This window comes from Streptomyces sp. NPDC023838 (assembly GCF_040639555.1).
Lineage (GTDB): Bacteria > Actinomycetota > Actinomycetes > Streptomycetales > Streptomycetaceae > Streptomyces.
Genome location: NZ_JBFAAD010000027.1, coordinates 1 through 56,649, shown reverse-complemented (window position 1 = coordinate 56,649; position 56,649 = coordinate 1). Strand labels below are relative to the sequence as shown.

General features: G+C 69.0%; 46 protein-coding genes and 9 pseudogenes (1 of these 55 only partly in view). 22 read left to right on the top strand and 33 right to left on the bottom strand.

Annotated features, from left to right (window positions below; all coding sequences use genetic code 11):
- Positions 1-1,270, top strand: partial view of a DUF4246 domain-containing protein gene (locus tag AB0G17_RS27490; protein WP_361388311.1) — the 3' portion only. Its footprint begins 239 nt before the window's first position; the window shows 1,270 of its 1,509 coding nt (coding positions 240-1,509); the start codon falls outside the window, past its left edge; its stop codon occupies positions 1,268-1,270.
- 98 nt (positions 1,271-1,368) lie between these two features.
- On the opposite strand, the gene AB0G17_RS27485 is transcribed toward AB0G17_RS27490, so the two are convergent.
- The 4 genes from AB0G17_RS27485 to AB0G17_RS27470 all read right to left on the bottom strand — a co-directional run bounded on the left by AB0G17_RS27485 (position 1,369) and on the right by AB0G17_RS27470 (position 6,113).
- The gene (locus tag AB0G17_RS27485; RefSeq protein ID WP_361388308.1) at positions 1,369-2,535 is read right to left on the bottom strand and encodes a hypothetical protein; all 1,167 of its coding nucleotides are present in this window, start codon (positions 2,533-2,535) and stop codon (positions 1,369-1,371) included.
- Complete coding sequence (locus AB0G17_RS27480) at positions 2,532-3,983, bottom strand: hypothetical protein (RefSeq protein WP_361388305.1); 1,452 nt, start codon at positions 3,981-3,983, stop codon at positions 2,532-2,534. Before AB0G17_RS27480 ends, AB0G17_RS27485 begins: the two co-directional genes overlap by 4 nt.
- Positions 3,984-4,356: 373 nt before the next feature.
- Positions 4,357-5,097, bottom strand: coding sequence for an alpha/beta hydrolase (locus AB0G17_RS27475; protein WP_361388302.1), 741 nt, complete (start codon positions 5,095-5,097; stop codon positions 4,357-4,359).
- Positions 5,098-5,408: 311 nt separating this feature from the next.
- Complete coding sequence (locus AB0G17_RS27470) at positions 5,409-6,113, bottom strand: response regulator transcription factor (RefSeq protein ID WP_361388299.1); 705 nt, start codon at positions 6,111-6,113, stop codon at positions 5,409-5,411.
- Between the two features lie 164 nt (positions 6,114-6,277).
- On the opposite strand from AB0G17_RS27470, the gene AB0G17_RS27465 reads away from it, so the two are divergent.
- The gene (locus AB0G17_RS27465) at positions 6,278-9,409 is read left to right on the top strand and encodes a BTAD domain-containing putative transcriptional regulator (RefSeq protein WP_361388296.1); all 3,132 of its coding nucleotides are present in this window, start codon (positions 6,278-6,280) and stop codon (positions 9,407-9,409) included.
- Positions 9,410-9,555: 146 nt separating this feature from the next.
- On the opposite strand, the gene AB0G17_RS27460 is transcribed toward AB0G17_RS27465, so the two are convergent.
- From AB0G17_RS27460 to AB0G17_RS27445, 4 genes are all read right to left on the bottom strand, one after another.
- A complete protein-coding gene (locus tag AB0G17_RS27460) occupies positions 9,556-11,046 on the bottom strand; it encodes an HEXXH motif-containing putative peptide modification protein (protein WP_361388293.1) in 1,491 nt (496 codons plus the stop codon).
- A 138-nt stretch (positions 11,047-11,184) separates the two neighbouring features.
- Positions 11,185-11,364 carry a hypothetical protein gene (locus AB0G17_RS27455; RefSeq protein ID WP_361388290.1) on the bottom strand — a complete coding sequence of 60 codons (180 nt, stop codon included), beginning with the start codon at positions 11,362-11,364 and terminating at the stop codon, positions 11,185-11,187.
- 271 nt (positions 11,365-11,635) lie between these two features.
- Positions 11,636-11,863, bottom strand: a complete 228-nt coding sequence (locus AB0G17_RS27450; RefSeq protein WP_361388287.1) for a DUF5133 domain-containing protein — start codon at positions 11,861-11,863, stop codon at positions 11,636-11,638.
- Between the two features lie 236 nt (positions 11,864-12,099).
- The gene (locus tag AB0G17_RS27445; RefSeq protein ID WP_361388284.1) at positions 12,100-13,104 is read right to left on the bottom strand and encodes a helix-turn-helix domain-containing protein; all 1,005 of its coding nucleotides are present in this window, start codon (positions 13,102-13,104) and stop codon (positions 12,100-12,102) included.
- A gap of 56 nt (positions 13,105-13,160) precedes the next feature.
- On the opposite strand from AB0G17_RS27445, the gene AB0G17_RS27440 reads away from it, so the two are divergent.
- Positions 13,161-13,937 (top strand): SDR family NAD(P)-dependent oxidoreductase, encoded by a 777-nt coding sequence (locus AB0G17_RS27440; RefSeq protein ID WP_361388281.1) that lies wholly within the window; start codon positions 13,161-13,163, stop codon positions 13,935-13,937.
- Positions 13,938-13,939: 2 nt separating this feature from the next.
- Positions 13,940-15,244 (top strand): MFS transporter, encoded by a 1,305-nt coding sequence (locus AB0G17_RS27435; protein ID WP_361388278.1) that lies wholly within the window; start codon positions 13,940-13,942, stop codon positions 15,242-15,244.
- A 292-nt stretch (positions 15,245-15,536) separates the two neighbouring features.
- Here the strand turns inward: AB0G17_RS27435 and AB0G17_RS27430 are convergent, their stop codons facing one another.
- Positions 15,537-16,481 carry a LysR family transcriptional regulator gene (locus AB0G17_RS27430; RefSeq protein WP_361388275.1) on the bottom strand — a complete coding sequence of 315 codons (945 nt, stop codon included), beginning with the start codon at positions 16,479-16,481 and terminating at the stop codon, positions 15,537-15,539.
- Positions 16,482-16,598: 117 nt separating this feature from the next.
- Between AB0G17_RS27430 and AB0G17_RS27425 the strand changes: the two genes are divergently transcribed.
- Together AB0G17_RS27425 and AB0G17_RS27420 are read left to right on the top strand one after the other, a co-directional pair.
- Entirely contained in the window at positions 16,599-17,411 is an 813-nt protein-coding gene (locus tag AB0G17_RS27425; RefSeq protein ID WP_361388272.1) for an inositol monophosphatase family protein, read from the top strand.
- A 74-nt stretch (positions 17,412-17,485) separates the two neighbouring features.
- A complete protein-coding gene (locus tag AB0G17_RS27420; protein WP_361388269.1) occupies positions 17,486-18,130 on the top strand; it encodes an NAD(P)-binding domain-containing protein in 645 nt (214 codons plus the stop codon).
- 311 nt (positions 18,131-18,441) lie between these two features.
- Here the strand turns inward: AB0G17_RS27420 and AB0G17_RS27415 are convergent.
- A pseudogene (locus AB0G17_RS27415) lies at positions 18,442-18,546 on the bottom strand (SAM-dependent methyltransferase); the annotation flags it as partial.
- A 26-nt stretch (positions 18,547-18,572) separates the two neighbouring features.
- Here AB0G17_RS27415 and AB0G17_RS27410 point away from each other — a divergent pair.
- The 3 genes and pseudogenes from AB0G17_RS27410 to AB0G17_RS27400 form a co-directional block, all read left to right on the top strand.
- A pseudogene (locus AB0G17_RS27410) lies at positions 18,573-20,937 on the top strand (RHS repeat-associated core domain-containing protein); the annotation flags it as partial.
- A complete protein-coding gene (locus tag AB0G17_RS27405; RefSeq protein ID WP_361388432.1) occupies positions 20,926-21,294 on the top strand; it encodes an HNH/endonuclease VII fold putative polymorphic toxin in 369 nt (122 codons plus the stop codon). The pseudogene AB0G17_RS27410 and the gene AB0G17_RS27405, both read left to right, overlap by 12 nt.
- 1 nt (position 21,295) lies before the next feature.
- On the top strand, positions 21,296-21,748 hold the full coding sequence (locus AB0G17_RS27400) for a hypothetical protein (RefSeq protein ID WP_361388266.1): 453 nt from the start codon (positions 21,296-21,298) through the stop codon (positions 21,746-21,748).
- A 361-nt stretch (positions 21,749-22,109) separates the two neighbouring features.
- On the opposite strand, the pseudogene AB0G17_RS27395 reads toward AB0G17_RS27400, so the two are convergent.
- Positions 22,110-22,767, bottom strand: a pseudogene (locus AB0G17_RS27395) (transposase family protein); the annotation flags it as partial.
- Positions 22,768-22,847: 80 nt separating this feature from the next.
- Here AB0G17_RS27395 and AB0G17_RS27390 point away from each other — a divergent pair.
- Entirely contained in the window at positions 22,848-23,528 is a 681-nt protein-coding gene (locus tag AB0G17_RS27390) for a hypothetical protein (RefSeq protein WP_361388263.1), read from the top strand.
- A gap of 358 nt (positions 23,529-23,886) precedes the next feature.
- Positions 23,887-24,545 (top strand): annotated as a pseudogene (locus AB0G17_RS27385) (transposase); the annotation flags it as partial.
- Between the two features lie 56 nt (positions 24,546-24,601).
- Here the strand turns inward: AB0G17_RS27385 and AB0G17_RS27380 are convergent.
- The 3 genes and pseudogenes from AB0G17_RS27380 to AB0G17_RS27370 form a co-directional block, all read right to left on the bottom strand.
- Positions 24,602-24,814: pseudogene (locus tag AB0G17_RS27380) on the bottom strand (transposase); the annotation flags it as partial.
- Between the two features lie 528 nt (positions 24,815-25,342).
- On the bottom strand, positions 25,343-25,687 hold the full coding sequence (locus AB0G17_RS27375; protein WP_361388260.1) for a hypothetical protein: 345 nt from the start codon (positions 25,685-25,687) through the stop codon (positions 25,343-25,345).
- A gap of 163 nt (positions 25,688-25,850) precedes the next feature.
- Entirely contained in the window at positions 25,851-26,114 is a 264-nt protein-coding gene (locus tag AB0G17_RS27370; RefSeq protein WP_361388257.1) for a hypothetical protein, read from the bottom strand.
- A gap of 283 nt (positions 26,115-26,397) precedes the next feature.
- Between AB0G17_RS27370 and AB0G17_RS27365 the strand changes: the two genes are divergently transcribed.
- Positions 26,398-26,850, top strand: coding sequence for a hypothetical protein (locus tag AB0G17_RS27365; RefSeq protein ID WP_361388254.1), 453 nt, complete (start codon positions 26,398-26,400; stop codon positions 26,848-26,850).
- Positions 26,851-28,609: 1,759 nt separating this feature from the next.
- Positions 28,610-29,089 carry a transglycosylase SLT domain-containing protein gene (locus AB0G17_RS27360; protein WP_361388251.1) on the top strand — a complete coding sequence of 160 codons (480 nt, stop codon included), beginning with the start codon at positions 28,610-28,612 and terminating at the stop codon, positions 29,087-29,089.
- A gap of 83 nt (positions 29,090-29,172) precedes the next feature.
- Here AB0G17_RS27360 and AB0G17_RS27355 read toward each other — a convergent pair whose 3' ends face one another.
- Entirely contained in the window at positions 29,173-30,492 is a 1,320-nt protein-coding gene (locus AB0G17_RS27355; RefSeq protein WP_361388248.1) for a helix-turn-helix domain-containing protein, read from the bottom strand.
- Between the two features lie 241 nt (positions 30,493-30,733).
- Here AB0G17_RS27355 and AB0G17_RS27350 point away from each other — a divergent pair, with 241 nt between their 5' ends.
- Together AB0G17_RS27350 and AB0G17_RS27345 are read left to right on the top strand one after the other, a co-directional pair.
- Positions 30,734-32,074, top strand: coding sequence for a lipase family protein (locus tag AB0G17_RS27350; protein ID WP_361388245.1), 1,341 nt, complete (start codon positions 30,734-30,736; stop codon positions 32,072-32,074).
- Positions 32,075-32,245: 171 nt separating this feature from the next.
- Positions 32,246-32,455, top strand: a pseudogene (locus AB0G17_RS27345) (DUF2236 domain-containing protein); the annotation flags it as partial.
- Between the two features lie 38 nt (positions 32,456-32,493).
- Here AB0G17_RS27345 and AB0G17_RS27340 read toward each other — a convergent pair.
- Positions 32,494-32,991 (bottom strand): hypothetical protein, encoded by a 498-nt coding sequence (locus AB0G17_RS27340; RefSeq protein WP_361388242.1) that lies wholly within the window; start codon positions 32,989-32,991, stop codon positions 32,494-32,496.
- Between the two features lie 207 nt (positions 32,992-33,198).
- Between AB0G17_RS27340 and AB0G17_RS27335 the strand changes: the two genes are divergently transcribed.
- The gene (locus AB0G17_RS27335; RefSeq protein WP_361388438.1) at positions 33,199-33,756 is read left to right on the top strand and encodes a hypothetical protein; all 558 of its coding nucleotides are present in this window, start codon (positions 33,199-33,201) and stop codon (positions 33,754-33,756) included.
- A gap of 334 nt (positions 33,757-34,090) precedes the next feature.
- Here the strand turns inward: AB0G17_RS27335 and AB0G17_RS27330 are convergent, their stop codons facing one another.
- From AB0G17_RS27330 to AB0G17_RS27290, 9 genes and pseudogenes are all read right to left on the bottom strand, one after another.
- Positions 34,091-34,456: a PH domain-containing protein gene (locus AB0G17_RS27330; protein WP_361388239.1), complete on the bottom strand. Its 366-nt coding sequence runs from the start codon at positions 34,454-34,456 to the stop codon at positions 34,091-34,093.
- 366 nt (positions 34,457-34,822) lie between these two features.
- Positions 34,823-35,032, bottom strand: a pseudogene (locus AB0G17_RS27325) (hypothetical protein); the annotation flags it as partial.
- Positions 35,033-35,151: 119 nt separating this feature from the next.
- Positions 35,152-36,867 (bottom strand): LPXTG cell wall anchor domain-containing protein, encoded by a 1,716-nt coding sequence (locus AB0G17_RS27320; protein WP_361388236.1) that lies wholly within the window; start codon positions 36,865-36,867, stop codon positions 35,152-35,154.
- Between the two features lie 282 nt (positions 36,868-37,149).
- Positions 37,150-37,536, bottom strand: a complete 387-nt coding sequence (locus tag AB0G17_RS27315; protein ID WP_361388233.1) for a recombinase family protein — start codon at positions 37,534-37,536, stop codon at positions 37,150-37,152.
- Between the two features lie 233 nt (positions 37,537-37,769).
- Positions 37,770-38,636, bottom strand: coding sequence for an NmrA family NAD(P)-binding protein (locus tag AB0G17_RS27310; protein WP_361388230.1), 867 nt, complete (start codon positions 38,634-38,636; stop codon positions 37,770-37,772).
- Positions 38,637-38,750: 114 nt separating this feature from the next.
- Positions 38,751-39,224 carry a hypothetical protein gene (locus AB0G17_RS27305; protein WP_361388227.1) on the bottom strand — a complete coding sequence of 158 codons (474 nt, stop codon included), beginning with the start codon at positions 39,222-39,224 and terminating at the stop codon, positions 38,751-38,753.
- Positions 39,225-39,372: 148 nt separating this feature from the next.
- The gene (locus AB0G17_RS27300; protein WP_361388224.1) at positions 39,373-39,891 is read right to left on the bottom strand and encodes a MarR family transcriptional regulator; all 519 of its coding nucleotides are present in this window, start codon (positions 39,889-39,891) and stop codon (positions 39,373-39,375) included.
- A gap of 489 nt (positions 39,892-40,380) precedes the next feature.
- On the bottom strand, positions 40,381-41,181 hold the full coding sequence (locus tag AB0G17_RS27295; protein WP_361388221.1) for an aminoglycoside phosphotransferase family protein: 801 nt from the start codon (positions 41,179-41,181) through the stop codon (positions 40,381-40,383).
- A gap of 176 nt (positions 41,182-41,357) precedes the next feature.
- Positions 41,358-42,032, bottom strand: a complete 675-nt coding sequence (locus AB0G17_RS27290) for an SUMF1/EgtB/PvdO family nonheme iron enzyme (protein ID WP_361388218.1) — start codon at positions 42,030-42,032, stop codon at positions 41,358-41,360.
- A gap of 630 nt (positions 42,033-42,662) precedes the next feature.
- On the opposite strand from AB0G17_RS27290, the gene AB0G17_RS27285 reads away from it, so the two are divergent.
- On the top strand, positions 42,663-43,130 hold the full coding sequence (locus tag AB0G17_RS27285) for a hypothetical protein (RefSeq protein ID WP_361388215.1): 468 nt from the start codon (positions 42,663-42,665) through the stop codon (positions 43,128-43,130).
- A gap of 705 nt (positions 43,131-43,835) precedes the next feature.
- Here AB0G17_RS27285 and AB0G17_RS27280 read toward each other — a convergent pair.
- Complete coding sequence (locus tag AB0G17_RS27280) at positions 43,836-44,039, bottom strand: ricin-type beta-trefoil lectin domain protein (RefSeq protein WP_361388429.1); 204 nt, start codon at positions 44,037-44,039, stop codon at positions 43,836-43,838.
- Positions 44,040-44,510: 471 nt separating this feature from the next.
- Between AB0G17_RS27280 and AB0G17_RS27275 the strand changes: the two are divergent.
- Positions 44,511-45,205 (top strand): annotated as a pseudogene (locus tag AB0G17_RS27275) (IS5 family transposase); the annotation flags it as partial.
- A gap of 214 nt (positions 45,206-45,419) precedes the next feature.
- On the opposite strand, the gene AB0G17_RS27270 reads toward AB0G17_RS27275, so the two are convergent.
- Together AB0G17_RS27270 and AB0G17_RS27265 are read right to left on the bottom strand one after the other, a co-directional pair.
- Complete coding sequence (locus AB0G17_RS27270; protein WP_361388212.1) at positions 45,420-46,010, bottom strand: isochorismatase family protein; 591 nt, start codon at positions 46,008-46,010, stop codon at positions 45,420-45,422.
- Between the two features lie 239 nt (positions 46,011-46,249).
- Positions 46,250-47,032, bottom strand: coding sequence for a class I SAM-dependent methyltransferase (locus AB0G17_RS27265; RefSeq protein WP_361388209.1), 783 nt, complete (start codon positions 47,030-47,032; stop codon positions 46,250-46,252).
- A gap of 149 nt (positions 47,033-47,181) precedes the next feature.
- Here AB0G17_RS27265 and AB0G17_RS27260 point away from each other — a divergent pair, with 149 nt between their 5' ends.
- The gene (locus AB0G17_RS27260) at positions 47,182-47,796 is read left to right on the top strand and encodes a hypothetical protein (RefSeq protein WP_361388206.1); all 615 of its coding nucleotides are present in this window, start codon (positions 47,182-47,184) and stop codon (positions 47,794-47,796) included.
- Positions 47,797-47,988: 192 nt separating this feature from the next.
- On the opposite strand, the gene AB0G17_RS27255 is transcribed toward AB0G17_RS27260, so the two are convergent.
- Positions 47,989-48,945, bottom strand: a complete 957-nt coding sequence (locus AB0G17_RS27255; protein WP_361388203.1) for an ankyrin repeat domain-containing protein — start codon at positions 48,943-48,945, stop codon at positions 47,989-47,991.
- 339 nt (positions 48,946-49,284) lie between these two features.
- On the bottom strand, positions 49,285-50,148 hold the full coding sequence (locus tag AB0G17_RS27250; RefSeq protein ID WP_361388200.1) for an SAM-dependent methyltransferase: 864 nt from the start codon (positions 50,146-50,148) through the stop codon (positions 49,285-49,287).
- A gap of 1,162 nt (positions 50,149-51,310) precedes the next feature.
- Between AB0G17_RS27250 and AB0G17_RS27245 the strand changes: the two genes are divergently transcribed.
- A complete protein-coding gene (locus AB0G17_RS27245; protein WP_361388197.1) occupies positions 51,311-51,793 on the top strand; it encodes a hypothetical protein in 483 nt (160 codons plus the stop codon).
- A 487-nt stretch (positions 51,794-52,280) separates the two neighbouring features.
- A complete protein-coding gene (locus AB0G17_RS27240) occupies positions 52,281-53,168 on the top strand; it encodes a barstar family protein (protein ID WP_361388194.1) in 888 nt (295 codons plus the stop codon).
- Positions 53,169-54,020: 852 nt separating this feature from the next.
- Here the strand turns inward: AB0G17_RS27240 and AB0G17_RS27235 are convergent.
- Complete coding sequence (locus tag AB0G17_RS27235) at positions 54,021-54,599, bottom strand: TetR/AcrR family transcriptional regulator (protein WP_361388191.1); 579 nt, start codon at positions 54,597-54,599, stop codon at positions 54,021-54,023.
- A 91-nt stretch (positions 54,600-54,690) separates the two neighbouring features.
- Between AB0G17_RS27235 and AB0G17_RS27230 the strand changes: the two genes are divergently transcribed.
- A complete protein-coding gene (locus AB0G17_RS27230) occupies positions 54,691-55,137 on the top strand; it encodes a DUF1772 domain-containing protein (protein ID WP_361388188.1) in 447 nt (148 codons plus the stop codon).
- A 126-nt stretch (positions 55,138-55,263) separates the two neighbouring features.
- Here AB0G17_RS27230 and AB0G17_RS27225 read toward each other — a convergent pair.
- Both AB0G17_RS27225 and AB0G17_RS27220 read right to left on the bottom strand, forming a co-directional pair.
- A pseudogene (locus AB0G17_RS27225) lies at positions 55,264-56,290 on the bottom strand (IS5 family transposase).
- Between the two features lie 73 nt (positions 56,291-56,363).
- Positions 56,364-56,543, bottom strand: coding sequence for a hypothetical protein (locus tag AB0G17_RS27220; protein WP_361388185.1), 180 nt, complete (start codon positions 56,541-56,543; stop codon positions 56,364-56,366).
- Positions 56,544-56,649 lie beyond the last annotated feature (106 nt).

Genomic DNA, 56,649 nt, shown 5'->3' with positions numbered 1-56,649 from the left:
CGCCGCGTTGCGGGACGAGCGGACGGGCATCGAGGTGTCCGCCGTCGACGGAGTGTGGCAGTCGGACACCTTGATCGACGACAAGCTCCGATCCCGGCTGAGTGAGGCCGTTCAGGTTCTGGAAGCGGTCCCCGAAGCGGAGCGGGACTGGCATCCCGGATCTGACGGTCAGGTTCTGGATCTGGTACATCCCTCGCTGTTCTGCCTGGTGAGAGAGGCGAGCGGCGGGCCCGAGCGGGCTTGGCGGAATCCGACAAACCACTATTCGAAGTACGAGTTCTCGGAGCAGTTCCAGTGGCTGCCCACGGATGTCGACATCAGCGACGACGGTGAGGTCGCCTTCCGTTCGTACGTCAACAACGTCCACCCCGAGGATCACCGCGAACTCGCCTCCGTCCTGCCGGACTTGTTCGCGCGCATGCGCCCGTTGCTGGAGAACGTGCTGAGCGATCTGCGCCATCCACGGCCCCTGCGGATCGAGGCCGATCCTTACGGGTGGTACGACTCGGAGCCGGAGTGTCCGGTCAGATCCTCCTACAGTGATGATGAGGCCTACGCAGAGGCCCGTGAGGCGTGGGAGCAGGCGTACGACGACTGGTGGGAGGATCGCCTCCCGGTCGTCCCGGACGCCCCGGTCTTCACCGCGCCCCCGTTGCCCGACGCGTCCGCCCGTGTCGACCTGCGCGGCCGCCGCCTCCAGGTCATCGTCAAGCTCGCCACCATTCATCTCACCCCGGACAAGCCCGAGTACGCCGGTGGTTCCTGGCACGTCGAGGGGATGCTGAACGAGCGGATCGTCTCGACCGGCATCTACTACTGGGACAGCGAGAACATCACCGAAAGCCGGTTGAGCTTCCGGGCCGCCCTCGACGATCCCAGCTACGAGCAGAACGACGACAACGGTCTGCGTGAGGTCTACGGTCTGGAGGACGAAAACGCACTGAACCAGATACTGGGATCGGCATCGACCCCGCAGGGCCGCTGCCTGGCGTTCCCGAACATCCTGCAACATCGCGTCGGCTCGTTCGGCCTCACGGACGCCACTCGCCCGGGACACCGCAAGATCCTGGCGTTCTTCCTGGTCGACCCGTCGGAGAGCATCGTCTCGACATCCGATGTGCCGCCGCAGCAACCGTGGTCCGACACGACGACCATGACGCTGGAACAGGCGAAGCACTACCGTGAACAGCTCATGCGGGAACGCAAGTTCTTCGTCGACGAGCACAACGAGCAGCTCTACGAACGAGAATTCTCCCTCTGCGAGCACTGAATCCGGTCCGCCAGCCCCCGGTCCGGCGATCACGGTCCGCTGATCACGTTGCGGTGATCACGTTCCTGCCTCCCGGCCACGGCGACACGCCAAAGCCGTCAATCGCGCCGCGCTCGTCCAGTACGGATTCGTCCTTGCCTGCGGTATCCGTCCAACACGTCCTGGCGGAGCAGGAAACCGAAGCCGGCGGACTCCAGTCGCAGACCCAGCTGGGCCTCATCGATACCCAGGCCTCCCGCCGTGTCCGCCATGTGCCAGTCGTGGGCGGCGAGCCTGCTCAGCAGGTGGCCCCGCCGGACCTGGGTCTCCGACAGGCGAAACGTCTTGAGGTAGGCGACCTTGCCGCTGTCCTCGGTGATGGCCTCGCCGATGTGGTTCTCCTGCTTGGGGCGGAACTCCGGCAGGAAGCGGGAGAGCGTGAAGCCCCCCATCCGGTAGACCGTCTGCCATGCGTACGCGGACTCCAGCAGGCCCGCCGCCATGGTGGTGTCGTGGAAGTGCGTCCAGGCCTGCTCCTGTTCGGCGACTGCCGTGCGCAGGTGGGCCAGGGAGCGGATCTGCGCGTCAGGGATACGGGCCCGGAAGTCCCCCACCGGCGGCATCAGCGTGGCGTAGTGGTGGATCAGTTCACCGTACAGATCCTGCACGAGCGTGGCGTGGAGCGCACGGTAGTCGTCCGGGTGCGGGACCGCGAACGCGGCGGCCAGCGCGTCGGCGACGTAGAGCAGCACGCCGCACTGGCCGGGATGGAGCTCGAAGACGCGCAAGGCGTCGGCGAGCCCGCGTACTTCCCCACCGACGTACGCTTCCTCGACGCGCGGCGAGAGTCCTTGGCGGATCGCGCGCTGTGACCACTCCTCCCAGGCCACGGACGGACCGCCGAAGTGCAGTGCCAGGTAGCCCTCCAACGCCAGGTGCAGGGGGAGGAACCGTAGCCGGTCCTTGGCCTGGCGGCGGGCCATCCGGTGAGGGAAGCGAAGGCCCATCGTGGCGGCGGGGACCGCGTTGCCATCGGCGGACAGATGGGTGCCGTAGGCGGCTGCCGGCGTGCCGTCCTCAGTCCACGAGGCGACGAATCCGTGCGGGACGTAGGACGTGTAGACCTGGCGCGGGCCGAGCTCCACCAGTCCGGCCGCGTCGCCGTAGAGCTGCGTGCCCAGACGCAGGCCGTGGACGGGTTCGTCGCGCACGAGCGGCACCAGTCGTACGGCGTTCCACACCTGGGAAGGGCGAGGGGTCAGCCCGGTCAGGTCCAGTGTGGTCATCGCGCCTGCTCCTGGGGGTGTCCATGCGTCATCCGTGCCGCGCGGGCGTCCATGTACGCAGTCAGTTCGGCCAGGCCGGTGCGGCCTTCCGCGAACTGGGCCAGTTCCACCAGCGCGGGAAGGTCCTCGGCGTCACGGATGCCCGCGGTGGGCACCGTCGGGGACAGTCGGCGCACGTCGAAGTCGGCGGCATCGTAGACGGGATTGAGATGCACGATGCTGGTGCGGCGCTCGGGGTCGAGCCGGGTCCGCCAGATACGCAGCACCTCGGCGGCCAGGCCGGGAGGCGCGTTGTCCCATCCGTCGGAGACGATCAACAGCCTGGTCGGGGAGGTGTCCAGTGCGTCCAGGATGCGTCGTCCCACCGGCGTCGGCCCGTACGGGTAGGTCAGCAGCGCATCGGCACGCCCGGACGTCCACAGCGCGATGTAGTCATCAGCAAGGGCCGCGAGCAGATAGTGGCAGGCCAGGGCCACGGCCAGCGGACGACGACGCTTGTGCGCCGAACCGAAGGCGGAGAAGCTGTCGTCCAGGACGGCGGCGACCTTGCCCCAGCTCCCCCGGTGGGAGCCGGCCACCCGGTCGGCGGCCGATTCCAGAGCGCGGGTCAGCTCGGCACGCCGGCGCCCACGCTCCTCGAGCGACAGCGACAGCACATACGTCGCCAAGCGGGTCAGCGGCATCCCCGCCAGATCCGCCTGCACCCCGGTGATCCCGCGAGCGCGCGCGGACTCCTGCAGGCGCAAAGTCTCCAGGCGCGTCATCCGCGGAGCTATGCGCTCCAGGAAGACGTTCCGGGGAATGCCGTGCTTGGCGGCGAAGCCCTCGGCGACCGTATAGGGCAGCTCATACAGGGCGGCCTGCTCGTAGTGAGCACGGCGCCACGTCTCCAACAGGGGTGTCGCATAGTGCGCGCGGGCCACCGGCGCGAACATGAACGCCCCCAGCTCTTCGGTGACAGGGGTCAGGTGCGCATGGCGGAGGGCTCGCTTGAGGCTGCCGCGGTACTTGACGGCATCGAATGCCAGGTCCTGGCGTGCGGAGAGCCAGTCACGCATGATCGCGCGGGTGCGCCGGTTGTTCACCTTGGCCCGGCGCAGGGCGTCGAACAGTCCGTACACGCGTTGGGGCGGCATCTGCGCAAGACGCGATGCGATCAGGCTGCCCTCGCTGCGGCGCTGGTCGGCCGTGGCCTCACCAGTGGTCTCCAGCAACCCTCGGATAATGAGGACGGCGTTGTAGTCGTTGATGTCGAGCGCGAGGACCCCGGCGTACAGGTCGCGGTAGTTCCCCAGCATGTACGCATGGAGAAAGTCCAGCGACAGCCGCTGCCGGTCCGCGTCGCTGTGGAATTCACGCTGGCCGGTGGAGGTGATCGCCGCGTTGACGAAGAGCAGCACATCATCGGCTGCGACGAGGTCCCCGTACGATTCCGAGTCCATCCGCATCTTTCCCCCAGGAGTGCTGATGCCGGCCGGGGAATGGGAGCACGAGCAGCGAATCATTGCTTTAAAGGCAGGTTCCGGAAGTCGCACTGGAGTCCCGCGGCCGGCCCTCGAACCGTAACAGGGCAGGCCACACGCCCTCCACCGACTTATCCGGCCCCTGACGCGGGGCCGGCCCTCAGAGGTCGACGGGCGGTGTGGAGCACGCTCCCGACCGCAGTGCGGCAAGGCGAACGATTCGCTGTCCCCGGGGCGGTGCGGGCCCCTGCCGGATCGGCAGGAGCCCGCAGCGTGGGCGGCACAGGAAGGCCAACGGCCCTCCGTGAGCGGTGTCCTGACACGGCCCATCTTCCGCCGGTGGGCCGGCCGCCCGGCCTTACTTCAGGTGCCGGACCAGGAACTGGGCCGCGGCGTCCCCAGCGAACTGCGGGACGCCGCTGTGGCCACCCAGATTGGCATGCAGTGTCTTCTCCTTGGAGCCGAAGGCGTCGAACAGGTCCAGGGCGGCCTGCCGGTCGTTGCCTTCGTCGTCCCACTGCAGCAGGACGTGCAGCGGGATGGCGACCTGCCGGGCCTCGTCGAACATGGCGCGCGGCACGAGGCTCCCGGCGAACAGCACGGCGGCCGCGATGCGCGGCTCGACCACCGCCAGCCGGATTCCGATGGAGATGACTCCTCCTGAGTATCCGACCGGACCGTCGATTCCCGGCAGCGACAGGAGGGCGTCCAGGGCGGTCCGCCATTCCGGGACCGACCTCTCGACCAGTGGGAGGACGAGCCGGTCCACGATCTCCTCGTCGACCGGCTCGCCGGCCTGCATGGCCCGGCGCAGGTCCGCGCGGGCCTGATCGAGAGCGGGCCAGCGGGGCCGGTCACCGCTTCCGGGGAGTTCGATGGTGGCCGCGGCGAAGCCGTCCGTCGCCGCGTGCCGGGCCCGGGCCACCAGGCGGGGGTACATCTTGTCCAGTCCCAGCGGGGGGTGGCCGAGCAGGATCAGCGGCGCCGGCGCGGATACGGACGCGGACGTCGGCGTCCACAGGATGCCGGGGATCTCACCGAGGGTGAACGTGCGCTCGAGGACACCGTCGTCGAAGCGCTGTTCGGAAGTGAAGTGCATGGTCGTGCCTTTCGGGAGTGCACGTGACGGCGCTCCCGGACGACCTATCGCCCGGCCGTGACCTCGGAGGAGAGCACCCACGTCGATACTGCGTTCACGGGTACCACCTCCTCGTTCTCTCGCACGGCCTCCGGAAACGTAGCGGAGGCCGCCGCGGTCCACCAACGGTTTTTCGCCCCCGCCGGGCCGGATGTTGCCCGATCAAGCCGACAGTGTCGGACCGGGCCCCCGTCCTTGCCGCCGTGATCATTCAGCGCATGGACGACATCGACATCGCGTCGACGACCGCGACGCCGCCACTGCCGGACTTGTCAACGTGGAGCCGGCCGCACCGGCTTCCCCCAACGCGACGCTCCTCCGAGCCCCGCCACCCGCGCCGCCACAATCGCCTCCCCACGGCTGCCCGCCCCCAGTTTGCTCAGCACCGCCGAGACGTAGTTGCGTACGGTCTTGTCCGAGAGCGACAGCTCTCTGGCGATTCGCCGGTTGTCGTAGCCGTGCGCGACGAGGCGCAGGACATCGTGCTCGCGGGCCGTCAACCCGGACAGGGTGCATCGTCCCGGTACGTCGGCCGCCGCCGCGAGCAGCGTCGGCAGTACGTCGCCGACGCCGGGACTGAGTACCACCCCGCCGCCCCGCACGAGCCTGATGGCGTCGAGGATCAGGGCCGGCTCCGAGTCCTTGAGCAGGAATCCCCGGGCTCCGGCCGACAGGGCCGCCAGCGCGAGCTCGCTCTCCTCGCTGCGGGCCGAACCGGTCGCCACCACCCCGACCTCGGGGAAGCGGCGTACCAGGGACCGGACGGCGGCCAGTCCCGATCCCCTCGGGCCGTCGAGGTCCAGGAGCATCACGTCGGGGTCCGCGTCCCCGACCCGCTCCAGACAGGCGTCGGCGTCCGCGGCCTCGCCCACCAAGCGGACCGCGCCGTCCGACAGCACCGCGCCCAGACCGATCCTGATCAGCGGGTTTCCCTCGACGAGAAACACACGGAGTGGCTCGGTCGGCGTCGGCGTCACTGGTTGTCCCCTTAGCTTCGGGCGCTGTCGTGACCTAGCATGATCGCGATGCGCTATCGCGCGACTAGCGCGGGCAGCGGCGGGCGCCGGCTGGTGCCGCAGGGGGAGGACCGTTGGAGTTCCGGCTGCTCGGACCGGAGGAAGTACGGTGCGGGGAGCAGGTCGTGCCGATATCGGCGGCCAAGCACCGAGCCGTACTGAGCATGCTCCTCCTGCAGTCCGACCGGGTCGTCTCGACCGAGGACCTGATCGACGGGCTGTGGGGGACCAACCCTCCCAAGACCGCAAGGACCACCCTGCACAACTACATCCGCCGGCTGCGCGGTGTCCTGCGGGACCGGGGAGCGGACATCCTGCACACCAGGCCCGGCGGCTACTCGCTGGCTCTGGGGTCACACCGGCTCGACGTCCACGACTTCGAGGAACTGGTGCGGCAGGCCGACGGCGCGCAAGCGGCGGGCAACCTGGACGCCGCCTCCGGCCTGCTGCGCCGGGCCCTGCGGCTCTGGCGCGGCAGAGCACTGGAGGGGACTGCCTCCCGCTATCTCGCGGAAGTCGAAGCACCCCGCCTCGACGAGGCACGGCGCTCCGCGTTCGAGGAACTGATGGACATGGACCTCCGACTGGGACGTCACACCGCCCTGTTGGGCGACCTGCGGCGAGAGCTCGAACGTGAGCCGCTCAGGGAGCGGCTGCGAGCGCAGTACATGCTGGCGCTCTACCGCGCCAACCGACGCGCCGACGCCCTCGATGTCTACCGGGAAGGACGCCGCGTCCTGATCCAGGAACTCGGTCTGGAACCTGGGCCGGAGCTGCGGGAGATGGAACAGGCCGTCCTCACGGACAGCCCCGGCCTCAGGCCGCCCGCGGTGACCGTCTCCGATGCCAGTACGGCGGAGGAGCGCGCCGACCCCCCTCCCGTCCCACGCCAACTCCCCGCCCAGCCGTCGCACTTCACCGGGCGGCACGACCACCTGCGGGTGCTGGACGAGTGGGCCGACGGCCAAGGCGCCGGCACGCCGATGGTCATCACGGCGATCGACGGACGCGGCGGCGTGGGCAAGACCGCGCTGGCGATACGGTGGGGGCACGCGGCCAAGGCCAGGTTCCCGGACGGTCAGCTCTACATCGACCTGCGGGGATACTCGACCTGTCGGCCGGTCACGCCCCTTGAGGCCCTCACGGCCTTCCTCCACGCCCTGGGCGTCCCCTGCGACAGCATCCCGGGGCGGCTCGACCGCGCGGTGGGCCTCTATCGCACCCTAGTGGCGGGCAAGCGCATCCTCATCGTGCTCGACAACGCGCGAAGCGTGGACCAGGTGCGTTCGCTGCTGCCCGGGACGCCCGGCTCGAACGTCGTGGTGACCAGCCGGGACACGTTGGCGGGCCTCGTCGTCCGGGACAACGCCCGCCACCTCACCGTCGGCGTTCTCTCCCCCGCCGAGGCCGAGAAGATGCTCGTGCGGATCATGGGGACGGCGCTCGTCGAAGCCGAGCCGGAGGCGACCGCGGAGCTGGCCCGGCTCTGCGGACACCTGCCCCTGGCGCTGGGGGTCGCCGCCGTCAACGTACTCGAAACCGGCGGGGACCGCCCCGTGGCCCGTTACGTCGCACGGCTGCGGGACCAGGATCACCGGCTGTGCGTGCTCAGCATGCCCGAGGACGAGTCCAGCGATCTGCAGGCGGTCTTCGCCCTCTCCTACCTGTCCCTGGCGCCCGACGCGCGCAGACTCTTCAGGCGTCTGAGCCTGGTGCCAGGACCCACGACCACCACCGGGGGTGCGTCGGCCCTGCTCGGCCTGGAGCGCGCGCGGACCGCGCAGTTGCTCAAGCGACTGGTCGCCGCGCATCTGGTCGGCCAGCAGGACTACGACGTGTTCCACCTCCACGGCCTGCTCCGCCTCTACGCCGAGGAGCGTATGGCCGAGGAGGAGACCGCCGAGGAGCGGGCCGCCGCGCTGCGGCGCCTCTACGGCTACTACCTCGCCGGCGTGCACACAGGAGCCAGGCTGCTCTACCCGGAGAAGATCCGCGCGTTCCCGCCCCAGCACGTAGCGAACGACGCCCTTGTCGTACGTGAACAAACCGCCGCCCGGGAGTGGTTCCAGCGGGAGCACGCCAACCTCGTCCTCGCCGTACAGCAGGCAGTGGGACTGGGTCTGCCCTCCGCCGCGTGGGAGCTGTGCGACGGCCTGCGCGGCTACTTCTGGCTGGTCCGCACCGCTCCGGACTGGATCGCGGTCTCACAAGCGGCGCAGGAGGCGGCGCGGGCAGCCGACGAGGTGCTCGGCAGCGCCTCGGCCTGGTTGAGCCTCGGCGACGCCCAGCGCGGCCTGGGCCGGTACGAGAACGCGGCCGGGTACTACGGCGCGGCACTGCGGGACGCGGAGTCCGCCGGGTGGATGGAGGGAAAGGCCCAGGCACTCATCAATCTGGGGCTGGTCGACGTTCTGACGGGTGGTCTGCGGGACGCCGTGGAGCGCCACAAGGAGGCGCTGAGGATCCTGCCGGACGGGCCCCAGTGCATCATGCTCCGGCTGAGCGCGGAAACCAACATGGGTCTGCTCCATCAGGAACTCGGTGAACTCGGGGTGGCGGAGCGGCACGTCCGCACCACCGTCGAGTTGAGCCGGCGCATCGACTCGCGCGGCGCCTGGGGCGTCTCCCAAAGGAATCTGGGGCAGGTCCTCAGCCTGCTGGGGCGCTCGGACGAGGCACTCGACCGCCTCACCGACGCCCTGGCCGTCCATCGGGAGATCGGCGACCGGGGCGGCGAGGCTGAGACCCTGCGGGCGCTGGCCGACTGGCACCTGGACCAGGACGACCTCGCGGCGGCCCTCGACCTCGCGGCGGCCGCCGCCTCCCTGGCCGACGACATCGGCGGGACCCGGCTGTCCTCGGCGGCCCTCCAGAGCCTGGCCCGCGTTCACGCGCGCCGCGGGGATCCAGCCGAGGCCGAGAGGGCCTACGACCGGGCCCAGGCACAGGCCGAACTGGCCGCGGCCAGGCACACGCAGGCGACGATCCTGCTCGGGCGGGCCGAGGTCCGCCTCCTGAGTGGCCGCCTCGCCGACGCCGAAACCCACGCCCAGTCCGCCCTGACCCGGGCCCGAACCGAGGGCTACCGCATCATCGAAGGCCAGGCCCTGACCATCCTCGGCCGCACAGACCTCGCACGGGGACGCGCCGACGAGGCGGCCGGGCTCGCGGCCCAGGCAGCCGCCGTGCTCGCTCAGACCGGCCACCGGCGCGGCCTGGCCGACGCGCACGACCTGCTGTCCCGTGCGCGCCGGTAGGCGTGACCCGCCAGGTGGCCCGGACGGTCCTGCGGACGGTCTCCAGCACCCGGATCACCAGCCTGATCCGGCCGACGGCCCCCAGCCCCGAGCAACCGCACCCGGGACACCCAGGACCGCCTCCGGGACCTCCAGAACCAGGCCCGTCACGTCGCCGCTCCGACGGCTCCCGACTTCTGCACCCGGGACACCAGTCCCGCCGCCAGCAGCAGGTCGAGGCACCCGCGGACCGTCCTGCGGGCGGCTTCCTCCTCCAGCGGGCCCTGCACCGTACGGCGGTACCCCTCGGCCAGCGACGTCAACGACTCGCCCTCGCACAGGGCATAGACGGTCCAGGTGTGCGCGTCGAGCCAGTGGAAGCGCGCCTGGTCCGGCTGCAGTACCAGGAGCTGCCGCAGCGTGAGCAGTTCCTCGGCCAGAACGGGCTCGTTGCGCGCGAAGGCGCCCTCCAGGGGCGGCAGTTCACCGGACGGCTCGGCGGGGACCGGCTGGGGCACCTGGACCAGCGAGCGCACCCCTGGCTCGCAGTGCTCGACGGCGTCGAGCAGCCAGTGGACGAACCGGCGGCCCTCCGGCGTCACCTGCCCGTGGTCGGCGCACAGGGCCTGCTCCGCGAGGTAGGTCATACGTTCCAGGACGGTGCCATGGCTGCCGGCGGCGGCAGCCGGGCTCCCCGGTGTCGGCCGGTCGATGACGTCGTCGGCGGACGGGGGCCCGTACTGGGCGACGAGTTCAGGAGACGCGTCGCGGGCCGCGGACTGGAAGACCATCATGTGCGCGTAGAAGTGCAGCGCCACCAGCACCCTGATGAACGTCCACGAGGTCTGCCGCCAGGGGATGGGCACCTTGGCCTCGCCGTCCTCCACCAGCGAGCACGAGCGCAGCACGTCGAACAGCTTCAGGTGAGCGGCCTCGTGCAGCAGCGTCTCGGCCGTCGTCCAGGGGTCGCGGAGCCGACCAGGGGACATCAACATCGCGGACGGCAACGGGTCACCGCCCGACAGCGACTGCAACGGGCCGTCGGGCGATTCCCCGTCGCTGAACCCGACCAGCGACACATGCCGCAGCACGCTGGGACCGATCTGCGGGAGGAGCGCCGTGAGCAGACCAGCGCCTTGCCGCAGGGCCTCGACCATCTCCGGCGTCGCGTCGAACGGCTCGTTGTGCTCATCCGGCTCGAAGCTGTTGCGGCACAGCTCCAGGAGCCGGTCGGCGATGGCCTGTCGCGGGGCGGGGGGCCGCAGCCCGGTCCATACCCAGCTCGGCCCGATCTGTGGCCAGGGGCGGGCCCGGGTCGCCATGAGGCTTTCGCACAGGCCGGAGCCGTCGGCGGGCAGCGGCCACGCCCCGTGCGCGAGGCGGCCGCCGAGGGAACTGGCGGTGAAGACCCCGTTCTCCATGCAGGCCGTGTCATCCTCGAAGGCGTTGCGCAGAACGGGGTCCGCCATGGCTGGCAGCAACCGCTCGTCGGGCTGCAGCGTGAGCGCGTTCAGGACGTCGGCGTGCCGATCGTCGCGAGCAGCCAGGAGCGACAGTCCCAGGCGGTACCGGGCGAGATTCCTGGCTTCGATGGCGGTGGAGTCTCCGAAGAGGGTGTCCCGCGCGAGTATGTCCTCCGCCACGTGAGGGGAGACCATGGCCACGATGGTGCCTTCCTGTTCCGTTCCTATGGTGCGGTTACGCCGTGGTCCGGCACGCGGTACGGCGGTGAAGCGCGGTGTGCGCTCCCACGACAGGTGTGGTGCCTCACCGCCGTACCGCTCAGTGCGACAGGGTCAGACCGCGGTGGCGAGCGTCATCGGCACGAGCTGCTCGGCGCTCGCGTACGTCGGCATCGCCCCGTACGCCGGGACCCAGGCGCGCTCGGCCGCCGAGTCGGTCATCACCCGCGGTGCCTCGTCCTCGCCGAGGGCCGGGATGGGAAACAGGGGCAGTCGGATGGCCTGTGCTGACATGGTGGACTCCTCTTCTCCGCGGCGGTCGTCCTCCGCGGCGTTTCCTGCGCTGGGCGCCCAGTGGTTCTGGACTCGCAGCATCGTCGGACGCGGTGTGTCCCGGTCACCAGGGGTGGCGGTCCTGATGCTGTCCCGGGACAACGGCGGGGAAGAGGGCGCGACGGCACACGTCTGAGGGCCTCCGCCGGGTGGCGAAGGCCCTCGATGTGCGATCACACCGTGCCGGCGACTGTCCGGGATGACCGGAGCGCTGGACGGTGGAGAGGCCGACTCAGGCGGCGAGCAGGGAGTCGTCGCCCGGCCGGGCTCCGGGCAGGTTGTGGCGGGCGGCGATGAGGGCGGCGTCGATGTCCCGGGTGCCGGTCGCGATGCACAAGCTGTAGGCAACATCATTCATCCGCTGGCGCGCAGCCTCCGTACCGTCCTCCGCATGCAGGGCATGCAGCGTCAGGTACTGCTCGACCAGGTTGTTCAGGACCACCGGATGCGCCATCAGCATGAGACATCTCCCTCGTCACGGCTCTCGCAGCTCTACACGCATCGCCTTGTGCCCAAGATCGCAGCCCTCATTCACGCCCTGCGAACACATGCCCTGGCGGCGACGCCCCGAGCGGGGCGGTGTTCCTGCGACCGACGTATACGGGCCGCGCCGGTCCGTTCCGTTCCGGTCCAGTCCGGGCCGTTCCGTCCTGTCGGCCAGGCGGTTCATCAGAGACCGACTGCTGCCATCGCCTGTCAAGGGTTCGCGATCGGGTGGGGGTGATGTCGGCCGGCCAGTTGGTCGCCGAGAGGGCTGCGGCAGTACAGGACTTGCCGTCCGTCGCGAGCCCGGGTCAGAAGGCCCGTGGCGTGCAGCACACGCAGGTGCTGGGACACGGCACTCGGGGTGACCCGGAAGCGGCGAGCGATCTCGACCGTGGGCAGTGGCTCATCGAGGAGGGCGAGCAGTCTCGCCCTGGTGGCGCCGAGCAGCGCCACCAGGGCAGTTGCGTCAGGGGCGGGCGCCGGGGTCCACAGCGTCGCCACTCCACGGCTTGGATAGGACAGCACCGGCGGTTCCTCCGGACTGACCGGGGGTGCGGGCTTGTGGGCAAAGACCGAGGGCAGGAGCAGCAGGCCCCGGCCGGACGCCGCGACGCGGTACTTGCTGATCATTTTTTCGATGTGCAGGACACCGTCCTGCCAGTGCAGGTTCGGGTGCATGTCCGCGAACAGCAGGCGGGCGCCTCCCACGGCCAGTTGCCGTGCACGGTAGGTCATGTCGGCTTCCAGCAGCAGTCGCATCTGCGGCCACATCGGCTCGATGGCGATCTCCCAGTACTGCCGCAGGAGTTCGCAGAGGGCGTCGCGGAGCGCGATGACAGGCCCGTCGTCGGCGGCGGTGGCGTCGCGCAGGGCTTCGGGAAGCGGATCCGGGGCGTGCGTGGCCAGCAGATCGCGGCGCACGGTCCGGGGGGAGGTCCGGCGGACGACGGCGAGTTCTTCCTCGAAGGCCGGGGCGAAGCTGGTGGGCCGGGGGGTCAGGAAGTCAGGGAGGGTGCGCCTGGCCGCGACCAGGGACATCAGCAGGCCGGTGTCGAGGGCTCCGAGTCGGCCGAGGACGGATCTGCGCCACGGGAGGTGCAGCGCGTACAGGCCCGGATCCCGCAGCACCCGTAGGCTGACCACGGTTTCGTGCAGGGGCGAGACGGCGAACCGGGTGTCCGCGAGATCCTCGACGTCGAGCACAAAGCTGATCATTAAGGCATACGCTACATCGATTGGCAACGGCACGCAGCTGTCGTGGACTTCAGCGCATGACATCCACACCTCCCGCAACTCCCGGGCAGCGCACGGCGATCGTTACAGGCGCGGCACGCGGCATCGGCGCCGCGGTGGCCAGACGGCTGGCGCACGACGGCCTGGCGGTCGGCGTGATCGACTTGGACGAGGCGGACTGCGCCGGCACCGTCGAAGCCATCACCAGCAGCGGCGGATCAGCGACGGCTGTCACCGCCGATGTCTGCGACGAGACCGCAGTGACGGCCGCCGTCGCCCGGATCAGCGCCGTCCTGGGGCCGCCGACGGTACTGGTCAACAACGCCGGCATCGGTCCGCGCGCCGAGCTCGTCGAGATGAGCACGCAGCAGTGGGACACCGTCACCGCTGTCAATCTGCGCGGCCCGTTCCTTCTCGCCCGCAGCGTCTGCCCGCACATGATCGCGGCTGGGTGGGGGCGGATCGTGAACATGTCCAGCATCTCCGCAGTCGGTGATGCCGCCCGCGTCGACTACGCCAGCGCGAAGGCCGGTCTGATCGGCTTCACCAAGTCACTGGCCCTCCAGCTCGGGCGGCACGGCATCACCGCCAACGCCATCGCCCCGGGCTTCGTCGTGAGCGACATGACCAGGGCATCCGCCCGGCGGCTCGGCCGCGACTTCGAGGAGTTCCGGCGCAGCGCGGCGCAGTCCATCCCGGTGGGACGAGTCGGCGAACCGGAGGACATCGCCCACACGGCGTCCTTCCTGGTGAGCCGCGAGGCCGGATTCGTCTCCGGCCAGGTCATCTACGTCGCCGGCGGACCGGTGGACTGATGATGAACCGTCGGACGACCCTGGTCCTCGCCATGACGTGTGCGGTGGCCGTGGGGAACATCTACTTCCCCCAGGCGATCATCCCGCTGATTGCCGAAGGGCTGCATGCTTCACCCGACGCAGCCTCCCTGGCCGTGACCGCCACGCAGGTCGGCTACACGGCCGGAATGTTCCTGCTGGTGCCTCTCGGCGATCGGCTCCCCCACCGCTCGCTCCTCGTCACACTGCTCGCCGTGACGAGCCTGGGCCTGCTCGCCGCAGGCTGCGCAACCGACCTGCCGCTCCTCGTCGTCGCCAGCTCCCTCATCGGCCTCACCACCGTGGCCGCCCAGGTCGTCGGCCCGCTGGCAGCCGGACTGGTGGCCGCCGACCGCCGCGGAGCGGTGATCGGCACCCTGCTGAGCGGCTCGATCGGCGGCATGCTGCTCACCCGGGCCTTCAGCGGTTCGCTGGGCGAATGGCTGGGATGGCGAGTTCCCTACCTGACGGCCGCCGCCCTGACCCTGCTCCTCGCCTGCATCCTGGCCCGCACCGTGCCCGTCACAACCCCGCCCTCACACCAGCCGTATCCAGCGCTCCTGGCCGAGCCACTGCGCCTGCTGCGCACCGAGCCGGACCTGCGCCGCTCCTGCTTCTACCAGGCTATGGTCTTCGCCGGATTCTCGGCCGTCTGGACGTGCCTGGCGCTCCTCCTCAACGGTCCGGTCTACGGCATGGGCGCCCAGGCCGTAGGACTGCTCGCCCTGGTCGGCGGCGCGACCATGCTCTGCACCCCGCTCGCCGGACGCCTGGTGGACCGCCACGGCCCGGACCCGGTGAACCTCGTCTCCATGCTCGCGGTCCTCGTCTCGGCCGCGGTCCTGGCTGCCGGCGCCTGCGGCGGCGTACCCGGGCTGACCGCCCTGGTCGTCGGAACGCTGCTGCTCGACATCGCGATGCAGTCCGGCATGGTCGCCAACCAGGCCCGGGTCTACGCCCTGCGGCCCGACGCCCGCGGCAGGCTCAACACCGCCTACATGACCTGTGCCTACCTCGGCGGCAGCGCGGGTTCCTGGCTCGGAGTACGCGTCTACAGCCAGGCCGGGTGGCCCGGCGTGTGCGCGCTCGTGGCGCTGCTCGCTGCACTGGCCCTGGGCCGCCACCTCGTGGCGCTGACCATGTCTTCGTCACCCTCGCGGAGTAAATCCGCGAACTCACCCTCGCCCGGGGTGACGTCCGAGACCACGACGTCCGAGCTCACGAGGTCCGAGCTCACGACGTCCGAGCTCACGACCACGCCCACGCCGTCGCAGAACAGGAAGGCCTGACACCGCCTGCCCTTCAGTCCCTCTCCCCCATCGCCGCCGCAGCGCGCACGACCCCCGCCGGTGTCGTCCCGCCGCCTCCGCCGCTGTCCAGCTCCCCCGGAGCCGTGACCACGGGCCGCTGTGCGCCCTCCTGCTGGGGGTTGTTCTCGCCCTGCGGGCTGCGGGCCCAGTACCGTCGCCGCCATGGCGGGCGTCGTTTCGACGCGAGATTGGGAGTCGCACGCTCGCACGAATAGGTGATGTTCACGAGAACGGGAGTCAGCTGCCGCGGGACTTTCCCCGGGCGTATCCGTCACTGCCCGGTCCGGTTGGTGAGGGGCTGTTGAGAGGCGGTCGGTGGCGCGAATAGTGCCTGGACGGTTTCGGCCGCCGTTTCGCGCAGCCAGGTGTGGGCACGGTCGTTGTCGTAGCGCTGGTGCCACAGCAGGTACAGGGGGACCTCGGGCAACTGGAGTGGCAGCGACAGCGTGACCAGGCCGAGCTTGTCCCGGGCCGCGCGGGTGACCGCGTCCGGAAGGGTGACGACCAGGTCGGTGTCGAGGGCGAGTTGCAGCGCGAAGGCGGCGGTGGGCCCGCCGGCGGCGACGCGTCGTTCGAGGCCGCGTGTGGTCAGGGCCTCGTCGATCGGGTCGCACAGGCTGCCGCGTCGCGAAACGGTGAGGTGTTCAGCGGCTGCGTATCGCTCGGGGCTCAGAGGGCCTTCGGTGAGCGGGTGGCCCGGTCGGACGGCGATGACGAGCCGGTCCCTGCCGACGAGTCGGTGGCGGATGTCGGGGAGCACCGGAGTGCCGGAGCTCGATTCGAGGTCGACCTCACCCCGGCGCAGCTCGGTGTCGTCCGTTGCGGGTTCGGCGGACAGGCGCAGTCGGACGCCGGGGGCCTGGCGGTGGACGGCGGTGATCAGGTCTGTGCCGCAGGCTGCGGTGAGCGCGTCGTGCCAGCGCACGGTGAACACCCGCTCGAGTGCCGCCAGGTCGAGTTCCTGCTGCGCGGAAAGAAGTTGGTGGGCCTGCTGCACGAGGGTGTGGACCTGGCCGCGCATGGCCAGCGCCCGGGTGGTGGGGACCATGCTGCGGCCGGTGCGGACCAGGATCTGGTCACCGGTGGCCTTGCGGATGCGGCCCAGGGAACGGCTCATCGCCGGTGCGGTGACGTGGAGGCGGGCTGCCGCGCCGGCCACACTTCCCTCTTCGAGCAGGGCATCCAGGGCCGTGAGCAAGTTCAGATCCAGTTGCATGGCAGTAACTCTACAAGTGACAAGCATGCACTTGTTGTTAATGACCGGCGGGCCTACCTTCGAAGTGCGGGGGCGAGACAACCGCCCCGCTTCTACCGATTCCCCAGGGAGCCCACCATGAGCACAGCCATGCCTTTCAACGCCGACGCGACGCTCCTGTCCGACGTGACCGCCGCGGTGAAGGCCGCCGGTGTCACGCTGCGCGACCGCTACACCTCCCACGCCCGGGGCGTGAGTCTGGACGAGGTCGTCGGCGAGATCCACGCCAACGACGACGCGGTACTCGACGTGCTGCGCGAACCCCTGCTGCGGGCCCGGCAAGGGTCGCAGTGGGCCGAGGACGAGCTGGCCGGCGGTGCGCTCCCGCCCGGCGAGTGGTGGGTCGTCGACCCCGCCGAGGGCAACATCAACCACGTCCACGGCCTGGAGGACTGGGCCGTCACCGCCACCCTGGTCAGCGACAACCGGCCGGTACTCACTGTCGTGCACCTGCCGCTGACCGGCGACACCTACACCGCGGTCGCCGGCGGCGGTGCCCGACTCAACGACCGGCCCCTGAAGGTGTCCGCCAAGACCGACCTGGGCGCCGCCCTCATCGGCACCGGTCAGGCCAAGCCCGGCGAGGACGAGCGCACCTTCCGGCGGATCGGTGACTCCGTCACCGCCATGCTCATCAATGGCCTGGTCGTACGCGTGTCCGTTCCTGCCACGATGCAGCTCATCCACGTCGCCGCCGGACGCATGGACGCGTTCTGGCAGTTCTCCGACGTCCGCTCCGGCCTGGTCGCCGGCGCTCTGCTGGTCTCCGAGGCCGGAGGCACCGTCACCGACCTGGCGGGCGAACCCTGGAATACCGGCAGCCGCGACTTCCTGGCCGCCGCCCCCGGCATCCACGCCGCCGCCCTCAAGGTCCTCTCGCCGATCGCCTGACCGGACGCCTCCGCTCTTCCCCACCCCCATACCCCCATACCCCCATACCCCCATACCGCAAGGAGCATCACCGCATGACCACCATCGGCATCCTGGGCGCCGGCCGCGTCGGCACCAACCTCGCCGGCAAGCTCTCCGCAGCCGGACACCACGTCACCATCGGTGTCCGGAGCCCCGAAGACACCGCCGCCCGCACCATCGGGCTCGTCCCGCGGATCGCCTTCGCCGACCACCGCACCACCGCCCGCACCGCGGACATCGTGATCAACGCGACGCCCGGCGACAGCTCCCTGGAGCGCCTCACCGACCTGCGCACCGAGCTCGCCGGAAAGGTCCTCATCGATGTCTCCAACGCAACCCGCGACGCCGCTGACGGCCTGCCCGGAGACCTGTGCTATCCCGGCAGCAGCCTCGCCGAGAAGCTCCAAGCCGCGCTCCCCGACACCTCTGTGGTCAAGACCCTCAACACCATGCTTTTTATGGTCATGACCGCTCCCGAAACCCTGGCCACCCCACCGACCGCCTATCTCTCGAGCGACGACGAACACGCGAAGAGGACCGTCACCAGTCTGCTCGGAGACCTGGGCTGGCAGCCCGAATGGATCGAGGACCTCGGCGAGATCACCACAGCCCGCGCCACCGAGGCCATGATCCTGGCCGTGCCCCACATCCTGCGCCGACACGGCTTCAAGCCCTTCGCAGTCTCCCTCGCCCGCTGACCCACCAACACCGGGTTCAGACCAAAACCAGGTAGCGGGCTCGGGCGAGGCAGCTGGGTGCCGGCAGGGACAACGCCCGCTGAGCTGCAAGTGACGCCCGAACTCATCGACATTGATCATGCGTACTACACGGGAGGCGGCTCCCGAAGTCGTCGACAAACGACTCCCATTCCCGTGTACAGAGCCATGCGCGTCGTTGTAGGTCCCCAGCCACGCCGAGCAGGGCTGAGGAGCAGCACGACTTGGGCTACCTGCGGCAGGCGACGGTGATGATCTCCCGGCTGTTGGCGTCGATCGTCCGGGGACGACGCGTTCCACTCCTCCCAGGCCGGCGCCCGGGGATGGCGTGTCTCGAAAACAAAGTGACCGCCCCGACGCAATGCCCCATGGATCGCGGCGAGCGAAGCACGCACTGCCTCAAGGTCGGCACTGCTCCGACCTGGACGACGCGGCCCGCACCACTACGTACACGGACTCACTGGGGCACACCTCCAGCCACCGTTACAACGGCGAGGGCATGGTCGTCGAGGAGACCGATCAGCTGGGCCACATCACTCGCACGCAGTGGGACGAGTACGGCGACAAGCCCCTCACCGTCACCGACCCCCTCGGCCGCACCACGCGCTACACCTACGACGAGCACGGCAACCTCACCGAACTCACCCTGCCCGACGGCTCGGTGGCCCGCGCCGCCTACAACCGGCTCGGCCAGCCCGTCGAGGTGGTCGAACCGGGCGGGGCCACCTGGCGGCACACCTACGACGAACTCGGCAACCTCCTCACCACCACCGACCCGCTCGGTGCCCGCACCAGCCATGCGTACAACGAACTGGGTCACCTCACCTCGATCACCGACGCTCTCGGCGGAGTGCGCCGGGTCACCCCGAACGCGGCGGGCATCCCCGTCGCACTCACCGACGAGCTCGGGCACACCACCGTGAGCCGTGATGCCTTCGGCCGCATCACCGAGGTCACCGACCCCCTCGGCCACACCACGCGCACCACTTGGACCGTCGAAGGCAAACCCGCCGGGCGCGAGCACCCGGACGGCACCACCGAGTCGTGGACCTGGGATGACGAGGGCAACCCGCTCACCCACACCGACCAGGCCGGCCACACCGTCCGCCACAGCGCCGGCCACTTCGACGTGCCCGCCACCCGCACCGACCCCGACGGCGCCACCTACGCCTTCACCTACGACACCGAACTCCGCCTGACCCAGGTCACCAACCCCCACGCCCTGACGTGGACGTACACCTACGACGCAGCGGGCCGCCTCACCTCCGAGACCGACTCCAACGGCCGTACCCTCACCTACACCCACAACGCGGCTGGTGAGCTGACCGCGCGCACCAACGGCGCGGGCGAGACCCTCCGCTACACCCGCGACCCGCTCGGCCGGATCACCGAACAGCGCGATAACACTGGCGAGTCGGCCACCTTCGCATACAACGCGCACGGTGACCTGGTCCGTGCTGTCAACTCGGCCGCCGAGGTGACGTTGGAGAGGGAAGCGCTGGGACGCGTCCTGTCGGAGTCGGTCAGCGGTCGGACCACGACGTACGCCTACGACCTACTGGGGCCGCCGCACCCGTCGCACCACCCCGTCCGGCCTGGTCTCACACTGGTCTTACGATCTGGCGGGCCGCCCCACCGCACTGCGCTCCGACGCGGGCACCCTGACCTTCGCGTACGACGCGGCGGGCCGCGAGACCGAACGCCACCTCGCGGACGCGGTGACCCTGACCCAGACCTGGAACCCGACAGGGCGCCTCGCCACCCAGTCCGCGACCAGCCAGTCCCCGAACGACCGGTCCGGCCCTGCGACCCGCCTGCTCCAGCACCGCGCCTACACCTACCGCCCCGGCGGCTACCTCACCGAGATCCGAGAGCTCACCTCCGGAACCAGGAAGTACGACCTCGAGCCGGGGGGCCGCGTTACCGGCGTCCGCGCCCACGGCTGGACCGAGACCTACACCTACGACACGACGGGCAACCTCACCCACGCCACCGCACCCGCACACCAGGTTCCGGGAGACCGCGAGTTCGACGGCACCCTCATACGCCGGGCCGGCCACACCACCTACGAACACGACGCCCAAGGCCGCCTCGTCCGTAAATCCCGCAGACTCCTCAGCGGGCAGACCCGCGTCTGGACGTACATCTGGAACGCCGAGGACCGCCTGGTCACGGCCAGCACTCCGGACGGCGAGACCTGGCATTACACCTACGACCCGCTGGGCCGCCGAACCGCCAAGTGCAGGACTGCGTCCGACGGCACTCGGTCCTCCCACACCGCCTTCAGCTGGGAGGACACGCGCCTGGCTGAACAGACCGCCCCGGACGGGAGGGTCACCACCTGGGACCATGCTCCGGGCACTCACCGCCCCCTCGCCCAGACCGGACACCGCCCGCTGCCGCGCAAGGCCGGCGGCTCCCTGTTGTCGGAACTGGCGGCCGACCCTACGGCCGACCGCACCACCGCCTTCCACGCGGTCATCACCGACCCGGTCGGAACCCCCACGGAACTCGTCGCAGCGAACGGCGAGCTGTCCTGGCACCACCGCCCCGCCCTGTGGGGCACCCCCTTCCCCACCGGCCTGGACGGCACAGCCGTCGCCTGCCCCCTCCGCTTCCCCGGCCAGTACGCCGACCCCGAAACCGGCCTCTACTACAACCACTTCCGCTACTACGACCCCGAGACCGCCCGCTATCTGAGCCCGGACTCGCTCGGCCTGGACCCCGCGCCCAACCACCACGCCTACGTGGTGAACGCGCTCGAATGGGCGGACCCCATGGGTCTCGCTCCGTGCAATATCAATTTCAATAACAGGACCGAGGCATTCAATGCCGCGAAGAACCGCGCCGGCGTTCCGCGGAGTCAGCGGCCGACGCGCCAATGGACGGTCGGCGGGGATCCGACCCAGCAGTACCGGGTCAGTAACTACGTGTATGACACCAATCCGGGGTCGCATGGAATCTACTATCAGTACGAAACCCCTCAGGGGACACGTGTGGTTGTGAACCACACGAACGACCCGAACGCCCCCAACCCGCACTTTCACGCGGGGCAGCCGAAGGAAGGCAGCTTCGACGTCGACATGCGTGGTCAGCGCTACCAGCAGGTCGGGGACAAACACCACTACTACTATCCCGAGGGTTAGCGTGCCCAGCGAAGAACTGCGAAAGAAGCTCCTCCTCAAGAAGGAGAAGAGCGCCGCCGAGCTGCTGACTGAGCGGCTGACCGGCTTGCGGGTGCTTGGGTACGCAAGCGAAACGGATGTTCCGGCGTGGGTCGCGGACTCTCTGAGGGAGTACCGGCGTATGGACTCCGTCCCGGACAGCCGCATCGGCGACGGTTGCGACAGAAATCAGTGGGCCACCTGGTGCGAGGGGATCCTTCTCTCAGTGGAGATAGGGGACAGGTTCTACTGCCGGACCGGGCTGGTGCACTTCCCATGGGTCGATTGCCAAGTAACGGACAGGAGTTGGATCGGGTCGATCCGGGACACCCTCGGCGGCGACCTCTGCTTCGTCTCCCACGACGGGCGCTCCCTCGTCGTGGTCTTCGAGGAAGAATACGAGTACATCGCCTTCGGTCGCCAAGTCGCCGCCTGAACCCCCCGACAGCGCTTTCTGCGCTCGTCCACCGTGCTCACGAGTGGGCCGCAGCACTCCGGGCGCGAGGACGCCCCAACGCCCCGGCCGAGGCGGGTGGCCGAGCCCCGAGGAAGGTCACGGCCACGGCTGCGGGGGCGCACGCGTACCGTGCGTTTATCATTTCGATGGAGCGTCAAGTAGGGTTCAGTCCCGGCGAAAACCGTATTTCGATCACCATTGAGCATGGCAATGAAGAGATCACAGCTTCCCCGAGGAGTGGGAACCAGTGGAGAAAGTGGCCTGCGTCCACTGCGCTCAGGACTGGGTGCGACAGTATCGACGCGAGGACATCGACCAGATCTTCTTTCTGTGAGCGTTTTCAGCGTTGTCTCTCCAGGGTGAGGACGGCTTTGGTGATGACGGTCGTGCGGTTGGGGCTGATGCGGGATCTGCGGAAGATCTGCCAGGACTTCAGCCGTGCCATGCCGCGTTCGACCGGTGCCCTCGCTGCGGCCAGGGCCCGATTGACGGTGCGCTGGGTGAGGGTGAGTTCACCGCCCGGTGGCCGTTTGAGTCCGGTGGTGACCCAGGGGCCGGCGCCCTGGTAGGCGCGGTCGGCGAGGATCGGGACGCCCTGGCGCTCGCAGATCCGGATGATGTGCTGGGTGGGGGCTGCGGTCAGGTCGTGGGTGCGGCCCGGCAGGGCGGGCGAGATCCACAGGACCTCCCCGGTGGGGTCGGTGACGACCTGGACGTTCACGCCGTGTCGGCGGTGCTTGGCCGAGTAGTCGGATCGGCTGTCGCCGACGCGGTCGCACTCGGCGAGGGTCCCATCCAGCAGGAGAAACTCTGGATCATGCTCGCGCAGAGTCTTGAGCAGGCCCCGGGGCCCGTTCGGCGAGCAGGCCGGTCACGGCGGTGACGTAGGCGTGGGCGGTACCGACGGATATCCCGAAGCCGGACGCAATCCGGGTGAGGGCGTCGTGGCGGCGCAGGTACACCAGAGCGACGAGCGCCCGCTGCTGCGGCGGGAGTTGGTGCGTCGCTTCAGGGCCGTACGTGAGAGTGTGGCCCTGAAGCGGCGCTAACTCGGTTCAAGCAACAGGGAAGAGGGAACATGCACGTGTGGCGCACCCGTGTTATGCCGGGCGCCGTGGTTGTCGTGGGGGGTGTGCTCCTCGGCCTGATCGGCCCCGCCTCCGAGAAGGTGGACAATTCCGTCGTATCGGGTGCGGGTGCCATGTTCACCATCGGATGGACATGGGCGTGCTACGCGTTCCTGGTCGGCTATTGGCGCCGCTCAAAAATCGAGTCGTCGCTGCTGGCGCCGCTCGGTTTGATTGTCGCCGTCATCACCTACTACGTGTTCATGGACCTGTACCCCACGTTGGTGCCGGGACTTTCGTCCACGCCTGACGGTTCGGTGCCGGAAGAGGTAAGACGGCAGTTGGTTCCGGACCACGGCGGTAGCCTCCTCATGGACCATGTCTACATATGGGCAGCGTGCGCGGTGATCTTCGGTGCGCCTTTGGGGTTCATCGGGAACGTGGCACGTACCCCCGGCATTGGCGGGCTCCCGTTCCGCCTCCTCATTCCGGTGATCACCGTGTTCGAGGCCAACGAGCGTCTCAAAGCCGAGGCGGACACGCAGGCCCTCATCGTCACATTGAACACAGTACGCATCGGGGCCTGTGTTGTAGCGGTGGCCCTTGTAGGGCACACAGTGTGGAGCTGGCGCACCCGGCGCAGCCGAACTGAGGAGCGTGCCGAAATAGGCGCGTCTGCAAAACACCTCTGACACATCACACGCCTAAATTGCTCGGTTCGAAACCTGTGTGTGACACACAGTGGGGCGCGTGACCCACCAAAGCATCGTGAGCCACGCCAACTACAGGCCGTGCATGATGTGCGCACGCTCCAGAGCCCGGAGGATGGTCTCCTCGGTGGGCACATCGGGAGCCGCGTAGACGATGGAGGCAGTGTCACGAGCGGAGAAAACCTGCTCACCGCCCTGCATGTTGATGAGCTCCGGGCCTTCCTCACGGGACTGTAAATCGAACGGTGTAACTCCTGATCAAGGAAGATGCATCGATGACGAACGAGAACGTGACCGAGGTCGAGACCGGCGAGACCACCGAGCCGCAGCCGGCGAAGCCGTGGACGACAGGCTGATCGACGAGTTGGTGAGCCGGGCCCAGTCCGAGGGCCTGCAGCTGACTGGTGAGGGCGGGCTGCTGCAGCAGCTGACGAAGGGGCTGCTGGAGTCCGCCCTGGAGGGCGAGATCACCGATCATCTCGGCTATGACAGGCACGATCCGGCTGGGAAGAACGGAGGCAACTCCCGCAACGGAACCCGCGCGAAGACCGTCCTGACGGACGTGGGCCCAGTGGAGATAGTCGTGCCCCGCGACCGGGACGGGCCGTTGGAACCGAAGATTGTGGCCAAGCGGCAGAAGCGCCTGTCCGGCGTGGACGAGATGGTCATCTCCCTGTCCGCGAAGGGTCTGACGACAGGTGAGGTCCAGGCCACCTGGCCGAGGTCTATGGCGCCGAAGTCTCCCGCCAGACCATCTCCACCATCACCGACAAGGTCATGGACGGCATGGCCGGATGGCAGAACTGGCCTCTCGACCCGGTCTGTCCGGTGGTCTTCATCGGTGCGATCCACGTGAAGATCCGTGACGGAGCGGTCGCGAACCGGCCGATTCACGTGGCTTTGGCGGTCACGGTCGAGGGCCGGCGGGACATCCTCGGGCTGTGGGCCGGCGACGGCGGTGAGGGCGCCAAGCACTGGATGCACATCCTCACCGAGATCGCCGCTGCCATCTGCTGCTACAAACGCCTCGTCCGCCTCACCACATAGGCCACCGTCTAAGTGGCCCTGACAAAGCCTCTGGACGTGGCGGTGGGCAGGCAGACGGCGAGGCCGAGGAAGGCTTCGTGGATGTCGTCGCGTCGTTCCCATCGGATGCGTAGGCGGCGGAAGGCGTGGAGCCAGGAGATGGTCCGTTCGACGCCCCGGCGGAAGGTGCCCAGGCCGGTGCCGTGAGGCTGACCGCGTTCGGCGATCACCGGCCGGATGCCAGACATGCTCTTCGCTGACCGCGGCTACGACCACGACAAGTACCGCCGACTCCTTCATCAGCGGGTGGCTCCCCCATCCGCAGCAGTGAAGCCGGCCGTCGACAGCGCCGGTCGCGTTGTGCGGCACCGCAGCAAGACCAGCGGAACATGGAGCAGCCGCCGGGAGTGCGATGCCCGGCGAACTCGGCCAGTTGCCAGCTGCTTTGCGGCCGGCCGACAGGAGCGAGCAGGCCCCGTGCCCCGCACACAGTCCCGCATCCGGTGCCGCAGGTCGGCACGGCCGAAGCGATGGCCGATGCGATGGCCGATGCGCAGGAAGAGGTCGTCGAGAGTTCAAGGTCCCACGTCACGTCCGCAAGTCGTCGATCACGTGGAAAGGCCGCCGGTCCGAAGTTGACCAGTGACAGATCCACTCGATGGAGGGGCGGTCAGCCAAGACCGCCCACCCACGCCCCGTCACCTACACTCCCAACGAAGCCTGTGACCAGGTCAGACAGCGAAACGCTGCTGGAGTACCGGGTCGCCCCTTCAGTAGTACATGAAGGTCGGGATCAGGCCGCCGCCGCTGGCATTCGGTATCGTTACCAGCCCACCGGCGCCGACGCCCCTGCTGTTCGCGACGTTGACCACGTCGTAGACCGAGCCGTAGTTGCCCATCCAGTGCCACGAGGGGTCAGACTTCTGAGTCTTGCAGGCGCTGACAAGCTTGATGCCTTCCTGGGCAGTGAGAACTTGGTCAGCCCGCGGGGTGTAACACCTGGCGTTCGGCGTTGTCGGCGCCTGCGGCGCAGGTGCGGCGGAAGCCGGAATCGCCAGGCCGATCAGCAATGTCGCGGGCGCGGCCGCGATGGCGAGGGTGCGCAGTCGGTTCATGGTTGACCTCCCTAGCTAACCACCTGTCTCGGAACCGAGATCTGAACCGACCGTAGAGTCGCCGGGTCCACTACCGCCATTTGGGTGCGTCCATTCGGGTGATACCGAGGTGTCGATTCGGGGATTCTGATATTCGATGCGGGGGCGTCTGACCTGGAGCCTTTCACATGTAGATCACGAGGGTGAGGATCGCGGCGGCGACCGACGTGAGCTTGTTCGGACTCATACGGGCTGATACGGGATTGCCGCAAGATTCGCCACTGCCTGGTCTGGGAGATGGTGCGTTCGACGGCGCCCGGAGTGCCGCGTGGACCTTGTTCGAGGCCTTGCGCTTGTCGGAGAGTTCGGTCATTCGGCGGCGCTTGACCGGCGTGATTACGGTGTCGGCGCTGCGCTCGTCGGCCTCGCCGACGAAGCACTCATCCACACCATTGCTCTGCTGCTGTGTGCGTCGACTGAAGCGGGTGTGCGCGCTCCCCGCGGCGGGTCCGGGTGCCCGGCGGGGTCCGCGGCCCCTGCCGACGCGCCCGCCTGTCGCCACCTGATCCGTCGACTCCCTGTCCTGAACTGGACGTTGATGAGCCGTCGCCACACGATTTCAAGACGTTCACGCGGGGATCACTTGATCTTCACATGGCATGTGAAATATCACATGCCATGTGAGCCATTCGGGATCCGCCCGACGGCCCCTCCTTCCAGGGAGATCGACCATGAAGCGTTGGACGTTCCTCACTGCCGCAGTCGCAAGCCTGAGCCTCGCCGCCCTCACCCCGGCGATCGCCGTCGCCGCCCCCGCGAGCGCCACCGAGACCGTGGTCTCCTGCGGCAACTCCGGCCTCCAGGCCGCCCTTTCAACCCGCCTGTGCGCCGAAGTCACCGGCAACACCGTCGCGTTCGTCGGCAAGGTCGGCCTTGCCGGCCCGCCCTCCCCGGGCAGCCCGGCCCCCACGCCGAAGGAGCTCACCACCACCTTCACGGCAACGGTCGACGGCGCCCCGCTGCCGAACGTCACCAAGTACGCCCTCTTCAACACCACCAACCTGGACGTCCCGGGCTTGAGCGCCAACGTGGCCTGCGGCTCCACCATCCGCGCCACCTTCGGTGTCACCAGCTACCCCTGGGCGGCGCGCCCCGTCTCCCACCAGGTGACCGTCATCTGCTGACCCGCTCCCTGTGAGCGCCGGGGCTGACAGGGACCCCATCCAGCCCGGCCCCGGCGCCCCGGTGGTGCGGAACACCTGACACCCGCACCGGGAGCCCGTACGTTCGACGGACGGCCGCCCGGCCGCGGCCAGGTCAACCGATCGGCTGCCCCCGCCGTCCACCGCTCCGCGTCCCGTCGCCAACCGCTCCGCCGACCGCCACCGGCTCCCGCGCGGCAGCACCCTGGATGCCACCGGCACCCGCCAGACGGGCCAAGCCAGCCGCGCCTTGCGACCTCGCCTCGGTTAATCACGAGGCGAGGTCCCTGGGGCTGCTGTCCCGTCAGATCAGACCGTTCCCGAGGATCCGCACGGAGCGATCGGCATGTCACGGTTCCGCAGAACTCTGGCCTGGCACATCGGCCGCCGCGGGAGGGGGGCTGCTCGCGATCCAGTACGGGCACATGCAAACCGTCCTGGACGCCCGGACCTCCAATAGCTACGCCTCCCGCAGCCGACGTGGCGACGTGGTCTCCACAGCATCCTCGACGTCGAGACGGCCCTCACAGCCGCGGACACCGCCGTGCGACTCAATGAGCGGATGACCTCGGGAGAGAGGATCTCCGGCCCCGCCGCCCGCCGGGTCGTCGCTGCGGCGGCGACGGCTCCGAGGTTCGAGGGTTGCATCGACCCCGCGAAGTTCGCGAGACAAAGGCCGCCGACGTCCTCGGCATCCACATGCTCCGAGACATGGCCCGGCAAGCCGTACACAACACCCCCGCTGCCCTCAACTCGCGTACGAAGTAGAGCAAGTGAGCGCATCCGCCACTCCACCGCGCCCCGGCCCGCTTCCGAACTGGGGGCGGGGGTCGTCGGCCTACCGGCCCCAGCCCCCGCCCCGGCTTCGCCGCCACGACTCCCGTCGGCTCCGCGTCCAAGAGCGCACATCGGAGTCCATGTCGCTGTACGACCTGCGCTATGCACATGTTGAACTGGCCTGAGCTGCCCGCGAAGGACGCTGCGCCGACTCACCTCGTGGCGGTGGATGGAGCTCTACTGCAGGAAGGGCTCGTCTCCAAGCCGTCGTGGCGGTGTGTGGCCAGGGCTCCGGGCACCTGCCGGTGGTCTCCCGCACCCCGGCCCGCCGGGCTCCCTACTGCGGTGTCGTTCGCGGAGCAGTGCGCACCCGCCCGGCCCGAGGAAGAGAAAACGGCTATCTGAACGGTCACTGCGCGCTCAGCCTGTGAAAACCCGTACGGTGCAGCCTGATTGTCCGCCCGACTCCGCATACAGCGACTGCGACCTGCACGCGCAGGCGACGGTTTCTCGCTGTGGGCGTAGTCGGCCGGCCGCCGAGCTCAGGCCGCCGCAGGTGGCGTGAGCTCGTGGCACCCGACGGGGCAACAGCCCTCAGCAGGCCTATCGAGGGTGTTTGTCGGTGGACAAAACAACCGACCACACCCACCAACCCCTTTGTCTCACACTCATGGTGTGATCGTGGCGTACCCCATGAACGCATCGGCCAACGGTATGTGGCACCCCATATAGCGGGGATCGTCTACGGCTCGCGGTTGCAGAGCTACACGTATACCTCTCCTGGAACTCCACTGCCCCTGAAGAGGGTTGCCTCGGGACGCGAGAGTGTGTGCGCCCTTGCCAGCGCCGTTCAGGGTTGTTCACCATGTGCGCACACGGTTTCTCTGGACCAACCTCCGTGCATCAGCCGAGGTTTGAGTCGAGGCCGCTGTTCATCCACCTCGTGCTGGAAGGTACCCCCGTCATGTCTGCTTCCACGTCTGTCCTGACCTGTCTGCCTGCCCGCCTGCGTGCCATGTCCGCAGCCGGTACCGTCGCCATCGTCGCGACGGCGGCGCTCACTCTGACTGCTACTCCCCATGTCACCGCAGCCCCTCGCCTCGCGAGCACACCGCAGGTGTCCTCCCGCGTCCTGGACCAGTGGATCGGCAGGGCTCTGACCGTCATGAAGGCCAAGCACATCCCCGGCTCCTACGCCGGCATCCTGCGAAACATCAAACGCGAGTCCGGCGGCAACCCCCGGGCCGTAAACAACTGGGACTCCAACGCCCGCGCCGGCACCCCCTCCAAGGGGCTGCTCCAAGTCATCGACCCCACCTTCCGAAGCTTCCACGTCGCGGGCACGGCATGGGACATCTTCGACCCCGTGGCCAACATCGCCGCCGCCTGCAACTACGCCGCTCACACCTACGGCTCCATCGACAACGTCAATTCCGGCTACTGACCACTTCGATACGGGGCACCGCTGCGGAGAGCTGTGCCCGGCGGCCAAGCACGCCGGACACGGCTCCAGCGCGCCGGAGGGGACTACGTTTGGGTCGACCCCCAGTTCGGCGGCGTGGGCGTCTCGGGCCGGTTTGCTTCCGGTTTGGCCTGGCCTACAGCGTCGTGGGCGGCCAGGGCGGCGCGCAGGGTCAGGGTGTCGGCTCCCCGGGAGGCGTCCAGACCGGTGAGTTCGGTGGCCTTGCGCAGCCGGTAGTCGACCGTGTTCGGGTGCACCTGGAGCCGGGCGGCGGCCCGGCGCCGGTCGAGTCCCCGCGCCAGGAAGGCGCGCAGCGTGTCGAGCAGCTCCGGACGATCGTTCAGCGGGTCGAGCAGTGCGGCCAGCCCCGCCCTGGCCGGGCTCGGCCGGCTCAACTGGTACTCCAGCAGCACGTCGTCCAACAGGTACAGCCCAGGTCCCCGCCCGGACGCCTCCGCCACCGCGCGCACCTCCCCGGCGAGCCGGGCGGCCTCCGCGACCCCTTCGGGCGCCGCGATCGTCGCCGCGGCCAGCAGCTCGGCACCGCACATCCGGCCGAGCTGCTCGACCAGATCGGACAGCCGCGCCCGGTCCGCCCGGCCGAAGTCGTCCGGCGAAGTCGCGCACGGGATCAGCACCAACCCACCCTCGCCGGACAGGACGGAGAGCGGAACGCCAGTCGTCTGGCGCTGGATTTCGTTGCGCAACCGCCGGAGCTTGCGGCGGGCGGCGACCGCGTGGTTCACACCGGGCACCAACTCGTCCGGGTGCGGCCCCATCGCGATGCTCAGCACCAGGTAGCAGGCCGGCAGCTGAATACCGGCCCGGTCCGCCGCGCCCTGGGGGCTGCCGCCCTCCAGCAGCCGCGACAGCAGCGACTGCAGCGCGACCTGCTCGTCACTTAGCGCGGTCTGCCGCTCCTGCACGTACCCGGCGGCCACCTCGCAGCTCACCAACCGCAGATACGCGAGCAGTTGGCGCTGCACCATCAATACGTCGGCCAAGTCGCCCGGTTCGGCCGCCGAGAAGACTTGGGCGGCGCACTCCTCCGCACCGAGGTGGTAGGCACCGACGACGGCCTCCAGCGGTACGCCCTCGTCGGCGCGCCGGGCCGACGACTCGCGGATGGCCGCCGCCTCGGCCTGCCCCGGCATCTCCCCGGTGCGCAGGACCCCCGCGAAAGTCCGTATACCGCGGGTCACCTGCTTGGCGATGTCGCCGCCGAGGTGCTCCGCCGACAGCGTCCCGTACACGGGGAGCCGCTCGACCAGCCGGATCATCACGGCACGCTCCAGCGCACCAGCTGCGTCCTGGAGCCGCTTGTGCACCGGCACACCGCCGAACCGCGGCACCTTGTTGCGCTCCACAGCGTTGGATCCGGTCACAATTCACCTCGCACATCTCTGTTCCCCGCCCCGGAGACTGGGCCGCTGACCAGCCCCATGATGTTTCCAGGACATCACTACTGGTTGGTAACACGACTGGCTAGTGAATGGCCAGATGCGGCAGGACCTCGGCCGCATCGTTCACCGCATTCCCCTGCCGGGGACCGCCGCCCCGGCCGACCCGACGTGTCGGACACCCGCCCCCTGCCGGCGCGTCGCTCCCCCAGGAATCGAGGACCGCATGTCCAAGGCAGCTGTTCGCCTGATCTCCGTCGCTGTCGCCGCCGCAGCCATGGCCGCCACGCCCGCCGCCACCGCCGCTGCGGCCACACCGGCCGCCGCGACGGCCTCGGCAAGCGACCCGTTCTACGCCTACACCGGCAGCGAGCCGCTGTCCTCGTTCGCGCCGGGCACCGTACTCAAGACGCGGACCCTGCAGTACCACGTCATCGGCATCCCCACGCCCCTCAAGGCGGTCCAGCTGCTGTACCGCACCACCGACGCCCAGGGCCGCCCGGCCGCGAACGTGACCACAGTGGTGCGCAGTCTGACCGGCGACAGCAGCAAGGCCGTCTCCTACCAGTCGTTCTACGATTCACTCAACCCGGAGGACAGCCCCTCCCGGGCGATCGCCGGTGACGTCACCCTGGGCGGTGCCATCCCCAACGCGGAGGCCCTCTTCATCACGCCGCTGCTGCTGCAGGGCTACAACCTCGTCATCCCGGACACCGAGGGGCAGCAGGCGAACTTCGCCGCCGGACCGGAGTACGGCACCAACACCCTCGACTCCATCCGCGCCGCAACGAAAGCGGCCGAGACGGGGCTCAACTCCGCCACGTCGTTCGGCCTCATCGGCTACTCGGGCGGCGCCATCGCGACCAACTGGGCCGCCACGCTCGCGCCGAGCTACGCACCGGACGTCAACCGCCGACTGGTCGGCTACGCCGAGGGCGGCCTGCTCGTGGACCCGGCACACAACCTGAAGTACGTCGACGGCTCACTGGCCTGGTCCGGCGTCATCCCCATGGCCGTCATCGGCGTCTCCCGCTCGTACGGCATCGACCTCACGAGCTACCTCAACAGCTACGGTCTGAGCGTCTACAAGGACCTCCAGCGCGGCTCGATCCTCAACGCCCTCGGCCACTACCCGGGGCTGACCTGGAAGAAGATGGCGAAGCCGGAGTACGCCAACCCCAACTCGATCCCCGCCTTCCTGACGGCGATGAACAAGCTCAACCTCGGCTCTGCCGCCACCCCCGCCGTCCCCGGGTTCATCGGCCAGGGCAACGGAGGCGTCCTGGAGGGGACCTTCAGCAACCGCCCGGGCATTGGCAGGGGCGACGGCGTGATGGTCGCCGGCGACGTGCGCTCACTCGCCCGCCAGTACTGCGCCACCGGCAGCTCCGCAGTCAAGTACAGCCAGTACGAACTGCTCAGCCACACAGGCGCGACCCTCGCCTGGGCACCCGTCGCGCTGGGCTGGCTCAACGACCGCTTCGCCGGCCGCACAGCGCAGTCCGACTGCGGCCGGATCTCCAGCGGCAACTCGCTCGCCCCGGAAGAGCCCGTTCCGCTGTCGTGATCCGTGCCGACCCACCCTCACAGAGCCGGCATCGCCGCGTCTCAGGCCGCCGAGCGCGCGGCGGATGCCGAGGACGATCTGCCGGCGCGCGGCCGCCTGATGATGGACCGGCACACAGCTGCCCCACCCACCCACCTGAAGGTTCTCGCCCAGCACGCGCTGGCTCGGCGGGCCGACGAAGGCGCCCATCTGACCCGGCAGCTCATCGACCTCTATGAGGAGATCGTGCCCGGCACCTTCTTCGACCCGATCGTCTCGGCGCTCATCCGCCACCTCATCGGCGACACCTGTGCCGACTGGCTCCAGGTACCGCGCAGCCGCTGGGACACCGTAGCCAAGGCCGTGCCGCACCTCCTCGGCGTACTGGAGACGATCGAGGACTACGGCGCTCAGTGTGCGGCTCTTGCGAACAGAAAGGTTCAGGACGCTCTGGGACGGACGCAGAGGAAGCAGCCCTCCCAGTGAGGGAGCGCGCTGAGGATTCGATGGTGTGCGCACGAGGCCACCGCACGTTCCTCCGGGGACGGGAAGCCTGCGCCGGTCCCAGTGCCGTCGATCGGCACGAGGGACTCGACCATGGACTGGAACTGGAGCAGGTAGTCACGGGCGAAGGGCGGGTCGTACCCCAGCTCGCTCCACCGGTGGCGACTGAGGGCGAGGGTGATGGAGCGCAACACGAAGTCTTTCGACCGGGCGCGTTCCGCTGTCGAGGTGCCCCACGCGATGTCTTGCAGATCGAAGCCGACGCTCCCACGCCCCATCACGTTCTGGTCCTGCAGCGTCAGGAGCGCGGCGAAACGGTAGTCCCACTCGGCTTCGGCGAGTCCGGATACCGCCAGCATCAACACCTCGATGAACACCTCGGTGCCACCGTTGGACAGGTCCAGACTCTGTCCGCTGCCGCTGAACACGTTCATCGGGCCACGATAAGACAGGCCGGCGCTTCTGGCCTGCGGCCACCAGTACGTGCTCGCAAGCTCCCCCGCCCTTGCCCCCCACCCCCGCTCGCCGCTCACTGTGACCGAAGGCCGATAACAAGGTCGTGGGGCAGGCCGTGAGTGTCGTGAAGGTAGTGGAAGTCCTCGTCGTTCAGAGGGCCTTGGAAAGGACAGATCCCCCCAGGGATGAAAGCGGTGCTGAGCCGGGAGCCCTCGACCGAGCCCACCTCCCCCTACGACTCCCACCCCCCTCTCGCCGAGCGCGTGGCCCGCATCGAGGCTCTGCCCGACGACGGCCGCGCCGGGCAGGCCGCCCGCCCGGCCTTGGAACTGCTGGCCGACGCGAACGCGGCGCTGACCGCGCTGGAGCAGGCCGTCCTGACCTCGCAGGCCCTCGCCCTCAAGCGGGTGGACTGGGAGGACCTCGTCCACGAGTCGATGACCGTGTACGCCGACCAGGGCGCACAGGAGATCCGCGAGGCCTGCGCAGCCGAGGGCGCCGGTCCCGGCCTCGTCACCCTCCTCGACGCGATCGACGCCGACCCGGCGGTGCGCTGGCGGATCGCCGACCGCTTCCCCAAGTCCGAGCAGGCGGCAGCCGCGACAGGCGACGCGGCCCGCGGGTGTGCCATTCGTCGGCGCCGCGGGACGAGATGGCGAGCCATACCCGCCCGGCCGGGGCATGTCGGCCTTGACGCTCTGGCTGCCCAACACCCCCGCACTCGGGGTGAGTTCAGGCCCTGACCTGTGCGTTCGCGAGCCCGCAGGGCGGCGAGAATCTCTCCCCGTCGGGCTGCGATCCGCCGCATCCGCCAGTAGTGGCACACCGTCTGCCACCGTGGGAAGTCGTGCGGCAGCAAACGTCAGGCGCAGCCGACCCGCAGCCAGCAGGCGAGGGCATCGATGAGCTCAGCCGAACGGGCACGAAGGCTCCTGTGCGCGAACGCCGACTGCACCTCAACGGCAGCAGAGGTGCAGCCCGGCACCGCGGGACGTGACCTTCAAGTCGTTGATGGTCACGCCGTCCCCATAAGTCCGCAGTCGCCGAACCGCGCGTTGCTCCCGCCGGACAGGGCCGTCAGCGGGCCACGAACTGCGTGAGGATCGCCTGCACCTCGTAGATGTCGACCCCCTTCGTGAATGTCTTCTGCAGTGGCGTCGGGTTGCTGGAGATCCAGATCTTCAGCTCCGCGTCGAGGTCGAAGTGCCCGGCCGTCTCTACCGCGAAGTGGGTGATGCTGCGGTACGGCACCGAGTGGTACTCGACCTTCTTGCCGGTGATTCCCTGCTTGTCGACCATGATCAGGCGACGGTCGGTGAACAGCATGGTGTCGCGTATCAGCGTGTACGCGGCGTGCACCTGCTCGCCGCGGCCGAGCAGCCGCCCGTACTCGCTCTGCGCCTTCGCCGGATCGACGGTGTGCGCGTTTCCGAACAGTGCCATGTCAGGCCCCCCACTCGATCGATCTGTAGCCCCCGCATCCCTGGTGAAATGCTGGATCTTGCCAACTGTATACGGGGGCAGATGAAGGGAGTCGAAGACCTGTGCGACTTGGAGACCTCGGGAATCGTACGGCAGCTCCGGGCCCAGCTTGCCGCCCCACACGAAAGCGTCCGCGAACTCGATCCCGCCGACCTTCAGCTGCTCGCAGTGATCAACGGTCCGCCGCAGCCGCCGGACCCCTCCCGATCACGCTGTACGGCAGCCAGGACGGTGTCGACATCCTGCTCTGCCACCAGGACGCACCGGCCACAGACGGCTCGGCCCCCTGCTTCCCGAGTGAGGCAGGGGGCCGAGCCGTCTCCGCCGTCAGGCGACCGGCGGAAGCTGTTCGCCCTGGACGGCCTGGAGGTCGATCCCGACGCGGAGCGTGGTGCCGATGGCGGCCATGCCGACGTGGACGACCTGGTCGTAGTTCATCGCGAAGTCCTCGCGCGGCAGTTCCACGGTGGCCCGGAACGCGGCCCGTGGGCCGCCCCACGGGTGGGGGCCGGTGCCGAGGTAGGCCAGGTCCAGGTCAGCGCCCCAGGCCTTGTCTACTTCCTGACCGCCGACGCCGGCGTGGAGGCCGACGGCCCGGCGCGCGCACGCCACGGGTGGGTGGCGTTGCTGCCGGGCCGTCAGTCACTCACGCGGTCTCACTTCCCGTGCAAAGCCCTGCGGCGCCGTCCGCGAAGCACCAGCGCGCCGCCGGCAGCGATGACCAGCAGGCCACCGAGGGCGCTGTACGTGACAGCGTTGCTCACCCCGGTGGAAGCCAGGTCGCCGGACGTGCTGCTCGGGGTCGGCCGGCTGACGGGTGCGCCCTTCTCCGCCTGCGCACGGGTGCCGGTCGTGCCGGAGGCGGGGACAACCGGCGTGGCGGCGGTCGGCGTGGCGGCGGGCGTCGGCTTGACAGCGCCAGCGGTCCCCGACGCGGGCTTCATCTGAAGAGTCGTGATCGAGTACGGCGGCAGCGTCTGTGCGACCGCCGTGCCCCGCTTCGCTGTCGTCAGGGCAGTGTCTCCCTTGGCATACGAAACGGTCGTGACCGCCCCTGTGGCCGGGGTGTATCCGGCGTACGAGAGCGACACCTGCGCCGCGTTCTGCGGGCTCTTGTTGATCAACATGACGTTCAGACCGCCGGTGCTGTTCCGCACCGCGTGCACAGCAACCGACGAGTTGCCCGAGGACGACTTGACCATGGTGTCGCCAGGCTTCGCCAGTGCGGTCAGCGAGCGGATGCCCCAGTAGGTGGGGAAGGTTGTGTCGCGCGTCGGTTGGCACTTCCCCCCGGCGCAGGTGCCGGCGGAGAGAATGCCCCCGTCCTGGTAGTCGGTCTGGCCGTTGACGGTGGTGGGTGCTTGGTCCGTGCCGTTGTGCAGGTTCCACCAGTCCACGTGGGTGGCGCCTTGCTCGAACCAGGTCATGTAGGTGTCCGGCGCAAACAGGGCTGCGGCCTGGCTGGTCAAAGAGGGCGAGCCGACGCCGTCGGTCTCGGTGACCGCGATCTCCACCGAGGAGGCGCGCGAGCCCGCGTAGGTGGAGATCAGCGAGCGCAACTCGGACCTGACACCGGCGATCCGGGAGGGGGTGTTCAGCAGGTCGGCCGTGGTGGTGCCGCCCGGATACCAGTGGACGATGACGAAGTCGATCGACTTCGCCGCGATGGAGAGCACCGTGTGGTTCCAGTCGGCGCTGTCACCGGGGGCCTTCTCCTTATCCGGCCAGCCGCCAGGGGTGGTGAGCACCGCTCCGATCTTCACCTTCGGGTCCACGGCCTTCATCGCCTTCGCGTAGGCGATCAGGTTCTTCGCGTACGCCGTCGGGCTCTTGTCGGCGTGCTTGTCAATTTCCCAGCCCTTGCCGTCGCCGTAGTGCCCGTTGCCGTAGACCTCGTTGCCGATCTCCCAGTACTTCACGCCGTAGCCCTTGTCGACGTTGGCGTACTTGACCCAGTCGGCGGCCTCCTGGGGGGTGCCGGAACCGTAGTTCGCGGTCAGGATCGGCTGGGCGCCGACCTTCTTCGCGGTGGCCATGAAGTGGTCGAAGTTGGTGTTGGAGGGGATCCAGCCCCTGCCGTCGCCGTAGGTGTGGGTCTTCCAGTGGTAGTCGTCCGCGCCGGAGCCGCCGGGATAGCGCAGCTGCCGAACTCCCGCGGCCTTCATCAGCGATGTCGGCTTGGGGTCCCCCATGTGCTCGTCGCCGTAGCCCGTGTTGAGGCCGAGACCACTGCTGGGCACCGTGCCCAAGGAGGTACCGGCATCCACACTGATGCCGATGGTCGGCGCGGCACCCGCGCTGGGCGCCAGGGCGCCGACACCGGCAGAGGCGGCGAGCACCGCCACCGCCCCCGCGACAAAGCGTCGGCGCATCCGGCTACGGCGGGGCGTGTGATCCCAAGACATCGGCTGCTGGGCGGATCTCGGGTCGTCTGGTGACATGTGGGGCTCCGATCGGGTGTTGACACAGAGGGCGTAGCGCCGCTGACCACGGCTCGCCCTCGTCGGTACACCCCTAAGTGGCCACTCAGAGCGGAAAGGTTGCCGTCTCAATCGCTTTTTCGCCGAGACGCGGTCGCACCGTCTCACCGGACCCGGTGAGACGGTGACCGGTGACCCGCCCGGGCTCCCTTTCCACCTCGACGGCGCGAACCATCACATGCTTCCGGCCGCACACCGCCGTGTCTTCTCGTGTTCGGCGAGGGCCCGGTAGATGCTGGCGGCGGACGGGCTCTGTCCCTTGCGCTTGCCGGTGGGGATGATCAGGGCGGGTTGGAGATGCTCGACGGACTCGCCGAGTGCCTTGCGCCGCAGCGCGGTGTGCAGCATGTCGTCGGTCATGACCGGGGGCCGGCCACCGTACTTGCCCTTGCGGGCCGCGGTATCGAGTCCCTCCAGCGTCGACTCCCGGATGTTCTCCCGCTCGGTCTCGGCCATCGCGGCGAGGAAGCCGAACACCAGCTTGCCGGGGCCGGTGGGATCGTAGATGCCGGGCAGCGGGCCGGCGAGCATCTCCAGCACCAGGTTGCGAGCAACGGGCATAGCCGATACGGATGTCGGCGCTCGGCAGAGGGGGGTCGATGGCCGCGGGTACGGGCTTGCTGGGCCGCCAGGGCTGCCAGCCGGTGACCGTGTGTTCTCCAGCGGCGCATCAGCTCCACGTCTGCCCGGCCGGGCGCAGATTCACCCGCTTCTCCCGCCGACGGGCAGATGACCGGTCATCTGCCCGTCGGCGGGACGGTTCGCACCTTCGTGACCGGGCTTGAGGCGGCGTCCTACCGGCGGAAGTGGGTGTGGTGTTCGCGCAGGAAGGCGTCGAGGGTACGGGGCGGCCGGCCGAGGATGTCGATGACAGTGGTGGTGGGGGTTTCGGGTCGGGCAATGGCGAGTTGCTGGATCTCCGTGACGTGGTCGGCGAGCCAGGTGGGCATATGGGCGTTGTGGACGAGGTCGTGGCGCATTTCGTCTGCGGTGAGGTTGGCGTAGCGGATCTGATGGTCGGTCAGGGCTGTTAGGCGTGAGGCGAGTTCGGGGTAGGAGACGGCTTCGGGTCCGGTCAGGGTGTAGGTGCCGCCGGCGATGTCGGGCCTGGTCAGGGCGGCGGCGGCGACGTCGCCGATGTCGCGGCAGTCGATGTGGTTGCAGGGCGCGTCGCCCGTCGTGCCGAGGATGGTGCCCTGGGCGACGGTGGGGGCCAGGCGCAGGAGGTTCTGCATGAACGCGTAGGGGCGCAGGATGGTGTGGGTGAGGCCGCTGGCGCGCAGGTGTTCCTCGATGGCGTGGTGTCCGCGGGAGATGGCGACTGGGGAGCCGGGTTCGGCGGCGGGTGCGGAGATCTTGACGATGTGTCCGATGCCGGAGTCGGCGGCGATGTCGACGACGCGGGTTTCGAGTTCGACCTGTGCGGGACTGTTGGCCATGGCGAGGAAGAGCTGGGTGGCGCCCTTGAAGGCGATGCGCAGGGAGTGGGGCTCGGTGGCGTCGGCGTACTGAACCTCGATGGGCGGTTGGTGGGTGCCGGTCATGCCGGGGATCGCCCTGTGCGGGGTGCGGGTCAGTGCGCGGACGGGTGTGCCGCGTGTGAGGAGGCTGTGGAGCAGGGCGTTTCCGGTTGCTCCGGTCGCTCCCATGACGACGATCATCGTGTGCTCATTCCTTGGTGGCTTTCCGGCGGCGGGTGCTGGCGGGGTTGGCTCGGGTCGGGCTTGGGGTCGGGCTTGGGGTCGTGGGGCTGGTGGGCCCGGTGCCGGGGTTGGCTATCTCGGGGATGCTGGGGTGGTGCTGCGCCAGCGCAGGGTGACGATGGTGGTGGCGAGGGCTGCGGAGACGGGCAGGTCGATGCGCAGGCGCTCCAGCCACGGGGTGGCGGGGACTGCGGTGTGGGCGGGTAGCCATTGGGCGGTGGACCACCCCAGCACGGCCGCCGTGCCGGCAGCCGTGATGACCAGTACGGCGGTCAGGGCGGCGCGCGGCGTGGTGGTGGTCCACCGTCGGGGCCGGCCGCCGTGCCGCAGCCAGATCCCCACCAGGAACGCCACCACGGCGGAGGTGCCGGCGATGGAGGTGCAGGCGGCCACGGCCAGGTCCTGCTGCCCGGTGACGACTCCGGCGGTACCGGCCGTCAGCGCGGGGGCGGCGTAGGCGGTCAGCACCTCGCGCCACAGGGTGAACGGGCGGCATGGCCGGGAGGCTGTCCGGTTTCGGCTGGTTCTGTCCTTCGTTGCGGACATGCTGGCCTTTCTCGTTTCGTGTGAGGGAAGCGAAGGGGTGCGGCGGGGGGCGCGGCAGGCCTGTTCCGCCATATAATTAGGCAGCTAACTATTACCGCGTAAAAGAGGCCCTGCCCGGAGGGCGGGGCCAAAACAACTCAGAGCCGGGTCAGTCGGCGGCCAGGGCCGCGCTGCCGCGCACGACACGGGCGAGCAGATCGAGGAACACCGCACGCTCCTCGACGGAAAGCCCGCCCACCATCGCCTCCAGGCGTCCGAAGTGCTCAGCCGCCATGTCGCGCAGGCGCTGCGCCCCGCGCGCGGTGAGGACGGCCACCGTGCCCCGGCCGTCCTCCGTGGACGGGCGGCGGGCGACCAGGCCTTCGCGTTCGAGGCCGTCCAGCAGGCCGGTGACCGTGGCCCTGGAGACATCGAGGTCGACCGCCAGTCGCGAGGGGGATTTCTCCCCGCCGTGGTCCTCAAGGTCGGCGAGCAGGCGGTAGCGCCCCGTCGACAGGCCGAACCTGGCAAAGTGCGCCTCGGCCGCCCGGCCGACCCTCGCCCCCGCCGAGATCAGCCGCACCGCGACCAGCACCGCCTGCGGATCGACCTCCAGGCCGTAGTGCTGGACCTGCCGCCTGGCCTGGTCCAGCGTGGGTGCCTCGCCGTCGATGCCGTCCCTCTCCATGCAAGTAATATGGCAGCTAACTACTTGACTGTCAAGGCGCCCTGCCTCCGGGCCCTGGCACAGGCGGGCTCCCGCATCCGACCGCGAAGCCGAGCCAGGGGGCGGCCGCGTCCGCCCCCGCCAGCACAAGGCGCTGTGTGGCCATCTGACGCCCTGTCGCATGTCGCCCAGCCGAAGGGAGGAGGCTGCCGTCAAAGAGCCCACCGCCGGCGCACCACACAACAGGCAGCATCCGCGTCTTCCAGATCCCTCCCTCCCGCCGCCCGGACCCGCAGCCTCGCCCAGCACGACTGCGGCGAGGGCTGACGCCCTCACCCCAGTCCACGTCGCGTTCTCGGAAACACCGCCCTTGCGCGGCCTGTTCGGGTCCTTTGCCCGAAGGACGCAGCAGGTCACAGCGCCGGACGTGCTCCCAGCGTTGCCGTCAGAAGGGACACCGCCAACGCAAGGCGATGCTTTTGTGACGCTGTCCTCGAAAGTCCGGGCCCGTCAGCTCAGTAGGGCAGTCGTGAACGTCTGACGGTGGTCCACCAGCCAGGTCTGCATGCGGTCCCAGCGTTCCCATCCACCACGCTCGGCCAACGCCTGGAGATAGACGGGGTCTCCGCCGGCCACACGGCGGGCGACGAAGGCCCGGCAGACCTCCGTGGCGTGCTCGATGACGCCGGGCAACTCGGCGCGGTCCTCCGCCGAGAGGCCATAGCCGTCGGCAAGAATCCGCAGCCGTGCCGCCACATCCAGGCCGGCGGGATAGAGAGCGGCCGCGGACTCGGGATCGAGCATGGGTACCCAATAGCGGGCGGTCATGGCGATGTCCCAGAGGGCACGGCCCGGGGCCGCCAGGTCGAAATCGATCAGGGCCGCGGCACGACCGTCGCGGAAGACGACGTTCTCCGGGCACACATCGTTGTGGCACAACATCGTTCCCCCCTCCGGGTCGGCAAGGTCCGGGGGCCACTCGGCACGGGTGTCGACTGCGACGGCCGCGCTGGTCTCATGCAAACGCCGCAGCAGGCTCCCCACCGATTCGAGGGCAGAGCTCGTCATCGCCCAGTCCGGGAACGGCGGCAGAGCCACGTCGCCAGGGATGAAAGTCAGCTGCTCACGGCCATCCGCGGTGAGACCGAGGGGGCCCGGCGCCGCGTCGAAACCGTGCTCCTTCAGCGCAAGGAGATAGGCATGCAGAGCGCGCCCGTTGCGCGGAGCCGGTCGCTCCACCAACTCCCCCCGGCGGAAGACCGCCCCCGTGTTCACCATCCCGCCGACCAGCGCCTCGTCTTCAGCCGTCATGAGGATCACGCTATCGCCAGAACGATTCCGCGCGGGCCGGGCCGCAAACCGTGTCCACCGCCTTCACGAACGGAGCGACGTGGTCCCCGTGCTCGCTGCCCAGACGGTCCTCTCAGACCCTGTCGAAACACTTAAGTGACCGGTTCGCCGACAGAGGGCCTTCGCCACGAGGTGGATCAGCGCACGACGGAACGCGCGACGCGGAATCCCACGTCGTCGACCTGGAACGTCGGGTGGCTGCGGCGCCGCGCGGAGGCCCGGCAACTCCAGTGCTCATCGAACCAACCACCGCCACGGAGCACCCGATAGGCGCCATAGACCTCGGCGTCGTAGACGTCCCAGCACCAGTCCCAGACGTTGCCGAGCATGTCGAAAAGCCCCCACGAGTTGGGGAGTTTTCCGCCCACCTCGTGGATGCGCTCGTGCGAGTTACCGCGGTACCAGCCGATCTCGTCGAGATCCCCGTAGCGCGGCCCGGTCGTCCCGGCGCGGCAGGCGTGCTCCCATTCGGCTTCGGTCGGCAGTCGATACCCGTCGGCCGACACGTCCCACTCGACATCTTCGGCCTCGGCACGGAAGTGGTACGCGGGCGTGAGGCCGGCGCACTGGGACAGGGCGTTGCAGAACCGCGCCGCGTCCCACCAGGAGACGCACTCGACGGGCAACTGGTCCCCACGGGTGGTACTTGGCCGCTGGCCTGTGATCTGTGCGTACAACGCCTGGGTGACCGGGGATGCCGCGAGCTGGTAGGGCGCAAGCTCGACCGACCAACTGCGCTGAGTCCGCCGGTCCGACAGCGTCACCTGCCCCGGCGGGATGGCGATCATCTCGTTCCCCATCATCACGTCCATGATCAGGAGATCCTAACGAGACCCGTCAGTGCGGAACGACAGAGCCACCAACGGTTGTCCCTGGCTGACACCCGCCTTCGCGTGTCCGCCGGCGGCGGCTTCGACTCGGCCGTCACGTACGTGGTGATGGAACAGCCCAAGGTTGGTGCTGGCCGACTCGGCCCGGAGCGCATAGCCCGCGTGGCGGGTCTCGATGACCGTGAGGTCCACGCCTCGGCCGCTGGTGTGGTGGACAAGGCGCGTCGCAGGGCCGATACCAGTGTCTGGAGGCCGTCACCAGCCCGGGCCCAGCCAACTCGACCCCTTCAAAACGCACCTGGACCGGCGTCGGGCCGAGAGCCACACCAACGCCATCCTCCCGCATACCGAGCTCAAAGAGCTGGACTATCAGGGCAGTTACCAGATTATCAGCGACTTTCTGCGGCCCCTCCGCCGACGGCGCATCCGCATCGTCTGCCCGGCACCGCCGGGCGTCCGCCAGGTCACCGGCTGGATGATGCGGTACCCCGACCCAAACGCGTCCTCCTCCCCGCCCTCCGCCCGCCGACACAGCCAGTTGCCCCGGACGGGACCAGAGGATCGTGAGGCGAACGTAAAATGAGTCCCTCGACGATTCGGCAGGGATACGGCATGAAGATCACCGTCCAGCGGATCCGGACGACCTGGACGAAGGAGTCACGGGGAGGAGAAGCTGCGGCTCGCAGGAATGCGGCCCCGATCGGCTTCGCTCTCCCGCACGAGGCGGTTCCTTACGTGCACGTGGTCCGCATGTCTGAAGATGACGGCTTCGTGCCGTATGACAGTCAGGCAGATCTGCGCAACGTCGATATCCAGCTCCGTGAAGCGGATGGCCAGCTACGGGTGTTTCCTCAAGTGAAGCCCTTGTATGCCCTGCCTCCCCGGAAGCGACGGCCCCCGGCCGTCCGGCTAATCCCTGGTGTCCGTTGGCAGCTCAACTACCGCTTTAGCAGTGCCATGGGAATCCGAGGTTGGACGTACTGGCTGGATACGTTCAACATCGCCTACGGCCCGGTGGATGCCGATGTGTTCCTGTCCAAGCCCACCGTGTTCATCGATGAGCGCGGGCCACTCCGATAACCCCGTTGTGAACGTCGATCACGGCCCTCGATGACCGTCCGTCACGGCAACAGAATCACGGTGATCATCCTCACGGAATGTGTGCCTGATCCTGAACGTGGCTCTGGCAGATTTTCGCAGTCGGAGATCATCTCGGTGTCACGATCGGCGGGTCCGCATGGCTTCGGCGGACGTGGGCGACCAGCACGACGCGGTGGCGGAGGAGACAGACGCCGGCACGTTCGGCCGTGATTCCGTTTCTGCAGCTTGACGTCGGTGATGCGACCTTCGTTGACCCCGGAGTTGTAAGAGGTCGTGATTCCCTGGGCAGCTGCAAGTCGGTCTTCGTGCATGGCTCCGGCGAGGCCGGCGAGTGGTACCAGTCCGCTGTTTGCGAGGTCACTCAGCCAGCTCGGCAATGTCGAAGAACCAGTGCACGCTGACGGTCCCCGCTGGTGCGAGAACTTCTACTTCGGCACCAAACTGAAGGCGGAGATGCGTGGCCCGGCCTACCGACGGCCCCGACCCGCCTCCACCGTGTAGCGGGCCAACCCGCTCCCCACCGCTTCGGAAGTGTCCTGGCCCCGGTTCCGCGCTCGATGCCGGCGTCGTCCCACGGATGTACTTCCATCAGGGCACCCTGGCCGGCTGAGTCTCGCGGAACCGCTGTCCACGAGGGTGCCGGCCGGGTGGGAACGCCCGTGGGCGGCACCGGCCGCCCACGACTCATCCCTGCTCCAGGTGCCAGTCCTGCTCCGTCGGCTCTCCACCCGCACACGTCCACAACGTCACCCAGGTGCCGTTGCCGAAGTTGCCGCCATAGTTGGTCAGGCACTTGTTGGACTGGGAGGTCTTGATTATCCGGAAGCGGTCCACGGCGGACTGGTCGAAGTCCTGGCTCTCGGCGCCGGTACACGGCCACGGGGTCAGTACGGGCGCCGTCGGAGTAGATACGGTCGCCCCTCGGAGTCAGGCACTTCCCGCCGGCCTCGTGCACGATCCTGTCGCCAAGCCAGATCCAGTTCTGCAGGCTGTCCCCGGTGCAGTCCCAGCGTGATGGCTGTTCCGCTGGCAGTGCTGTTCCCTTGCGGCGTCGCGCACTTGGCGGCGCCCCACGGCGTGTAGTTCCTCAGCGGCATGCCGGGCATCTGGTTGGCCTGCGCCGTCGAGAGGCTGGGCACGGCGAATCCGAGCAGGGCGGCGGCCGTGGCAGTGAGACGGGTGGCGGTAGGAGTGCGCATACGGGGTTCTTTCCGTAAGGATCAGGTCCACCGGGTGAGCACGGCGCCGTGGCGCCGTGTGCAACACCAGTGAATGTAGGCACGCCCAGCCGGCTGGGATGTGCGAGGTGTGCAGAGCTTCTCGACACTTCATGCAAGGCCTCAGGCGGCGCCACCGGCCAACGCCGTCCTGTACGTGGACCGCACCGGCGTCCCCTGGCGCTATCTGCCGCACGACTTCCCGCCTTGGGCCACGGTGTACGGGTACTTCGCCAAGTGGCAGCAGGACGGCGTCCTCGAGCAGCTCACCGGCCTGCTGCTGCGGCGCCTGGTCCGCGAAGCCGAGAGTCGAGGCGCGGAGCCGTCGGCCTGCGTGCTGGACTCCCAGACCATCAACACCTCCGCCAATGTGCCCCGCGCCGAGCAAGGGACCGATGCCGGGAAACGGATCATCGGCCACAAGCGCCACCTCGGCTGCGACACCCTCGGCTTGCTGCTGACCGTGCTGGTCACCGTCGCCAACGTCTCCAACACCGCAGCCGGCGTGACCCTGTTCTCCCGCATCGCCGCCGCCCATCCCTGCGTCACCAAGGCCTGGGTGGACGCCGGCTACCGCACCACCGCCATCGACCACGGCGCCCGCCTCGGCATCGACGTCCACCCCGTCCACCGCCCGCCCGGCGCCTGCGGATTCGCGATTATCCCGAGACGGTGGACCATCGAGTGCAGCATCGGCTGGCTCATGCACCATCGACGCCTCGCCCGCGACTACGAACGCAATCCGCACCGCCCGAAGCGATGATCCACCTCGTGATGATCGACCTCATGGCACGCAGACTCACCAGCGAAGCCACCCTGAACTGGCGCGGAACCTGAACCCGGGACCAAACATGAATCACCGGACCAAACGCTCAGTTAGCGCAGCCGGTGGACGATCCCGCTACTTCGCCGGTTCCACGGGGCTGCGGGAGAGTCAACACCCCCATGGTCATGAACGCCTCGCCGGCCAGAGCACAGCCAGATCCGTATCCAAGCGGTCGCGTGTCTGCAGCCGCCGGGGAAGACCTTCGCCTGGGCTTGCCCGGGGTGACTATTGCGCTGCGACGGTACCGGATACGGCGACGTCGGCCTGCTGGAAGTCCTTCAGGGTCGAGGCCGTGGTGGCGGGGGCGACACCGACGCAGTAGTCCAGGAGCACGCGGGCACGGAAGCCGGCCTTCACCGCGTCCAGCGCGGTCGCCCGGACGCAGTGGTCGGTAGCGATGCCCACCACGTCGACATCCTCCACGCCGCGCTCGCGCAGCCAGTCGGCCAGGGAGGTGCCCTGCTCGTCCGCCCCTTCGAAGCCGCTCTTGGAAGCACTGTGCGCGCCTTTGAAGAAGACCGCGTCGACCTTGCCAGCGTCCACGACCGGTGCGAAGTGAGGGTGGAACTCGCCGCCCTCATCTCCTGCCACGCAGTGCACCGGGAAGCTGTCCTTGAAGTCGGGAGTCTCGGAGAAGTGGCCTCCCGGGTCGATGTGGTGATCCCGGGTCGCAACGACGTACTGGTAGTCACCCCCTGCGCTCCGCTCGACGAGCTCCGCGACCGCCGTCGCGATCCGCGCCCCGCCCGCAACGGGAACGCTGCCCCCCTCGCAGAAGTCGTTCTGCACATCCACGACGATCAAGCCTCGGCTCATGACCACACCCTTCGGCACGACGACACGACCCCTGCGTTCTACGGGGTCCCCGCATCCTTCGGAAGGCCCGGCGGGCCGTCCTCACCCGCATGGATTACGGACATTCACCGCAGGAACGATTCGCGCGATCGAAGATGACGATGCTCTGGGCCGCTCTCGGGGCCGTTACCACGCTGTCGGCGTTCACCGGTTTGCCATGGATGAACGGAAGGTTAGGCAGGGCGGAGCCGATATCTGGGCTACTGCGCTGAGGGAGCGCGCTGTGCGGTGAGCACGGGCTGGTAGTACCCGCTGGAGGCCGGGCTGTGCCAGGCGATTTTGGTGAAGCCGGCTTCAGTCACGAACTCTGTCAGCTGCGGGGGCGTCAGCGCCCAGTGGGTGGTCCGGCGGACTCGGACCTGCCAGGTGTTCTTTGCAGGGATGAGCTGGAAGTGCTCCAGGTCGTAGCGTTCGCCGTCTTCGTGCCAGTGCCACAGCTGGAAGGTGATCGCTTGGCCGTCGCGTGTTTGCGAGACCTGGGGAGGTGTCGACGTGGGTCTGGTCTGGCGCGTCTCGTTATAGGACCGGACGGTGATCACCAGCAGTCCGTCGTCTCGGAGTACCCGTCTCATGCCGAGGAGTGCCGTCCGGAGATCTTGCCCGGAGAGTAGGTGCGTGAGCGAGTTGTCCGCGCAGAGGACGACGTCGAATGACGTCTCCCTGAAGGGCAGTTGGCGCATGTCAGCCGCAGCGGCCGGAAGCCGGCTGCCCCGGGCCGCCGCCTCGGCGGCGGCGCGCGCGGCGGCGACCGGGCTCAGGTCGCTGCCGACGACTTGGTGCCCAGCCCGGGCCAGCCCGATGGCCTGGGTGCCGATCCCGCACGAGCAGTCCAGGACGGTGTGTGGTCCCGCGCCGAGAGATTGGCGGACGAGGCCGCCCAATACCTCGGCCTGGTAGGCCATGCTTGCGTCCCAGTCCCGGAACATCAGGTGGTAGTCGTGGGCCAAATCGTCGTAGAAATCCCGCACGGAGGGCTCGGACATGTATCCCACCGTAGTGCGTAGTCGCCGGGGCGTGCGGGCAGTTCAGGCAGACTTCGGCCGCCCCAGCGGATGCCCTTCTTGAGCACCGGCTACGCCACCGGCCAGGTCACGAGACCGGCTGGCGATGGGAGAGGAGTCTGATAGTTCGTATGATCGAGAATGAGCGCATGGACGTCCCTGAGCTGCTCGAATCAGTGTCCCTGCTGGTGCCGGAAGAGACCGCCACTGAGAACGACATCACGGTGCGAGACATCTGGGACTACCTCGTCCACGACGAGTGGGAGATCGCCCTGGGCCTGCTGGAGGAGCTCGGGGACGGTCGCAAGTTCCCGCTGACGTTTTGGGAGAAGCTCGCCGAAGCGGCCGCGCAGCTCCGGCTTGAGCGGAGCGCCGCCTGGTGCCGTTGGCGGTGCTCCGAGATCCGCAACGGCGTGATCCGGGCGGATCTGACGCTCCGCCCTGCCGCCGGGGCGCGACGCACAACGCCAGTCTCCGGAGCCGGTGTTCTGCGAGCCATGTGGGACATCGGACACCTCTCGCCCACCGGTGGACGTCCGGTCAGCATCGCCTTCCTCTGGGTGGAGAACATGCCCATGCTGGAGCCCGGCGGGCGAGCCACGGTTCGCCTCGTGCCTCTCACTCCCGCCCACTGGACGCACGTCCAGCCCGGCCAGCAGATCACCATGCACGAGGACCGAACCGTGGCCGGCACCGCAGTCATCCTGGACGTCCACCGCCCTGCCACCGCCATGCCCGCGGGATGACGTGACTGGCTCACAGCCTCCCTACTGGTGTACATGTCTCCGTACTTGGTGGAGCACTCACCGCGGAGTACGCCGACACCCGCGCCCTCATCCCACGCCCTCGTCCCGCGCCCCTGCGCCGACCTGGCCGCGCAACACCCAACCTCGCCGAGCCGCCGGGCGCCGGAACTCGCACCCTCGGCATCGCCCGTGTCACTGAACCCAGTAGTCGCGGCGGGGCAGCCGGACCCACCGATCGCAGGGCCCGGTGACCGCGCGCGCGTCGGTGAGACGCAGGCCTGCGAAGGCGCAGGCGTAGGCCACCGCGTGGTACTGGTAGAGGTAAGCGGCCAGGACTTCCTCGGCGGTGTCGCTCTCGTGGGGTCCGCAGCCGGGGCTCAGGTCCCAGCCGTCGATGGTGCCGTCGCGGGCGATGCTGCCCTGGTCTCCGCTCTTGGCGTTGGCGTACAGGCCGTAGCAGCGGGTGCCGACGGACAGCCGGGTCAGCACGCCGGGCATGCTCGGCGCGTATCCCCAGGGCTGGGTCACCACGCAGCCGCCCGGCACGGACGTCACACCGATGATCTGCAGGATGTCGTCCATCTCGTGTGCGTACGGGTCGTCCAGCACTTCCTCGACCAGGCCGTGATCGGCTGGTGTGGCCTGCAGACGGCTCACCGCTTCGGCCGCGTCGATCCCGGCCACACAGGCCAGCCCCGTGCCTTCGTAGTGAAACCTGCCGAGTGCGTCCACGAGCCGCGCACCCTCCGCAGCCGTGGTGCGCTCTGCGTCGGTCAGGTCGCGTTCACCTGCCGGCAGCGCGAACAGGTGCGGCGTCGGCCCGGCCAGACTCAACCGCCCAGCCGACCAGCCGCCGATCAACTCCCGCCACGGATCAGCCCCGGCAGCAACGAGAGCCAGCGCGTTGTCCGGCTTCCTGGACACGACGGCCTCCCACAGCGCCGTCACCCCCATCTCCAGCGCGTCCACGTCCGCGACCCGCCCGGCCAGCTCCGCGACTACCTGCGCCGAGCCGAGCACCGCTGCCCGGTGCAGGGGCCGGCCCCCGCTCCACGCCTCCGGATCAGCACCCCGCTCCAGACGCTCCCGGATGTCACCGTGATCCGTCCAGTCCCAGTCCATCCCCGTCCAACCATCTTGCGCCGCCATCGCGCCCCTCCCCCACCCCAACGACTCCACCCCCACACTCCCACACGGGTCCGACACCACCCCGCACCCCCCTGCATCCGAGGCCCTGCGCGGCATCCTGGACCAGGTCACCTCGCATGCCGATCAAGCGCGCCGCGAGCGTGCCAGGCGGCTCAGGACAGCAGTTGGCCCAGAGGGCGCCCCTGGTCGAAGTGCGCCGCGAGAAGAGCCGATATCTCGTCGCCGCTCGTGAACGTCGGCCCTGGTACAGCGCCGCTCGCCCCCACTTCCCCTCGTGGAAACGCGTGAACGCGGGTCATGCCGCTCGGAGTGCGCATCGAGACCTTCGCCCAGGTGCCTTCAGCCGGCCGGGGCGGTATCCGCACGCTCTGTCAGCGTGCCGGTCGCCACCCAACAGGCGGGCAGACGGGAGACAGTGCGCCCGTGCCCGATGCGGGGGTCGGCTCCGCTGTAGACCTCAGCAAGCCAACCATGGCCTGCCAGCCACGACTGCAGGTCGTCCCGGGCGGACAGCCAGCGGGCACCCTGCGACGCGAGCCGTTCACGGGAGGGTTTGCCCTCCTCGCCCAGCATCGCCGCCTCCAGCTGTTCCAGCATGATCCGACTGCCCGGCGCAGACAGCGCGGACAGCTCCAAGAGCAGGGCATCCCCCGCTTCGTCGGAGAGGTACATCAGCAGGCCCTCCACCAGCCAGGCGGTCGGCTGGTCGGAGTCGAAGCCCGCTTCGCGCAGCGCGTCGGGCCAGTTGGCGGTCAAGTCCGTGGCGACTCCGCGGCGTTCGCAGGTGGTGGCCAGTCCCGAGCGGGCGATCAGCGCGTCTTTGAAGGCCGTCATGTCCGGCAGGTCGAGCTCATACCACTGCGTTCCGGGCGGGCAGTCCAACCGGATGGTCCGTCCATCCACTCCAGCAGCCAGAGTGACGACTTGGCGGACCCCGGCGCGCATCGCGCTGAGCAGCTCGTCGTCGAAGAACCGGGTGCGCACCGCGAAGTACGCAGGGTATTCGCGCGTGCTGCTGCTCGCTCGGGTGACCATTTCAGACACCTCGGTGAAGGACTGGTCCTCGGCGATCGCGTTCAACAGCTTGTCAGCGAATGGGTCTTGGAACAGAGCGTCGGGTCTCTGACTCTCCATCTGTCGCATCCAGGCGACGACCAGCGCCGTCTGCCCGACGCCTTCGGGGACCTTCAAACCGTCGATCATCGAGATTCTCCTGAGTGAGGGGGTGGGGATGGTGGGCGGAGTTCTGGCTTCCGGCCCCGGGGCGGCGGAGGAGTACGGGCACATCAGTGCCCCGGGCGCTTATCAGTCGGAACCTCCGCAAGGGGCGGGGAACTCACAGGCCGTCGCGATTATCACTGGTTCGAGTCCCTGTGATGACGAACTCCACCGTATTCACAGACTCTTTGCCGCCGCAGACGCAGACACCAGCTTGGGCGCTGGACACGACAGCACTTCGGGTAGCCCGACTTCCAAGGGATCGGACCTGACGCCCCGCGGTGGAGGGCAACTTGGCCGCGTACCGGACCGGTAAGACAGAAACCCGCTCCCCGCCGCACCAGACACCCGCAGCGACCGAGGGCGCACAGCCCGGGGCAGCGCGCAGCACTCCCACGTGACTGATCAGGGGGGCACGGCGGGTGTGCCAGCAGCTGGTTCCGCGGCAAGAGCAGTCGGCGCAGCAGCGCCAGGAGCACGTCGCGGCTTCGAGCGGAGGCCGGCCTTGCTCATGCCCGGGCCTCGGGACCGATGGCCTCGGCACTACACAGGTGGCCCTGATGATCCCGCAGGTTCTGGCCACCCTCCATGTCACCTTCGAGGGGAAGAACCGCAGCAAAGCGTTCGGTCTGTACGGGGCCGTCCTCTCCCTCGCCAACGTCCCCGGGCCCGGTCATGGGCGGCCTGCTCACCGAGGCCGACCTGTTGGGGCTGTCCTGGCGGCCAATCTTCCTGGTCAACGTGCCCATCGGCCTCGCCGTGCTCCTCCTGGGACGCCGGTTCATCCCCGAGTCGACCGTCCAGAAGGCCAACCGGCTCGACCTCACCGGCATGCTGCTGTCCGCACTGGCCACCGTCTTGATCGTCTTCCCGCTCACCGAGGGGCACCTTCATCACTGGCCGCTGTGGTGCTTCGCCATGCTCGCCGCCGGTCTTCTTGCGCTGGGCGTCTTCCTGCGCCACCAGCAGCGCAAGCAGGACAACTCATCCCTCGTGCCCCTGTCCCTCTTCCGGGGCAGGCAGTTCGCCGGCGGCATGGCCGCGCAGCTGATGCACGGCCTTCTGTGCGGGCTGTTCTTCATGACCTGGACCCTCTACCTCCAGCGCGGCCTGGGCATGAGCCCCCTTCCACGCAGCCCTGGCCTTCGTGCTGCTCTCCCTCGGAGAGCTGGCCGGCGCGACGATCGCGGCGAAGAGCGCCGGACGCTTCGCACGCCGGTTGCTCCAGGCCGGAGCCCTCGTCGCGTCCGCTGCGATGGCCACCCACGGACTCCAGGCCGACCGGGGGCAGGCAGACCTGACTCTCGTGGCGATGACCGCTCCGGTAATACTGATCGGCTTCGGCCTCGGCATGGTCGGCGGCCCGCTCGCCGACATGTCGCTCGCCCGCGTCCCGCACGAGGACGCCGGTTCCGCCTCGGGCCTGTTCAATACCGCCATGCACCTGGGCCTCGCCCTCGGCACCGCGCTGACCGCCCTGGTGTTCTTCGCCACCACCGGCGGCTCACCCGACGCCGCGCTCAACCGCGACGCGTTCATCACCGTGCTGTGGTGGGTCGGCAGCCTCCTCGCCCTGATGTGGGCCCTGATGTTCTGCCTACCCAAGCAAGCAAACAACCAGGGCGATTGAGCCGCCCCCCAGGTCCCAGCCACAACTCTGGCCGGGGCCTGGTCCCTCAGCCATCCTCGTCCTCGCCGTCTTCGGCGGCACAGAGGTTGAGGAAGAGGCGCAAGCCAGGCCCGGGCCGCTGGCGGCGACGTTGAACAGGTAGCGGCCCAGGATGTTGATGTGCCGCTCCCTGAATGGGGAGAGGTGGGGCACGTCCTCGTCCCTGATGTTGCAGCCCTCGACACGGAGCCGGACGACAGCGGCGCAGGTAGCGGGCATTCCGGACTTTGGAACATCTCGCTGTACCAGCATCTCGCACGTCTTCGGGGTGTGGTTGAGGTGGGCGGTCGTGAGGCCGACCACGGAGCCGGTGTCGGGGTGGGGCTGCTCGCGCAGAGCGGGGCAGGCCGCAGTTGCCCGTGCTGCTCTGCACTCCACTCTCACGGGTGAAGAGGGGAATGTGACTCGTCAAAGGGCCTCCGAGATGGAGCGGACGGGGAAGGCGCGGATGGTCGGCGACAGCTCGGCTGGTCGCGGGGCCGGTACGATCGGCGCTCTCATGGGGAGTGCGATGCGAACATCAGGGCGGGGTGGCGAGGGGCAGAAGTACGCGCTGCCCTCGGACGAGGACGACGCCGACTTCTGGGGCTTTGCTCAGGAGGCCGAGGGGTTTTTCACGCCGCTGCCGGATGAAGATGGAGCCCCCCGAGTGCACCTGGCGGGCTGCCTCCCGCAGGGTGGCCTACTGAACAGCCTTGACCTCGTCGGCCGTCGTCGTCGTCGTGCCAAGGCGGGTAACGCCTGGTTCGAGCTCCTCGCCGCCGACGGAGCCACCATGGGGCCCTACTTCGTGGGCGAGGTCACCGTCATCGACGTCAAGCCCTCCGCCCGCGGAGCTGGCCTCGTCGACCTCACGATGACGCTGTGGTGCGAGAACGCCCTGGCCGGGGCGGAGCGAGTGTGGGATCTGATCCGCACGGGTCAGCTGAACCGCACCGGCATGTGGCACGAACTTGACCCCAAGGACAAGCACGCGTGGCTGTCGGTGGCGCTGTGGTCCCGGGAGTACGGACGCCAGGGAAGGCACGACGCTCCGGCAGGCCAGGTGTTCACCTTGGACGGTCGACGCACCGTCGACAGAGACAGCTTCTACTGCGCGATCGGCGAAGCCATCAACGGGCCTGGCGGATACTTCGGCTGGAACCTTGACGCCCTGGACGATTGCCTGAGCGGCGGCTGGGGCGCCAATACCCCATTCACCTTGCAGTGGGATTCCTCGGCCGAAGCCAGGGCACGGCTGGCAGAGCGTGTGCCCACAGGCGATGGCGAGGTGTCGCTGTTCGACCTGCTCCTGGAAATCTTCGAGCAACGGAGCGTAAGCGTCGTCCTTCGGTGACAGCTGGTCGCTCCCCAGCATCGACTGGGGAAGGTCATGCTGACTCCTGCGGCCGGCGGCGATCGGGTATGCCGAGGTCGACGGCAGGACGGCGGGCCGCGCGCTGAGACTCGTCGCGCTTGGAGCGGAGGAGGGCGAGCCTGAGGCTGAGTCCTTCAACCTCACCTGCCCACCCCTCCCGCTCAGCTCTGTCCCGGCGGGCGAGGAGGTCCTACTCGAGTTCGTCGAGTGGCCCCAGCATCTTGAGGTTGGCGTGCAGCATTGGGCAGATGCAGGCTTCTCTGAACTACGCGCGCGGCATGAACCTTTGGGACGGCGTTCAGCGCTGCCAGAGGAACGCGGCCCCGCTGCAGGGCTGGCAGTGGAAGAGGTAACCGCGGCCCCCGTCGCCGAAGTTCGCGGAGGTAGTGAAGTCGCGACCCTCCTCCAGCTCGCCCGTGAACATCATGCGGGTGGCGCACAGGGGGACAGTCGGGAGTGTCGTCACCCTGAATCCAGTCAGGCTCGCCGCCCAGCCGTCCGGGGACCGGCTCCTTCGTGGGATTGTCAGCGGGATGGAGGCAAAGAGCGGTCACGGCGCCCAGGAGCGTCTCGCCGTCAGCCGGGGCAGTGGCCAGGGTGAGCTCACCGGAGAACAGACAGGCGCGGTTGGCGCCGGCAGTAGCGACCTAGGTGTATTGCCCGGGAGGTCGTGATCAACGAGCGCCGCAGCTTCCGGGGCGGGTGCCCCGTCGGGGGTGCGGGGCCCGGCGATCTGTGGCTACGGCGTGTGGGCGCGAGTGACCGGAGGCGATGCCGCAGGCAGGCAGCCGAGCCCGAGGACCCCGGCTGCGTGCCCGCCGGGACGGTGCGTCAGACCATGGCGAGCCGGTCCACCAGCAGCTCGGTCCTCCGCTCGGCCTCCTCCGGCGGCAGCCGTCCCGCCCGGGTCAGGGTCGTCAGCCCGTGCAGGGCCGCCCAGAACACCTCGGTGAACAGCCCCGGGTGGACGCGGTCCCCGGCGACCTCGCCCAGGCTCTCCAGCAGCGCGGCGAAGGCATCCTTCAGAGGTTCCGGGGTGTCCTCGTCCGCGAACGCCAGACCGCCGTCGAGCTTGAACATCGCGTCGTAGACCGCCGGGTTGCGTGCGGCAAAGTCGAGGTAGGCGTGGGCGAGGGCGGTGACCCGGGCGCGCGGGCCGTCCGCAGCACGGGCCGCGGCCCGCAGCAACGCGGCCATCTCGGCGGCGCCTTCGAGGGCGACGGCGCCGATGATCTCGCGCTTGCCGCGGAAGTGGCTGTAGAGGACGGGCTGGCTGTACTCGATGCGCTCGGCCAGCCGGCGGGTGGTGACCGCGTCCCAGCCCTGCTGCTCGGCGAGTTCGCGAGCCGTCGCCACGATGAGGCGTTCGCGGTCCGCCCGTTCGCGTTCCTTGCGTTCTTGTACCGACATGATGAGATCCTAGCACCGCTAGACAATCGAGCGGCAGCAATGTTAGCGTTGCCTCGTCATCTAGCGACGCTAGATTCCAGGAGGGGGCATCATGCTCAACGCACTCGAGGTGTTCACCACCGTGGTCGTCGGCGTGATGGTGGGGGTGGAGTTCTCCGTCGCCTTCGTCATGAACCCGATCCTCAACACCCTCCCGGAGGACAGCGGCCTGCTCGGCCGCGCCCACGGGGGCCGGATGCTCGGCGCCGTGATGCCGGTCTGGTACATCACCTCGCTTGTCCTCGTCGCGGTCTGGGCCACCGCCGGATGGCGCCACCACGGCACCGGCCTCGTCGTCACCGCTGGCGCGCTGCTGATCCTCAGCGTGATCATGTCGATCCTGCTGCTCGTCCCGATCAACAACCGGGGCAAGACGTGGACCCCCGAGAACCGGCCCGAGGACTGGAACGAGCAGAAGAACCGCTGGGACCGCTTCCACTACGTCCGCGTCGCCGTCATCATCGCCGCCTTCGCCCTGCTGGTCGCCGCCCTCGCCTGAGCCCGCGGGCCGACACCGCGCTGGTGGCGCACCATCCCCACTCCCTGAGCGGCAACGGGCCACTGAAATCCCGAACATCCGGGAATGCAGCTGCCGCTGAGAGCCCGCAACTGCGATCCCGGCAAGCTACGTCCCTCGATGACCTGCGCGGCTCTCGGCTCTGGTTCGGGTGAGGTCTTTGAGCCAGATCACCGAGGCACGCAGGTGAAGCCCGGCGAGGTAGCTGTCCGGGGTCTTGTCGTAGCGGGTCGCGATGCCCCGCCACGCCTTGAGCTTGTTGATCAGGCGCTCGACGGTGTTCCTCTCCTTGTAGAGCTCGGCGTCGTGGTCGACGGGGCGTCCCCCTTTGCGGCCCTGCCTCTTCCGGTTGGCGGCCTGGTCCCGTTTCTCCGGGATGACGGCCTTGATGCCGCGCCTGCGCAGGTGGGCGCGGTTGCCGCGGGACGAGTACGCCTTGTCCCCGGCGACCGCGTCCGGCCTGGTGTGAGGCCGCCCCACTGGGCCGCGGACCCGGATCTTCCCCAGCACCGGGATGAACTGTGGGCTGTCGGCCGCCTGGCCGCGGTCAAGACGAGCGCCAACGGCCGGCACTTGCGGTCGGCGGCGAGATGGACCTTTGACGTCTGCCCGCCGCGTGAGCGCCCCAGCAGGGCGGCCTTCAGCCGGACCCTGCGCCGGCGCCGGACGCGTCGCCGCTCGTCCCGCTCGGGATCGGCACCACCGTCCTGCCCGCTTCGTCCCTCGGGACCGCCCCCTTTGACCTGGCCTCCTCCTCTTCGGCGGCAGCCTCCAAAGCGGCGAGCACGTCCTGACTCGTGTGCATCCCGGCGGCATCGTGATGGGCCCGCACGGTGGTGGAGTCGATACTGACCAGCGACAGATCCACCTCACCCCGCTTCGCGGCCTCCTCGATCAGGCCCTCCAGCAGGGCCTCGAACACGCCGGCGTCACGCCACCGCCGGAAACGATTGGACACCGTCGACCAGGCACCGAATTCCTGCGGCATCTCCCGCCACTGCCCGCCGGTCCTGAACCGCCAGACCACGCCCTCGAACTGCTGGCGCAACCGCTCGGGGTACGGGCCATATTCGCCGATCGGCAGGTACGGCTCGATGAACTCCCACTCCACATCGGTCAGCTGCGCACGCGTCACGCAAGCCGATCTACCGGATCGGAGATCAGCGCGAGGGGAGAACCCGCTCATTGATCACGACCCGATACGCGCCCTAGTCGTCGCACATCCCGGGATCGTTCTGGCAGAAGAACACCGCGACCACGCCGATGTCCAGGGGCAGATGGGCGAGGAACTGCATGGCCCTCTCGAGATTGCTCTGCGAGTCGTCCCACTTGGGGCTCAGGGGGAGCAGACTCGGAATCGCCGACTCAACTACCGCACCATCAGCCAAGAGGAGCGCGGGCTAGGGCCTGTCGTCAAATTCCCGTCGTCGCCCGAAGGGCGGTCCGGCGGCGTCTGGTGCGTGCTCTCGGCGCGCCGGGCGAGAGCCCTCGTAC

What these genes read in the sequence shown, in the direction of transcription:
- AB0G17_RS27365 (WP_361388254.1), top strand. Translation starts at nt 26,398, where the DNA reads ATGAAGCGTTGGACGTTCCTCACTGCCGCAGTCGCAAGCCTGAGCCTC.
- AB0G17_RS27300 (WP_361388224.1), bottom strand. Translation starts at nt 39,891, where the DNA reads ATGGAGAGGGACGGCATCGACGGCGAGGCACCCACGCTGGACCAGGCC.
- AB0G17_RS27255 (WP_361388203.1), bottom strand. Translation starts at nt 48,945, where the DNA reads ATGGCGGCGCAAGATGGTTGGACGGGGATGGACTGGGACTGGACGGAT.
- AB0G17_RS27250 (WP_361388200.1), bottom strand. Translation starts at nt 50,148, where the DNA reads ATGATCGACGGTTTGAAGGTCCCCGAAGGCGTCGGGCAGACGGCGCTG.
- AB0G17_RS27305 (WP_361388227.1), bottom strand. Translation starts at nt 39,224, where the DNA reads ATGTCCGCAACGAAGGACAGAACCAGCCGAAACCGGACAGCCTCCCGG.
- AB0G17_RS27480 (WP_361388305.1), bottom strand. Translation starts at nt 3,983, where the DNA reads ATGCGGATGGACTCGGAATCGTACGGGGACCTCGTCGCAGCCGATGAT.
- AB0G17_RS27485 (WP_361388308.1), bottom strand. Translation starts at nt 2,535, where the DNA reads ATGACCACACTGGACCTGACCGGGCTGACCCCTCGCCCTTCCCAGGTG.
- AB0G17_RS27310 (WP_361388230.1), bottom strand. Translation starts at nt 38,636, where the DNA reads ATGATCGTCGTCATGGGAGCGACCGGAGCAACCGGAAACGCCCTGCTC.
- AB0G17_RS27290 (WP_361388218.1), bottom strand. Translation starts at nt 42,032, where the DNA reads ATGGACGTGATGATGGGGAACGAGATGATCGCCATCCCGCCGGGGCAG.
- AB0G17_RS27265 (WP_361388209.1), bottom strand. Translation starts at nt 47,032, where the DNA reads ATGTCCGAGCCCTCCGTGCGGGATTTCTACGACGATTTGGCCCACGAC.
- AB0G17_RS27475 (WP_361388302.1), bottom strand. Translation starts at nt 5,097, where the DNA reads ATGCACTTCACTTCCGAACAGCGCTTCGACGACGGTGTCCTCGAGCGC.
- AB0G17_RS27455 (WP_361388290.1), bottom strand. Translation starts at nt 11,364, where the DNA reads ATGTCAGCACAGGCCATCCGACTGCCCCTGTTTCCCATCCCGGCCCTC.
- AB0G17_RS27460 (WP_361388293.1), bottom strand. Translation starts at nt 11,046, where the DNA reads ATGGTCTCCCCTCACGTGGCGGAGGACATACTCGCGCGGGACACCCTC.
- AB0G17_RS27330 (WP_361388239.1), bottom strand. Translation starts at nt 34,456, where the DNA reads ATGGCACTGTTCGGAAACGCGCACACCGTCGATCCGGCGAAGGCGCAG.
- AB0G17_RS27430 (WP_361388275.1), bottom strand. Translation starts at nt 16,481, where the DNA reads ATGCAACTGGATCTGAACTTGCTCACGGCCCTGGATGCCCTGCTCGAA.
- AB0G17_RS27425 (WP_361388272.1), top strand. Translation starts at nt 16,599, where the DNA reads ATGAGCACAGCCATGCCTTTCAACGCCGACGCGACGCTCCTGTCCGAC.
- AB0G17_RS27320 (WP_361388236.1), bottom strand. Translation starts at nt 36,867, where the DNA reads ATGCGCCGACGCTTTGTCGCGGGGGCGGTGGCGGTGCTCGCCGCCTCT.
- AB0G17_RS27360 (WP_361388251.1), top strand. Translation starts at nt 28,610, where the DNA reads ATGTCTGCTTCCACGTCTGTCCTGACCTGTCTGCCTGCCCGCCTGCGT.
- AB0G17_RS27230 (WP_361388188.1), top strand. Translation starts at nt 54,691, where the DNA reads ATGCTCAACGCACTCGAGGTGTTCACCACCGTGGTCGTCGGCGTGATG.
- AB0G17_RS27375 (WP_361388260.1), bottom strand. Translation starts at nt 25,687, where the DNA reads ATGAACCGACTGCGCACCCTCGCCATCGCGGCCGCGCCCGCGACATTG.
- AB0G17_RS27295 (WP_361388221.1), bottom strand. Translation starts at nt 41,181, where the DNA reads ATGACGGCTGAAGACGAGGCGCTGGTCGGCGGGATGGTGAACACGGGG.
- AB0G17_RS27270 (WP_361388212.1), bottom strand. Translation starts at nt 46,010, where the DNA reads ATGAGCCGAGGCTTGATCGTCGTGGATGTGCAGAACGACTTCTGCGAG.
- AB0G17_RS27260 (WP_361388206.1), top strand. Translation starts at nt 47,182, where the DNA reads ATGATCGAGAATGAGCGCATGGACGTCCCTGAGCTGCTCGAATCAGTG.
- AB0G17_RS27405 (WP_361388432.1), top strand. Translation starts at nt 20,926, where the DNA reads ATGGGTCTCGCTCCGTGCAATATCAATTTCAATAACAGGACCGAGGCA.
- AB0G17_RS27450 (WP_361388287.1), bottom strand. Translation starts at nt 11,863, where the DNA reads ATGCTGATGGCGCATCCGGTGGTCCTGAACAACCTGGTCGAGCAGTAC.
- AB0G17_RS27435 (WP_361388278.1), top strand. Translation starts at nt 13,940, where the DNA reads ATGAACCGTCGGACGACCCTGGTCCTCGCCATGACGTGTGCGGTGGCC.
- AB0G17_RS27420 (WP_361388269.1), top strand. Translation starts at nt 17,486, where the DNA reads ATGACCACCATCGGCATCCTGGGCGCCGGCCGCGTCGGCACCAACCTC.
- AB0G17_RS27335 (WP_361388438.1), top strand. Translation starts at nt 33,199, where the DNA reads ATGAAAGCGGTGCTGAGCCGGGAGCCCTCGACCGAGCCCACCTCCCCC.
- AB0G17_RS27390 (WP_361388263.1), top strand. Translation starts at nt 22,848, where the DNA reads ATGCACGTGTGGCGCACCCGTGTTATGCCGGGCGCCGTGGTTGTCGTG.
- AB0G17_RS27445 (WP_361388284.1), bottom strand. Translation starts at nt 13,104, where the DNA reads ATGATCAGCTTTGTGCTCGACGTCGAGGATCTCGCGGACACCCGGTTC.
- AB0G17_RS27440 (WP_361388281.1), top strand. Translation starts at nt 13,161, where the DNA reads ATGACATCCACACCTCCCGCAACTCCCGGGCAGCGCACGGCGATCGTT.
- AB0G17_RS27240 (WP_361388194.1), top strand. Translation starts at nt 52,281, where the DNA reads ATGGTCGGCGACAGCTCGGCTGGTCGCGGGGCCGGTACGATCGGCGCT.
- AB0G17_RS27315 (WP_361388233.1), bottom strand. Translation starts at nt 37,536, where the DNA reads ATGCCCGTTGCTCGCAACCTGGTGCTGGAGATGCTCGCCGGCCCGCTG.
- AB0G17_RS27350 (WP_361388245.1), top strand. Translation starts at nt 30,734, where the DNA reads ATGTCCAAGGCAGCTGTTCGCCTGATCTCCGTCGCTGTCGCCGCCGCA.
- AB0G17_RS27285 (WP_361388215.1), top strand. Translation starts at nt 42,663, where the DNA reads ATGAAGATCACCGTCCAGCGGATCCGGACGACCTGGACGAAGGAGTCA.
- AB0G17_RS27340 (WP_361388242.1), bottom strand. Translation starts at nt 32,991, where the DNA reads ATGAACGTGTTCAGCGGCAGCGGACAGAGTCTGGACCTGTCCAACGGT.
- AB0G17_RS27235 (WP_361388191.1), bottom strand. Translation starts at nt 54,599, where the DNA reads ATGTCGGTACAAGAACGCAAGGAACGCGAACGGGCGGACCGCGAACGC.